Source organism: Ketobacter sp. (assembly GCF_003671495.1).
Classification (GTDB): Bacteria; Pseudomonadota; Gammaproteobacteria; order Pseudomonadales; family Ketobacteraceae; genus Ketobacter.
The window spans coordinates 1-57,671 of record NZ_RCHN01000004.1 but is presented as its reverse complement, the minus strand read 5'-3'; the positions used below and the strand labels follow the sequence as shown (position 1 = coordinate 57,671).

The window sequence follows — 57,671 nt, the reverse complement described above, 5'->3', positions numbered from 1 at the left end:
TGGTGAATCAGCAGGTGGTGGGCCCGTTCGCTTTCGGTGTTTTCCTGGGGATTGTCATCCAGCAATCGGTCCAGCAAGGGCACCACCAGTTTCTGTTCCTGATCAATCATAACGCTCCCCCTAACCCCTGGACCCGATACCGGCCTGGGACAGCTCAGTGGTGAGCTTGAGTTCCGATACCAGATTCTCGGCAATGTAGTGCGGCTTGAGGAAGATCACACAGGTGAACTGCCCCGGCATACCGGGCATCTCCTTCACCTGCAGGCGCACATCCCGCAACGGGTATTTGGCCCGCATCTCCCAACTTAAATCGTCCCGCCCGGTGGTGTAGCGGTTCAACCATTTGGTGAGCATGTCTTCGATTTCTTTTTCGGTGGTGTAAGACCCTACCTTGTCGCGGATCATCACCTTCAGATAGTGGGCAAAGCGCGAAGCACACAGCACCTGTTGCAGCATGGCGCTGATGCGGGCGTTGGCGGTGGCACTTTTGCTGTCGAATTTTTTCGGCATGTGCACCGAGGGGTTACTGTGAAACGCTGCCAGCGGCACACCATAGCACTGGCACAGCGCCATCAGTCCCAATTCACTGAATTCCCGCTCGATGGCATCAGTGATCACCACATCGGTCAGAATGTGGTAGGCGCCGGTGCCGTCGGGAATCGGCAGCGCGTCGTACCCGGTGACCACGCCACCGGCCAGTTGACCACGGGGCACCCCGCGAATCTGGGCGAACCAACCGATCTCACCGTATTCTCGAATAATGACACTGGCGAAGGCAAACGCCGCATTACCCCACAAATAATGTTGTGGCCGCTCACAGCGCTCCTTAAAGGGCAGTTCACCGGCCACGCTTTGATGGGGCTTGCGCAGGATGATGCGCGGCAGGGTGATCGACACAAAGCGGGCGTCCTCCTGCTGACGGAATGCGCGCCATTTGATGTATTCCTGTTGCTGGAAGATGGCCTGAAAATTCAGGTGGCTGCCCAGGGTCTGGTAGTCATCCAGGCCGAACAATTGCGGCGCCGCTCCACAGATGAACGGCGCAAAGGATGCGGCGGCAATCTGCGCCACCCCCTGTAACACTTCCAGGTCGTTGTATTTGTGGCCCTTGTAAGGGCGATGGCTCACGTAGTAGTCCCCGATCAGCAGGCCGTAGGGCTCACCGCCGGGGGTTCCGAATTCGTCATTGTAGATGCGCTGGAACAACTGGCTCTGATCAAAATCCTGAGCCCGGGTAATGTCCCTGCACACTTCCGCCCAACTGATGTTCAACAGCTTGAGCTTGATTTCCGGATAGGGGTAGCTTTCATCGCAGAGTTTTTTCAGACTGCGCCAGGCTGACTCCAGCTGCTGGAATTTCGGGTGATGGAGGATGGCATTGACCTGCTCCTCAATCATCTCATCAATCAGCGCCACCTGCTGGGCCAGAAACGGTTGCACCGACCAGCCGGCCGTATTGGCACTGAAATTCCGCACCCAGGTTTTGAATCCCTCTGCGTCGGAGTCGGCCTGCAAAAACGCCTGCAACGGATTGCCCGCGTCGCCGGAGGCGGACTGAGTCGCGTGGAGCAGTTCTGCTAGATCGATATTGGCCATGAGTCTGGATTCAAAGTGATTGGGGCGGGAAAACAATCGGCGTGGCTGCAATCAACCACGCCGACCCGATGCAGCGGAAATCAGCCCGCTTTCGGAATACTGGCCACCATACGGAGGGAGGTGGTCAGTTCTTCCATCTGCAACCAGGGGCGCAGATAGGCAACGGCATTGTAGGAACCCGGGGCTCCAGGGGTTTCTTTCACCTCAATGCGGGCTTCCGCCAACGGGAACTTGGCTTTCATCTCCGCACTGGCATCGGGGTTGCTGTTGGTATACTGGGCGATCCAACGATTCAACCACTGCTCACAGTCTTTGGCTTCCATGAAGGAGCCGATCTTGTCGCGGGCCATGACTTTCAGGTAATGGGCGATACGACCGGTGGCCATCATGTAAGGCAGGCGCGCCGAGATGGCCGCGTTGGCGGTGGCATCCGGATCGTCATAGACTTTTGGCTTCTGTGCAGTCTGGGCACCGAAGAACACGGAGTAGTCGGTGTTCTTGTAGTGACACAGTGGCAGGAAGCCCTGGTTGGACAGTTCGGCTTCACGGCGATCAGTGATGCCGATTTCCGTGGGGCACTTCTGGTCCACGTCGCCGTCATCGCTCTTGAACAGGTGAGAAGGCAGGCCTTCCACTTTACCACCGCCTTCGGCACCGCGGATGGCGGTACACCAGCCGGTTTCCGCAAATGCTTTGGTGAGGGTGGTACCCATGACATAGGCGGCGTTCATCCAGGTGTAATCGCTGTGATCCACCGCCTTGTGCATGCCGGACTCATCCCCTTCAAACTCTTCATAGTTGAATTCTTCCACCGGCTTGGTATTGGCACCATAGGGCAGACGGGACAGGACACGGGGCATCACCAGGTTCACAAAACGGGCGTCTTCGCTGTCGCGGAAGCTGCGCCATTTGATGTATTCCTGGGAGGCGAAAATACCGGACAGGTCACGGGGCGTGGACAGCTCGGTGAAATCGTCGAAGCCGAACATCTGGGCACCGGCGGCGCTGATGAACGGACAGAAACCGGCGGCCGCCACGTTGGACATGTTGGACAGCAGGTCGATGTCTTCGGGGTGATTGGTAAACTCGTAATCACCGATCAGGGCGCCGTAGGGCTCACCACCGGCGGTGCCGAATTCCGCTTCGTAGATTTTTTTGAAAATCTGGCTCTGGTCAAATTCCACTGCCTTATCCAGATCCTTGAACAGTTCGCGCTTGCCGATGTTCAGCATGCGGATTTTCATGCCGGTGCCGGTTTCGCTGTTCATCACCAGGTGATGTAGACCCCGCCAGGAACCTTCCACCTTTTGCAGTTTTTCGTGATGCATGATGGCGGCCAGTTGCTTGGACATGGCGGCATCAATGGCGGCAATGGCGTTGGTGATGGTCTTGGTCAGGTTGCGGTCCCAGGTTACGGTTCCGTCCAGCACTTGCTTGGTCAGGTTGGCCAGCAGATCCTGGGCTTCATCGCGCTCGGTTTGTTTGGTGGCACCAATGGCCATTTCCAACAGGCTGACCGAGCCTTCCGCGGCCTCTGCTCCGCCTTCGGTTTGAGTTTCTTGTTCGGCCATTATTCATCTCCCCCTTCTTTTTTATCCAGGCCCAATTCCTGAGAAATGGAGGCCACTTTGTCGGTGTTTTGCAGAATGTCTTCGAGGATGCCTTCCAACGCTTCAGAGCGATCTGCTTTGCTCATCAGATCACGCAGCTTGTTGCGGGCTTCCAGTAATTGTTTCAGCGGTTCAACCTGATTGACGATGGCAGTAGGGTCAAAGTCGTCCATGCTTTTGAAGGACAGGTCCACGGCCATTTCAGAATCATCACCGGCCAGGGTGTTTTCCACTTTCATGGAAACGGTGGGGTTGATGTTGCCCATCACCTGGTTGAAATTATCCCGGTCGATGTTGACGAACTTGCGTTCTTTCAGGGATTTTTTGTTTTCCGTGTTGTCACCGGAGTAGTCACCCATCACGCCCATCACGAAGGGCAGCTCCTTGACTTGTTCCGCGCCGCCGGTTTCGACGTCATAGGTAATGTGAACGCGCGGCTTGCGAACGCGCTTGAGTTTATCGTGGATGCTATCTGCCATGGGGGATTCCTCCGTTAGAATTCGTTGGTTTTACTTGTAAGTGTACTCGCCAGGGTAATAGGCATGTTCCGTTCCAGTTTCTATAGCATTTCCCTATGTTGTTACTATTTCACGTTTTTCTGCGACGGAGCTTACCAGCCCACACTGCCATCATCATCGCTGCCTGCCGCTGAGCCCGATTGGGTTTCGGTCACGGTGCTGGCGGTGGCATTGTAAGCCGCCACATCCCCACCATCGTCGCTTTCATTCAGCTTAGCACCGGTCAGATGCTGGTAGAAGGCACGGGCCGTGGCGTCCGGCACCAACTCCAGAATCAATTCGTTCATGGGCATACGGCCCCAGCGCACCAGGCGCTCAATGCCGGTGACCAGGGGGGTATGGGGCTCGGTACGCCGGAAAAACTGGGCCACTTCCTCCAACCGGCGCAGGGCGTCCTCCCGGTTGGCAATGGGCCCGGCGGCGCCGGCACTGGCCGCCCCCGCGGTTGGGGCCAGCGCAGTGCCGGCGTCCGCTGCCTGTTCTGTCACGCTCTGCTCCTCCGGCGCTGCCGCCGCCAGCTTGTCTTTGGCCAGGAATCGTACCGCCCGCAGGATCTCTTCCAGGGTTTCCAGAATCAGGGAAAACGGGGGCGCTTCGTGTTTGCAATGCTGCCGCAGGGTATCGTTCATGGCTTTGAAATCGGCGATGCCCTGCTCCAGATCCTCCACCAGGTTTACATAGAAATCCGGTGCGGCTTCGGCCACCGCGGTTTCGATGGAAGCCAGGGTAAAACCCAGGGTATCCTCTTTTTCCTTGCGCTTGTCGGCGTCGGCGATTTTGGCCGCATCCCGGGCCTGCTGGTACTGCCAGTAGCTGAACGCGCCGGTGGAGCTTTCGGTGGTGATCAGGGCATTGCGGATGGGGGCCAGCAGGGTGCCTTCGCCGCTGTCTCCATTGAGGCCCGCCAGGGGCGCCACCTTGGTTTCGATGCCGTCTTCATCGGGCTCCGGGTACAGGCCGTCCCAGTATTGTTCCACCAGCCGTTTGCTCAGGGCAAAGCCGTCCCGCAGGCCGGGGAAATCGTGAAAGCGAATCAGGGCTTCGGTCAGCCAGCAGGCCACTTCCAGGTCTTTACTGTGTTCTTTGAGGATGGTGGGCGCCAGATCCAGAATCGGGCGCCAGGCGTTCAACACATTGGCCGCTTCATCGGGATCGAACAAGCTGGCCCGTTCTGCGGCCCGTGCCGTGTTGCGGGCATCCTTTACCTGATAATAGAGGGGGTTGGCAGACGCATCCTCACGAATATCGACGCCCTGGGGCGTGTCCTCGGATAGGGGTTGCAGCAGTTCGTCGATGTCGATGATGTGTGGGGAAGCCATTACTGGTCCTTCTAACGCTGTATTGTAGGTTGTTGTTCGCGTACCGACCCGTTTCTGTCCTATCCATTCTAGCCAAAATCCCTGTATCTGGGGATGTACGCGCCTATTTTGCTGTTATTCCACCCGATTCCACCCATATTCCGGCCATTGTCCGGTCAGCATGGACACATAGCCCACCGGGTCCGGCAGAAATTCACTGGTGAGCATGCTGTCCGCTGCCTGCTCATTGCCGACGCTGAACCATAGGCTGTAGCTGGCGTAGTGCTGGCGCAGTAAAGCCTCACTCTGGGTCAGGCTTTGTGTCAGTGACACGTCACTTTGCTCCGGTTTCACGTCACCGGCCTGCAGCAGTGTCACATTGGTTCCCAGGCTGCGGCTTTGGGCCGGCTTCACCTTCCAGGGCCGGAACACCGGGTCCGGCAGTTGATCCAGTACATCCACCACCGCTTCCACGGTGGGGGATTCCTGCAAACAGGCCAGTCCGATCTCCTGCAGGCGCTGAAACCATTCTGCGTTGTGGTACAGGGCATGGCTCATGTTCACCCCGCTGCTGACCGGCATGGCGATGGTGAGGGGGAAATAGCGCCCCACCCGATCCACACTGGGCAGCATCACGCCGATCCAGCCATGGCCATCCACACAGCCGGAGGACAGGGCAAAGCGCCACACCGGTGAGGTAAGGTAGCTGTCCAGCCAGTGATCCCCCAGCATCTGGCGGCTGCCGGCCATGGCCCGCTGCAGCCACTGATCCCACACCTCCACAAAACTGCGGGGCAGGTAACGCTCGATAAAATCCCCGTAGCCCGGTAATTTGCCGAAAAATCCCATGTCCGTCGCCATGGCGTTCTCCCTTACAGACCCTGCGGGCAGCGATAGTTGCGCAACAGTGACAGGTTCAGACCGCTGATCCGGCTGGCGGCGGTCAGTTGGTATTTGGCGTTGCGCCCGTTCTTGTTGAACGTGGCCTGATAGGTGGTATTCCCCACTTTACGAATGGCGGCATCGTCCAGCAGTCGATACCAGGCCCAGGCACCGGTGTAGGTTTCCCGGTGCAGGGTCTGGTTCAGATCCTCAAACAGGATGCGGATATTGGTGTCCCGACCACTGCGCCAACTGGCGTTCTTGTTGAGTTTGGGGCCGTGGGTGTAGGCAAAGCGCTGATCGCCCAACTGCAGTTCGAATTTGCCCACCGCGGTATCGAGCCCCATGGGCTTGAGGCTGAAATCGTAGCCCGGTGTATCGCCGGCCCGATAGAGCGCCTGGCGCAGGGTATCCGCGCCGCGCAGTTGACCCAGGCTGGCTTCGCTGAAAGCCACCGACTGACCCTCCAGGGCCTTGGGCAGCCAATTACGATCCAGGAAGGGCTTCACGTTTTCCTGCACGAAGGTGGCTTCCACGCCGCCGGGGGCCAGGAACTGACTGAAATCGTCCACCGTCGCCTCGGCGCTGACTTTACGCAGGGGATAGCGGCTGCCCAGGGTGCGCTCATAAACACTGTACACCTGCTGGTTCCAGGCGCGGTCCAGGTGGGCTTTGGTGCCCTGCAGAATCACGCCCCAGCTGTGATCCGCCAGTTCGTTGAGCCAGGTACTGACCGGCTTGGGGGTATTGGTGGCCAGAATCCGCAGCTTGCGAATGGCATCGGCGCTGTTGGTGGTGTAGCGGGCCTTGGCCGCCTGAAACGCTGCTTCATTGGGATCCGGCGACACCGCCATATTATTGAGATAGCTGTGCAGTTCCTTGATGCCCCCCAGCACGTCGTTGATGGGGGCCGGCTGCTGTTCGGTCTGGGTGGTCAACTGGTTGATATCCCGGAACGCCACATCCACTGCGGTGGGCTTCACCACCTTGCCGATGATGGCTTCCGCGGCACCGGCGGCTGCGGCGGAGGTGCCCGGCAACAAGGCGGGCTGGGGCCAACCCGGAGTCAGTGCCGTGTTTTCTTTGGTAACCCGCAGTATGGCCACCACCGGAGAAAACGCCGGGTCTGCCATCTGCTTCAACGTCGCGGTGGCAGTGGTGAGATCGGTAAAGCGCGCCACATGCAATTCACCCAGCAAGGCACTCCACTGACTGGTGTAGTCGTTGAGGTACAGGGACTTCAGTTCCTCGCCCAGTTTTTCCATGTCCGCTTCGGTGAAGTCATCCACGTCCTGGCTGCCAAAGATCCAGCGGTCCCGCTCCAATTGCCGCAGCAAAGGGGATTTGACGCTGAAGTCCAGGGATTTGAAACCGGGTTTGCTGTACAAGGCCGGCATCTGCAGTTGTCCACTGGGCTGGGCGTAGCCGAATATCGCAGCGGAGTTGCCACCGATCTGGGAATACAGATCCAAGCTTTCCCGTCCCAGGTTACCGGATTTCATCTGACTGTAGAGCCGTTGCGCCGCCGGGATCTGCTTGAGCTTGAAGCGGGTGCCCTCCACCACGGAGTCGTTCAGTGCCACTGTGCCGAAGCCCTGTTTCAGTAATACCTTCAAATGCTCGTTCAGTTCGGCCTGCTTGGCCGCTTCCCCCGGCAAACGCTGCTGCCATTGATCACTGGCCCAGTTGCGCAACACCTTGGCATCAAAATGTTCCTGATCCACCAGCATCAGATAGGCGCGGAAAGTATCAATCAGATCCGGGTTGGTGGCGTTCATACTTTGCAGGCGCTGTTCCAGAAAGAACTGGAAGCGGGGCAGGAAATCCTTGCGCAACGCATTCAGGTACAGGGCATCCGCCGCTTCATCCACCGAGTTGTCATACAGGCCCACACTGCTGAGCCAGGGATGGTCCTCCTGGTTATAAACCCGGGAGGCTTCGTACAGGGGTTGCAGAATCGGCAGGGTGTTCACCGGGTCCTGATCAAATTGCCCCAGCCGGCTTTGTTCCGCCTGGTATTGCGCAATGTATTGATTGACCTGGTTCATGTAGTCGTTGTTGCGGCTTAAGGTCACCGACCAGACCCCGATCAAGGCCACAAACACCAACGCCAGGGCGGCAAAATAGCCGCGCCGCAACCACAGCAAACTGTTTTCCAGTTTTTTGTTGCTGCCCACCAACTCTTCTTCCGGGAACACCACATCCTTGAACAGGCGATTAATGAAGAAACTTTTGCCGCTGCCGGCCTGGTTGCGTAACGCATCCCGGCTCAAGCCGAAGTTGGACGACACCGCCGACATCATGCGGTCGATGGGCGTGCCTTCCTGGGTGCCACTGCAGAAATAGACGCCGCGCAGCAACGGCTGCTCACTGTAACGGTTGGCGGCAAAGGCTTCGCTCATGAATTCCACCAGCAGCGGCTTCAGGTTTTCCATCTGCTGCGGAAACGCCTGGATCAACGCCCGCTTGGCCGGGTCGCGTTCGTTGTGCACTCGCCACAGCACGCGATCATTGAGGCGCCCGATCAACAAATCCAGTTCACTGGGCAGGTTATTCAATTGTTGATTGGAATCGATATTGAACGTGGTGCCCCAGATCTGTTGCCGTTCCGGCTGGGTCAGGTTGGCAAAAAATTCGGTAAAGCCGGCCACCAGATCGCATTTGGTGAGCATGACGTAGATGGGGAATTTCACGCCGAAACTTTTCTGCAGCTCATCGATGCGTTCCCGGATCAGCTTGGCGTTGTAACTGCGCTGGGCCGGTTGCTGGGTTAACAGGTCCTGCACGCTGATGGCGATCAGGGCGCCGTTGATGGGGCGCCGCGGCCGGTGTTTTTTCAGCAGGGCAAGAAAACCCTGCCAGGCGGAACTGTCGACGGTTTTGTGGCTGTCCTGGGTGGTGTAACGGCCAGCGGTATCGATCATCACCGCTTCGTTGGTGAACCACCAATCGCAGTTGCGGGTGCCACCAATGCCACCCAACGCATTCTTGCCGTGGGTCTCTGCCAGGGGGAATTCCAGGCCGGAGTTCACCAGTGCGGTGGTTTTACCGGAACCCGGCGGCCCGATGATGATGTACCAGGGCAATTGATAGAGTGCGACCTTGCCTTTACCGGTATCAAACTTGGCCCGCTTCAGAATGGCCATGCCCTCGCTGAAACGCTGATTGAGGGCAGAGACTTCCTCGCCGGCCCGCAGCGCATCCTGGTCCACCTGATCCGCTTCGATTTCCTTGAGCATGCTGTTGTTTTTGCGGTGGGACAACCACATGGCCAGTAATTGGGCCAGCAGCCAGATCAGCAAGACACCGAGCATCAGAATCAGGCGCACGGTGGTGGACAGTGTCGCGTTGTCCTCGCCGAATTTCACAAAGTCGGCGCCGAACCAGATCACCAGCGAGAGGGCGATGACACCCAATAATCCCAGGAATATTTTATTGGTCAGTATGCTTATTATGCGTTTCATGAACGATTCCGTTGACAAGGACCAGTTCCGCCCGCGGGAAGGTGCAGTGCTGCAGGCACGCTACAAGCACATCCCTGTGCGCTCGGCGGCGGCCGTCCATGGCCACCGACGTCCTGCAACACTGCACCTTCCCACGGGCTCCCCACTCTGATCCGACGCTATGGGGTTCTATTCGGCTTAAAAATTTCCGTACTCAACGTTTCCAACTGCGTTGCCGTGGGTTCCGTGGCCTGGAAAATCCAGATCCGGAAACCACTGTACACAATCAAGATGAATGCCAACACCACGGCCGTCACCACCCACAGGGGAATGAACTCCATCAGGCTGCGCTTGGAGCGCACGGTGGTGGCCGCGTGGGCGGACAAGTCCGGTGCAAACTCGCCACGCAGTTTCTCGATGGTGTTATAAAGATTATCCCGCAAGGTTTCCAACTGATCCCGGCCGCGGGGATCGATGCGGAACTTGCCTTCAAAGCCCAGGCTTAACAACAAATAATCCAATTCGATGATGTCCAGGTTGGTACTGGGGGCTTCCATCATCTTGGCCAGGATGGCAAAAAACTTTTCACCACCGGACGCTTCCTTGTGGAACAGACTGAGCAGAGAGCGCTGCGCCCATCCGGCCTGGGCACCCCAAGGGGTGTTCATCACCGCCTCATCCAGCGCAGCGCAAATCTGGTAACGGGCCGCCAACGCGATTTCCGGGCGCGTATTCTGGCTTTTCATCTTGCTGTCGAACAGTTTGATCTCATCCACCAGGTTGCGATGCAAGCCCGCCACATCACTGTGCTGGGCCGTATTGCGCAATTTATTCGCCACCGCCAACAAGGTTGAGGCAGCGCTGATCACCGGGTTCAAGCCCCGCTCCACCTGCATCAGTTCCGCCGCCACCATGGCCGGCGCCGGTGCCGCCTGAGAAGGAGACGCTGCCGGCACCGGGGCGCTGCGCTGGGCACCGGGTTTGGGAATAAACACGGTGCTTTCCATGCTGTCCTGGGACGGCTGGCGCTGGCCGGGGGTGAAGATGGTTTTATCGTCGTCGTTGCTCATCTCTGTATCCCGCTATTAATCCCGAATGGTCCACAGTTCCATGGTAAGGCCGGGGAAATTACCGCCCAGATGAATGGCAAACCCGCCGGAGCTCTGCATCATCTTCCACAGCTCACTGGAACGATCCAATTCAAAATAGGTGAAGCCGGCATGGTAGGGAATCTGGCGGGGCGCCACCGGCAGTGCCTGCAATCCGATCCCGGGCAACTGGGCACTGATGAACTCGCGAATGCGTTCCACCGGCGCAATTTTTACCTGGGCCGGAAAACCGGTGCGCAACTGATTGCCGGGCACGTCCGCCTTCACCGCCAACACAATGGTGGCCTTGCCGATGATGGAATGATCCGCAATCGGCGCCACGTGAATACCGTATTTGCGCTCGGTCAGCTCCAGGGATACTGCGGTCTGTTCCAGTACCGTACTCAGGCACTGGCGCAAACTGGTGAGCACCGCATCAAAGATCAATTGGAGTTCTTCATGCTGGTAACGGGGGAACTCCGGTGGCCGTTTGCTGCGGGTGGTGAAGGTGGCCAGCTCCCCCGCCATCTGCAACAGCTCAGTGTAGCAGGCCAGGGGATGCAGCTGATTGATGCTGCTGATGTGGGCGATCAGGGGTTCCATGCGGTTCAGAGCCTGCAGTAGCAGGTAATCCGCGATTTCAGCTGAACCGGCCCGGCCGCTGTCCGCCAGGCGCCCGCTCAAGGCCTCCGCCCGGTGGTGAATCAAACCGTGCACTTCGGTAAGGTGGCTGCTGATCACCTGGGATTTCAGGCAATCCACCATGGGCGGAATGTAACTGGTGTCCAGCACCACAGCCTTGTCGGCAATGTATTCCTGAATGCGGGCAATGCCGATTTTGGCGTAGCCGCTGAGATCCTCAGATCCCAGTTTCAACATGGCATTCAACTGCCCCACCTCAATGTCAGTGGGCTCACCCTGTTCCCCCACATTGTTGCGCACTTCAATTTCCGAACTGTTGTGGCGGGCCAGCGTGTTCTGAGCATGTTCCTGGGCAATTTCCATGGCACCGGGCCGCCGCAGGGGCAAACACAGATAGACCATTTCATTGTTGGTGTTTTCCGGTACATTCAGCACCGGTGGCAGTTCATCGTTATCGGGAAAACTGAACGGGCTGCCATCAGGAAATACACCGCGGGCGTGGCTTACGCCCACTTTGCCCAGCTTTAACAGTTCGGTGTCCAGGGCGATGTCCAGCAAGCCCCACAGGTAGCCCCCGATGGCTTCACAGCGGCCATCGATGTAACGTTCAAAATAGCGGTCCTGTTGCTGGAAATGCTGCGGGCGCAGGAACAGCCCTTCAGACCAGACCACTTTATTACTGATTGTCATTGTGGGCTCCCAATTAAAATCTCAGCGCAGCGAGACGCGCTCGCCAGAGGCTGCAAAACGCAATGGCGCCTGCATCCCATATTACCGAAGCTCATTCCACACGGTGGCGTAATAAGCATGGCTATCAGTCTTCAATATTCACTTTTAGTTTTTCCAGACTGATTCGGGCTTTGTTGGTGGCGTGGGGTTCGATGGCGATCACCGCCTTGGCCTGGGCGTCTTCATACTGAATGTACTCCCCCAGGATGCCGATGAACTTCACTTCCGGGGACAGGTTGAAGGTTTCCTCCCGGGATTCACCAGGCGCCAGCTCTTTCAGGCGGGTGATTTCGATGAGGTCATTGCCCAGACGGCCCTGGGGATCTTCAAACAGATTGAGAAAATCCTCCTGCTTGAACTGACGCGCATCGCGCAGGGTGATCACCTGCACCACCAGGGGCGCTGCGTGACCATTATTGTTGGGGTTCACATCCTTACTGGCCACCAGCTTGAACTGCGCGGTGGTTTCCAGGTTCAGCACCTTGCGGGTGGTGCCGCAGGCGGAGAGGGATACAACCAGAAGAATGGACAGGGTGATTTGCACAAAGTGGCGAAGCGGCATCGTCATGTTAGCAGTCTTAATGATTGGTTAAGGTGAATGGTGGCAAGCGTCAACAAGTCCTCAGCGCTCCCGCTTACTGGATTTGATGTCATCCACTTGCGTTTCGTACGCACTTGCAAACTCCTCGCCAAACAGGCGATTGAAGCTGGTTTCCGGATCTTGTTGAAGTTTATCAAAGTATTCCGCATAGGCATCCCACAGGCGGGCTTTTTTACTGCCCAACAGGCCTTTTGAGGCGCCTTCCCCAAATCGGGTCTCCAGCGCCTCTGGTGAAAATTTAGCCAGCATTTTCTCGTAAGCGCTGCGCATACCCGCCAGCAGGGCCATCTGGTGATTGGCCACATCATTGAATGCTTCCGCGACGGCCTTGCTGCCGGACATATAAGCCCCGGAATGTTCGCCAAACAGATAGCGCAGGGCATCCCGCTCGGTGAGGGCGAATTTCAGGGGGTTGTTCTCCACCGGCTGGATCATGGTGCGATCCAGGCGCAGCTCATTCTTGATACTGCTGCGGGCCCGCAACAGTTCCAATAAATGATTGATGGTGACCTTGAGGACTTCCACCACTTCCGGGGTCAGCGCGTCCAGTTGGTTCTGGTCCAGATTCCCCAGCTCCAGCAGTTGCGCCAGTTGTGCGGCTAAATCAGCACCCGCGCCGGCTGCAGCCTGTGTCATCTGCGGTGCAGGCTTGGGTGCGGCTGACTTGGGGGATTCCGGGTAAGAAGCAGGCTCGGATTGCAGCGCGGGCTCCACCGGCGCCGGGGTGGACTCCGGCTCAAATCTCGCCGGAGGTGGCTCCGTCAATTCCGGTGTAATCGGCATTGGCACTTCAGAGGCCGGTATATCGAGAGACGCCTCGTCAAGCGGGGGCAGACCCACCGATAGGGTATCTGGAAGTGGCATGTCAGAAGTGGGTACGTCAGCCGGAGCTGGCATGTCATCCGCAGGGGCACTGTCCAGGCCCAATAATGCATCCAGATCATCCGCATCCGCCACCGCCGGCTCGTCCGCTACCGGGAGCGCCGGCGTCGGTGCCGCCACAGGTTCCGGTACCGGCGTAGGCTCCGCGCTGAAGTCCGGGGCAACGGCCGGCTTGGGGGCGTTGAAAGCCTGGTTCATCGGGTCCACATTGTCCTTCTGGCTCCCCTTCCACCAGTCAGGATCATCTTCGTCGGCAGCCGGCACGTCATCCAGAAACGAGCCACCAAAGGGCTCTTCGGCACGACGGGCCTGGTCGATGGCCGCCAACGGATCGTTCTCTTCATCAAAATTGGAGTCCGCCTGCACCACGTTGGAGGCACCCCAGTTGGGTGTGGACGGAGCGGCGGCGGCCTGGGGTTCCAGCCAGCGGTCCAGGTCATCCAGCCCTGACGACCCAGCGGCTGACGGCTTGGAAGCCTGCGGCGTAGAGGGTGAAGAGGAGGATGAAGAGGAAGGCGGCTTGGCAGATGACGCTGGTGTCGGTGGTGGTGTTACCCCGAGATCATCCAGAAAGCTGTCACCACTGGGGGCCGCAGGTGACACCGGGGCCGATGCCTGCACGTGCTTCACGGTAAACAAGTACTTACCCATGGCAATGCTGTCGCCGTCCTTCAACGACACCGTGTTGCTGGGCCCCAGGGGCGTGGGGTTGTCGTTCACAAAGGTGCCATTGGTGCTGTGATCGGTGAGCACAAAGGCACCCAGCTCATGGGCAATGCTGGCGTGCTTGGAGGATACGATGCGCTCGTTGTCCGGCAGCACACACTGATTGGTGGCGCCCCGCCCAAGTGAGGCACCGGTCACACCGATATCCAAGTGCTGTCCCGCCAGGGGACTGCCCGCAGGGGCGCTGGTAACAGTCAATCGCAAAGTCGTCATAGGCATTCTGCAGTTATTACAACCATTTATTCAGTATATAGCAGGCTCAGCGGAGAGCAGGGTCGAGAGGTCCACAATGTGTGCCAACATAACGGAATTGGTATTTTTTTACCATGTTTACCGGTCTAAGTGTTTCTTTAACCACCAGTACCATAGAAAAGAAGGATTGATCGAGGCCGCTATGAACGTGAACCAAACCTGTATGAATAATAACCCCATGAAATACTGTATGGAGTGACAATCTATGCACTTATTAGCTATTTCAGGATCACCAAGCAGAACTCTCTGGCAACCTGGCCCGTCAATTGCTTTTACATATTAGCGACCCGCGTGTGAAATCTAGCGCGACCTGTAATGAATAAACTTTAACCAAAATGGCGTGTAACCTGGGTTATCCGCAGGGCCGTTAGCAAAGTCAGCAAAAGTATTTAATGCCTTTGAAGCTTGTGGCGCTCAAAGTGCTTACAGAAAATCGTATTAACCCATACATGATATGTTTGACCCGGAAAGGATTCATGCGCATGCAAAAATCTAAGTATCTTCTTTTTTTAGTGGGCTTAAGTATCGCTACAACCGGCAATGCAAGCACCAATGATTGCCCAACTGATCTAATTAAGAACAATGACAAAGTTCGAATTGATGAAATAGATAACTACTCTGCATTAGCAGAGAAATGCCAGGATTATTACTCCTATAGCAATCTTGGATTAATTTATTCACACCAAGGTAGAGGGCTACCTGACGAAGAAGGCCAGGATAACTACGACAAAGCTCTGGATGCATTTGATAAAGCACAGTCAATAGCAACAAGGAACGAAGACCAATCTGTCGCTCTTGAACACTATGCGGATGTTCTACTGGAGAAGGGCTATAAGATAGAGGCTCTATCGATCTTGAAAAAAGCATTGAAGCTTCACCCAAACCCTCCCTACATTCTTAACGAAAAAACAGCAACACTGGATAAGGAGTTGAGAGACAGTGCCACAAGCAAAGACTTTATATTAAGGAGCAGTGGATTATCCACATTCAGCTCTAATATAAAGCTACTAACAATCAGGCCCGCCGAAGCAGCCGCATCCCCCAAAACAATTGACTTGCCAGAGTCCTCTGTGGATATCAGCATACATTTTGAGTTTGATAGCGCAAAGATTGATCCAGATTCCCAAGCAGCTTTGCTCACACTGGCAAACACGCTGGCTGATCCCAAATTCAGAAACAAAAAATTCATTCTTGTAGGCCACACCGATAGCAGGGGCGAAGGTGAATACAATCTGAATCTATCAAAACGCAGAGCACAGCAAGTATATCGTGAATTGGAACGGATCAATCCGGAACTAGCAAATAAGATGCAGATTAAAGGAGCCGGCGAGGATGAGTTGCTTTACAGCGGAGATACTGAACTTATGCATTGGTTGAACAGAAGGCTTGAGGTTGTGATTAAGTAGTTATTTTGGTTGATGGTAGAAATATCAATCCAAGCAAATATGGAGGATAAAATGAAATGAGCACGCTGCCCCCACTACCAAGATGGGAAGCTGAAGGCTTCGCACGTAAACCACAAACTTATGTTTCTGTAGGAACTGAAATCATTTTTAGATGTTACTCAACCAATCCAGGCAGAGAAGTAATGTCACACGATGCAGCAGCAAAATGGAATGAAGGTAGTCAACTGTGGGGAAACTGCTTTTTTGTGCCATTGATCTGCCCTGAAGGAAAAATCTACAATGATGCAACCTACACAAAATACAAGAAAAAATGGACATGGGAATACTTGGAGTCACAACTAAATGCATGGTTCTGGGGAAACGACTATGAAAGAGTATCTGCGTGGAAAATAAATTCTGGTGTAAAATATAGAATTGGTCTGGTCGGTCAATCGACAATGGCCAACTCAACCGCGAAGATAGCAAACAAAGATGGTAGTTTTAGCGCAACCAGTATTCAACAACGACATTTGCCATGGCCAAATCTGGTTCCAGAGTTAAAGCAAGTAGTCTTGGATGTAAATGGGACTCCGACTGCGAAAGAAATCACTAAAATTGATAGCATGGATTGGAAAGTAGTAAAACTCACCTATGCATCAGGAAACAGTTGATTTCCCAATAAACACTTATTGCATTTTGGTACTACACTAGCTCTTAGATTGTTCGTTCTTAGTCGCCATATGGATTTCTATGTACACACAATAATGACGAGGAAGAACTACTGCCAATATGGCAAAATCTCTGCAGCCTATTTAGGCATTTAAATAGATCTGTGAACTGGGCTGAGATATATCAAGAGAAATCACAGAAATGTCATTTCTAAGGGCACTTTTTATATCAGATAGATCCGATTTTGTTACATTTCCCTTTCGTATTATTATATTGATCTTCTCTTCGTAAGATACCAGCGGGGCACATTTACCATACGTGTCTATAGCTGAGACAGAAAATTTATAAACTGCATTTATAACAATCACACTGGCAGCAGTTGTTCCAATAACAGGGACTGCAGCTACCGCACCCACTTTCGCAACATCTTTACCGGATTCAATCCCCTCGAAAACAAGCAAAACAACAGCACTGATGCATTCCAGTTGTTTTATCGACATTAAAGATCCGGCTAAACCAACTTTATGAGCGATCAGTTTCGCAAGGTACTCCGCCTGCTCATTCAACGACATGCTCTGATTGAAAGAAAGTTGAACTACTTCTATTGCCAACCTAAGAAGTTCCTTAAATGCTGCTTTACTAGCATGGTCATAATTTGTTTTATCAATTAAATCTTCAATGATACTTTGAACATATCCAAGTGCCATTTTAAACGCTGGCTGCCCTACTGTTGAAATAAGGGCCTTATAGTCGGTTGACAAGCTTTTCATAGTATACACCTCGTCCTAAATGAATGGACTTCGTTATCATTAATCGACAAATTGCTTGGTAACTATTTTTAAATGCCATCGCCCACAATCACAAACGGCGCCCAAAAAGCCGGATGCGAAAAATGGTCTTCTTCATAAAAAAGTTTCAACATAGATTTGCGAAGTGATTCCGCTTTCGAGTACCCACCTTTCTTTCTGTCATCTGTCCTTAGTGTGTGTGTGGATAAATAAACGGAAGCTTCCGAATCAATTGCCCAGTGACTCACCATCATTGACCTGGACCCCGCATGAAAAAACGCCTTCGCTAAACCAGATAGCCCTTCTGCGCCCGGATTTCCTGAAGAACTAGCGGTATTACACGCAGATAAAATCACCCAATCTGCATCCAACTTTAGCCTAGCAATTTCACTTGCAGTGAGCAGACCGTCATCTAGATCTGTAGCTTCAACCGGGGGGGTCATCACAAGAGACGGTTCCACCAGACCGGGAAGCTCTCCAGCTAATAATCCATGGGTTGCGAAAGCAAGGACTCTATATTGATCAAGGTCCATCTGCTTAAGCTTGGTTTCGGTAGCGTCTGTGGAAAGATAGACATTGCTTTCACTTGCTCCAGAACTTTTGGCCAGAGATATCAGCTCTGATTTGGTTTCTGGTAACCGCGTAAATAGTGATCTGATAGCTTTTGAGCGTTTTGAACTGGATAAGTCACGTGTGAGTTCGGTTGTACTCTTTTCGACTTTCTTAACGTCGCCCAATAACGGATCACCAAAGCCTATAAAAGGTTGGCTGGCTTTAGATGATTTAGATACTGATCGTAGATACTTTAAACTACCAATAGATGGCAAAACGGAAGTCGCCAGATTCAAACCCAGGAAGTCTATATTCCTATGATCACGGATATTAACGATGGGTTTAGCGGGCGGTTTCATTACCAATACAGAGAATGGGAGGTTTTGCATTGCCTCATCTGGAACCACAATAAGATGTTTAGTTTGAACTATCTCTTCAGCAAATGGCTCCAATAGTTTCTGATAAAGAAAATGCGAGGATTCCACATCAAATGCAGGCAGACTTTGCACACTGCCACTGACTCTACCTAAATCCAGCGTCTGTCTTATGTTCCGCACCAATGCTTCAAGCTGTTTTGATGTAAGTGTCGAGCGCTTTATACTGAACGTGTTGTTGGTGACAAAAAGTAGATATGTCCCTTTGCCGTGCGTAACATGGGAAAATAATGCTTCGCCATCCTTTAGCAGTGGCTGTATAGAATCCAGTTCTACAGCATCGGGCCGTACCAACTGTTTAAAATCGGGAAAATCAGACTGGATCTGTTCGTCGATAGTCTGGATCTCAAATTCTACTTTACGGAGTAAATCAACTGACATTGCGGAACTGGTTTCTGTTGGATGAAGGCCTACTGCGCTAGATACGATCTGTGACTCTGATTGCAATGATAAATTGAATAGCTCTTCGCGCTTTAATAGCAGCTTTGCCAGCATATCGTCACCAGAAGCAAAACTAGCCGCCATCTTGGCAACTGATGCTGCCGTAGATGTCATTTGGGGGTATTGAAAAGCTACAAACAGCTTATTGTCTTGTACTTTACTTTTATTGGCACAACATTCGTCAATTCCAAAGAGCAAGTATTGGAAAAAATGATGCTTGAGTTCACCCTGCTCAAACAGAGCTTTTCGATATAACGAATACTGCGAGAATTCAATGCGCTTTTGGAGAAGCGCCAAATATTCGTCCGCAATTACTCTGGCACGTACATAATCGCCCGATTTATATTCAACATCCGCTTTTACGGAAAGTGCCTGAATAAGACCATATGGCGTTTCTGCTTCATTCTGTTTCAATATTGTTATTGCGCGATTGATGTAGTCATTAGCCTTTTCAAAATCATTCTCGATAATTGCTATTTGAGACAATTTGATTAAACCAGGCGCCAAATCAATGGAATGTCTTCCTGCTGCCTTTTCCATTTCAGCAATTGCATTTTTGAAACTCTCCCCTGATGGTTCATATTTCTTTCTGGCGAACAGCACAAACCCCATTGCTGAATAGGCATAGCCAAGCTGAATACCTACATCAGGTTGAGACTTGAAATATGAGAGAGCACTGGAGGCCATCTGCTCCGCTTCACTCACCCTATTCTTCTTGGTTAATGCTAGGCTGTATTCCAGTTGCGTCGCAGCAAGCCTGGATTCCGTCGCTTTGCCAGGCTCAGAAAAAATATCGATCACCCGCTCATAATATTCGAACGACTCCTGATATTGCCCCAAATTGCTCTTTATAATGGCTAATGCGTGCAGAATTAGTGCAGTACTTACGTGCCCTGTTCCTACCCTCTTTCTAGTGGCGGACAGTGACTGAATTAACAGCGATTCTGCTTCAATCAATTTTCCTTGGAGAAGATTAACCTTCGCCAGTTGATAAAGAATTTGTGGATAAAATTCGGTACCTGAGTCAGTACTGCCTAGGAGATTCTTGAGCTTATCTGCTGCGGTGGGTAAGTTCGATTGATTAATTAGCAGGAGGGATTCTGTGAAACTCAAATCATCTATTTCCGATCGGCTTAACCCCTTAAATCGTTGAGCAAATATGTTCGCATCATTTATCAGGCTTTCAGCTGTTTTGGTTTTTTCTGCGTATAGATTAAGCCTTGCCAACCTGAGTGTTAGAGAATATGCCTCTCGCAAATCTGATTTACCTTGCTCCTTTATAGAGGATTGTAGATATTCTATCGCTTTTTCATATTCACCTTTGTCAGCATAGATTTGGGCCAGTGTGCTGTTTAGTACCAGAATCTGTTGCTTATTAACTTGTTGACTATTGAAGTATCTGAGCGCATCAGTTGCCGCCTTTTCAGCGTCCTTTAGCTTCCCTGACGCCAATAAAATTACGGACCGATCTGAGAGAATATAGGCTTTTTGTTGAGTTACATCTGCCGCTCCACTGCTTATGGTATCCAGTTCTAATAAAGCCAGGGCTGAATACTTGAGCGCCTCAGATAATTCTCGACTCTGGTAGTGAAATTTAGACAGATCATTAAGCACATATGCAATTACTGAATTATTAGGGTATTCAGCCTTGCGCATCTTTGCCAAGGCTGAGGAACTGTGCTCAATTGCCAAATCATATTTGCCTTGCTGAGCAAATACCCGAGCTTTTTTAGCCTCTTCGAGCCCGGGCAACGAATCTGCTAAGGCAGACCATGCCAATATCCAGTGCCCGAAAATAAGGCCAATCATCAAATGAGCTGTGGGTCGAAAGGCCTGGATTTTCGCTGGTATGAGCATGGTCCTAATCAACCAAAGTTATTCTTACTTTGTCTTTCCCGAAAAGGTACCGGATGCACGGTAAACATCATTTGAATCCGGGCGCTCGGAGATAGAAAATCGACCTACTTCTCCTACAGGTACAGATGCTGATGTTGAGGAATCGACGAAATTACCAACCATCTCTCCCACACGGTCATCTGATGTTATCAAGCCAGTAAAATCAATATTGTTGCTCTTATTTAGTTTAGCCTGACCTTCGTAGTCCAACCCATCAAAGTGGAAATCAACTTCTCCGCTGCGATTTTGGAAGTTCCACGTATTCGTATAAGTGCCCACTGCCAAGTATGTGCTTCCATTATTATATACGTTGCCAATGGCATGACCTTCAACGATGACATCACCAGATAAACCGGTTTCACTACGGATTCCTGCTACCCAGGTATTCAAATGCAGGTGCTCGCGAGTCGAGCCGTTATAGTTAATATCGCCGAAGAAGAATCCCCATTTGATATGTTCGTATTCTTTCCCATCAATATCCGTGAATAACTCGCTTGCAAATTCAGGCAGGCCATCCCGAACAGCGTTTCCACTCACCAATGATAGGTTCGTTCCCTTTTCAGTTGAACCTTGCGAGGTCGAATAACTTGCCGCAAAATGGTCATCATCGATATAAGCGCTACTTGCAGTTGCATCGACCAAACCACCAAGCGGTATAGTGTCACGATCATTCAACTCAATGATTGCTTCTACAGTGTTACTTTCTCGGTTCCATTGTAGGGACGTGAGATTGTTGGAGTTTCTTTTATAGTCAATCTGCACCAAGCTAATGTCGCCATTACTGGTCTCTACAAAGCTCAAGCCACCAACCCAACCAGATAAACTTCCATCTGATCGGCCTAACTCAACTGTTGTTGTTTCTGTGGCTGTAGCAAGGCGGAAATAAGCGTAATTCACAATGCTATCTTGATTGTAACTATCACCAACGACAGTCTCATAACCTCCATAAATTTGTTCTTGATCCGGGTCATAGTTCTCTAAAGCAAGGTATTCTGCATACCCTAGATGTGTTTGTTCAGTACCGTTAAAGAATAGTGGATTCCCTCCCCCCGCTGCAGTGCTGGTTAACGGACTGTAGAAGCCAACGATATTACCCTGTTCCATGGAGGATCCGACAGTATCTGCGTCAAGGATCGCTTCGACAGAGCCATCAATAGTGGTATATGTCAAGCTACCCACTGTGGTTGAAATGGTAGATATCTGATTGCTACTCTCACCTTCCAAACCAAAATCTACGTGGAATACCCTGGAATTGTCACCATAATTAGCTGATTCTGAGTTAACCACTAGAAGACCTGAGTCAATCAATTCCATTCCCAGTGCAGTATCTGTTCTGCCAAATGAGCGAATATTTGTTTGCACAGTTTCCGATGGGCTATGGTCGCATTGACTGCCACTTAAACATGGCACCAAGCCACTAGTTATCGTGAATTGATCGATAGAGAACTCTGGACCCCAATTTTCTTCAAGTCTTGAATCAACGTCACCTGCAGCAAAATAATATTTATTCTCTGGAGAGCTCTCATCCTGAGCTTGAAACATTAAAAAATTGTCAGGCGACCTATACATTAGGTTGTTTTCATTGAATATTGGTTCGTCTGGTGAAGGATTTTCATAGGGAAATGAAAACCCAGACATTAGAAAACTAACATTCGAATTCTGAAGGTATGGGCCACCGAATTCTTCATAAGAATTTGAGTAATGTTCATTGCTTTTGGTAAACACATTTCCAGTAAGCGGAAATTCAGAAAAGCTGAGGGGAATGATTGCCGCTCCATCCATTGCCAACCCAACTGAACTACTTGGCCAGAATATTTTCTCTATCAAATGATCATCATAAGCAACTTCACGAGCACTTAGAATTACGTAGAAATATGGGCCGCTTTCTTCCTTCACGATAGAATATACGATGTTTTCACTATATATTGCTTCCTCAGAATCGGAAGCTGAAGACAGGTTTTTTGGCTTCCCATTCTCTATATTATGTGAACCATTCTCTTGAAATGTATATAAACTATTAGTAGTTCGACCAGGTGAGCGAACTCTAACTAAATCCTCTAAATTGATAGCCATACCAGTTTCGACGTCATTGCTCAGCTCACCAATTGGTTTCTTCAGCTCCATTATTTGGCTAATTGTGATTAAGTCCGATGAAGATTGGGACAAGCTATTACCTGAAGTTGTTTCAGACGAACTGAGAGTTTCACCAGGACCAAACCCCTGCCCGTTTAAGGAAATCAAAATTGAATTATTGTTAGTATTTACAACACCAGTCGCCTCATTCGCATCGGCAAGCAGACTCGTTAAATTCCCCCCAGACTCACCACTATCCTGTTCCAAACAACCATCACATCCATCTTCCATCTCGTCTTCTTCTTGATCAAAGGAACCCGTATGAAGCGAACCGAGCAAAGTCCCATTTGTCCCAGAATCTGCCACTTTAGGTGAAGATGCCTGTCCTGCAACGACGTCAAGCGACACAGAAAATCCCGGTTTCACAATTCGGGTTACTTCCTGCCCATTGGTAATCGCCAAGCTTTGACCGTAGACCAGCATGGCGGTAATTCTGGAATCTGGTTCCTCCTGAAGCATGGCTTCACCAGACTGGAGTAAGAAGCTGTTGCCCTTGTAGTTGATTTTTATATCACGTTGCGCGAAGCCACTTACCACTCGCAAAGAGCCTGAAGTCAGAGTTATGTTCACCGGATCACCCGTCGCTAGCGCATCCTGATAGGCTTCCAATCGAATCTCAGAATTCTTGCCTACAGTGATAACTGCTCCCGTTGGCAGAATCACTTCCAATATTTCATCGGCTTTGGTCCGCAAGGTGGGTGATTTAAACAGTTCTGCATAGCTAACGCGGGTAACAGGCTTTTCACCACCCGGCGTAAACAGCAAAACACTGGCTCTGTTGTCCACCACAGCGATCGAGGTGGATGCATAAAACATTAATCCGAATATCAGAGTGCGAAAATAGATTGTGTGTTTGGTCATAACCAGTTCCTCTTGATCTTAGCTGTCTACATGGCAATCCAAAACACCAGGTTCATACCCAGATTGTCATACTCGTAATTTGGCAAGGTGGAGTCATTCTTGGTCTTGAATACTTCGATGGTGGAATAGTAGCGTTGAGTAAATACCATGGTGGTTCGCCAATAGATGTCATCCCTGGAATCTTCCCTGGTTTCATCTTGTGAAACCGCTGGATCCGGTGCGTCGTAATCCACTTCGGTTAGAACCGCTGTGAGTGATGTACTCCATCGGTAAGGGAGCTGAAACGGAGGTTTGAAGCTGTAGGAAACACCCGCCAGTAGGTTCTGGAGAGATCTTGATTCGTATTTCACCTCAGCATCCCGACTGGACGCACCAATCCCCAAAAAGCCAGAAAATGTTGGGGTAAAGTCGTAGTCAATATTCGCATCCAGAGAGAAACCATTACCATCGCGCTGATCCGAATATGGACGATCATCGCTGTTGTAAAAGCTCTGCTCGTCATAGACTAATTTGACAGTCGTTTTGAAGAACTCATCGAAGAAGTATGATGTGTCTACTCCAAGCTGACCGTTGGTTTGGTATTTCTCGCTGTCCAGATAGGTAAGGGAACCCGCAAGGTAAGGCCGGAAAGAAGTTTTAGCAGAGATCAACGGCCCCAAGTAAAAGCGTGGTCCGATATCAAAGCGCAATGCATCCACGTTTATTTCATCAAGGTCGTCATAGCGTCTGCTGTACTCCATGAGATTTACTTCGAGGTGATCGCCCTCTTGATTACCAAATGAGTACAGATACTGAAGAGACGCTTGTATCGATGCGGATACATCAGATTGTCCAGTATCGTTCTCGTCCAAGAGCCCTGTTTGACCACCTACCAAAACGACACGCGAACTGGGAGCCGCATTGGCGTTACTGTCATGGTGTGCACCCAAGCCAATTCTGACGGAGAACGTGTGGGGCGAACTTGCATCAGAGGCGATGTTGTAAAGGCGCTTAGCTCTGTTTCTCACGTCATTGGGTATATCAGGAGAATCAATAGCCTCCTTTAGATACTGAGTAGCCAGAACTGTTGAGCCTACCCGTAGATACAATACGCCAAGTTCGAGTTTGATATTGTCCAATCTAGGATTGATTTGGAGTATTCGTTCGAATGAAGAAATAGCCCCATTCAGATCCCCTTCTTCAAGGGCTACCTTTGCAAACTGAAAAGATCGCTCAGGGTTTGCCGGATCTTTCATCAACTCTTCGAAGTTTCGCTGATATCGATCAGATTTTCTTACTGTTGGTTGTGCTACAACCTGCGTAGCAATTAACACCAGGACCAACATCAATCCAAGCGTTTCGAAATATTCCCAAATATCACGTTTGTATTTTTGACCGTTCATTCTTCATTTGCCCCAATGTAGTGCCACCACCGTCGATCGCACAATTGAAAATGAACACGATACTGATCTTGCTTAGGTGAATTCGACTAAGAATACTTACTAAAAATCTTGATTAACTTTAAATCCAAGACGTATTGCACGCTCTCGATAAATCTTTGCTTCTTCAGGATTTTCTTCCTCTATCATCTGAGCTAGCTCGTACAGTGCAACACGATCCCCCTTATTTGCAGCTCTACGCAAATACCGATGAGCCTGTTCTGGATCATAGGACCTGTACTCTCGGTTAGCATAAATCATACCTAGTAGTAATTCTGCGAGGAAAAAATCTTGCTCGGCTGCTTGTTCCAGTAGTCTTATAAATTCCTCTTCATCCTTTGTATATTTCATTTGTGACATGAGAATTAAAGCGTACTGAAACTGGGCGAACGCATAACCTTGTTCTGCAGCTGCTTTTGACAAGTTTTGTGCAAGGTCTGAGTTCTTAGGTACATACCATCCGCGATCATATAGTTCACTCAATGCTAGTTGGGCCGACGGATCATTCAACTTTGCGGCTACTGATAATTCATTAAGCAGTACTGCATTCTCGCCTGACCAAATATCGACCAAATCTGACAGCACAGAACCCCCATAACGTTCCGTGAATTCTTTCGCTGATGCTGAATTTGCTGGGCCTTTTTCGAGCAAATCCTGAAAAGTGTAAAATTCTTCGACCGAGGGGCTGGAAACTGGCGTTAGATTTATGGTCGTATTTCTTTCCAAGGGAAAATCAATCGCTATAACTTTTGTTCGATATCCAGAAACTTTTAGGGCTATCTTATGCTCTCCCACAGGTAGTGATTTGAATGAACGAATCTTCTCAAGGCCTTCGACCAAATAAATGGATAACGATGATTTATCAATTAGGCGATTATTTGGATCGAGAGCCGTCAGTTCATAATTAGTCGTAAATGGAGAGAGGATCCATATTGCCACTGAGATTAGGAATAGCAAAGGAATAAAAAGGTAAATTCTAGAAATGCGTAGTGGAGCAGACTCATTTACAAATTTATTATCCAAGGTATCCATAGCTTCAATCACATCATCTATTGATTGATATCTATTTTCCTTATTCATCTCAACCATCTTAGTAACCAATGGTTTGAATATAAGGGCTTCCTGCGGCCAGGCAACTGTGTTGTTTGATGGATTACTTACGGAAGCAGGGTCATGAAAATTTACGGGCCTTTCTCCTGTTAACATTTCTTGGAACACCACTCCCAAGCTGAAGATGTCACTTCGGTAGTCCAGTGGTGCAGCTATGGATTGCTCAGGGCTCATGTACCTCTTCGAGCCGATAATCATCGATACTTCCGTTAAATCAGGTATGTCTTCAAGACCAGTCGCATCACCGCTGTTCATTACGCTCCGAGCAATTCCAAAGTCAGTCAGGACAGGTGTTGCGTCGTCTCGAAAAAGTATATTGTGTGGTTTGATATCCCTGTGTATCAGTTTCTTAGCATGCACAGCGCTAAGTGCCTCACACATACTCCTTACAATGTTGCAGGCTTCTAGTGCACTTACTCTCCCGCTTTTAATTTTAGTCGTCAATTCTCCTCCTTTCAGAAGCTCCATTGACATATACAGGAAGTTTCCCATGGTCCCCACATCATATACGGTGACAATATTTGGATGATGGAACTTTCCAACTATTTTTGCTTCTCGCTCAAATCTCAAACAAAGCTCCTTCTGATCTACTTGAGTGTATTTTGAGAGTCGAACCACTTTTAGGGCCACTGTCCTGCCAAATCCCTTTTGTTCCGCGAGATAAACCTCAGCCATTCCACCCTGCCCAAGTTCTTCCAGTATTTCGTAGCCTTCGATATGAGGTGGTGCTATGCCTGACCCATCGTCCATATACTTTTTCTCTTTGGATTAGTAGAACTCGACATATTCAAATACTAATAATTAAGTAATACGCAGCTAGAATTTATTAAGAGACTTTACACTGACTCTAAATCCTGCAATGATTTCTCAAGAAATTCTTATAACTTTTTGTTATAAATGTCTGCCATTCTTTCTTTTTAGGAAACACATGACACCTGTAGTGTGATTGCTCATTTTCCATTTACACGTTGCAAACCGCCAGACTGGGGTATAGAGTTTTAAACAGTGTTGAGTGCCCAATAGAAGCATTAGCCGTCCGCCGCGCCGCAGATTCCAAAATAATAACAATAACAAAGCGGTTGGGGGTCTAACAGTATGTGAATCATTGAGGCTGTCCCTATGCAATCGCTTTCCCTGCCCCCCGTGCTGTCTGCCAGCAAATCCAATTTACGCCAGTTAGAAAAACGCATGGACTCCGTGCACAACTACGACGATTGGTATGCCCTGGCCCGGGAGCACGACATGCTGTCCGGTGCTGAACAATGGCGGGATGCAGAGCGTTCCAACCTGTACGATTATGCAGCGATCCGTTCCCGTCACGACAAACTGAAAGACCTGCTCAACGCCGGCGCCCACCAGGAATTGCTTTACGCACTGAACGAAGGGGTGCACGGTAACATGGGCGGCATGGGTCGACCCATTCTGTATTCCCGCGCCAAGGCCGGTACCAAGCACCTGATCGACAGTTACGTGGCCACCATTGCCCAGGCGCTGGAGTTCATCCATCGCAGCCCGGAAGACATTATTTCCTACCCGGAAAAAGTGGATTTTTTCCGCCGTGCCAGCCACTGTTACGGACGCAGCGCCCTGTTGCTCAGCGGCGGTGCCGGCCTGATTTATTTCCATCACGGCGTGGTGCAGGAACTCATCGATCACGACCTGCTGCCTAACGTGGTGTCCGGCGCCAGTGCCGGCTCCATCGTCTCCGCCCTGCTGGGCACCAAAACCGATGCCGAGCTGAAGCAGGGGTTTTTCACCGACAAGCACTACGAGGAAACCAAGAAGACCCGCCTCATGGACGTATTCATGGGCCGTGTTTCCGATGAGGATGCCAAGGCCGCCCGGGAGCGGACCCTGGACGAAATCGTGCCCCTGGACCTTACCTTTCAGGAAGCCTTCGAACTCACCGGTCGCTACATCAACATTTCCATTTCTCCGGCAGAAAAACACCAGTCTTCCCGCCTGATGAATGCCATCACCTCCCCCAACGTTTATATCCGTTCCGCCGTCTCCGCCTCCTCCAGCATTCCCGGCCTGATGCCTTCCGAGCGGCTGTATGCCAAAGGCTTTGATGGCAAACCGCGGCCTTACCTGGCTCGCCGCCGCTGGGTGGATGGGTCCGTGTCCGGGGATTTACCGGCCAAACGCCTGAGCCGGATTTATGGTGTGAACCATTTTATCGTCAGCCTGATCAACCCGATGGTGGTGCCCTTTGTTGAGGACGTCACCACCCGCCACACCAAGGGCTTCCGTCACACCCTGTCCGAAGCCTTCATCAAAGTGCTGAATGAAACCCTGGCCAATTCCGAGCGCTTCTTTGATCGTCGCGGTGAAATGGGCAGTCGCATTGCCGCGCAGATTGCTTACACCGTACGCATGCTGGAACAGAATTACCTGGGGGACATCAACATCCTGTTGCGCAAACAGGATTTCAAATGGCGGCAGACAGTATTCGAATTCAAGGAAGGGGAAATTGAAAACCTGGTGGACATCGGCATGCGTTCCACCTGGCCCAAGCTGGCACAAATCAAAAATGCGGCCCTGATTTCCAAAACCCTGGATCGGATTCTGGAGCAACTCAACCGGGAAGGCCTGAGCGAACCGGCCAAAGGCATTCACCACATCTACAACTGATCGCAGCGAGGCCGCCGGCTCAGCGAAAGCGTTGGCCAAGGAAAATAGCGTAGGAATGATCCCCTTCGTCGGTGCGGCCATAACTCAGGTAGGCGGGCCCGAGGGGGGTTCTGGCACCCAGAAACACACTGCCGGCACCGATGGCATTGTCCCAACTGATGTTATCCCGTTGCAGCCAGACATTGCCGCGTTCCAGTGACATGCCAAAATACAGGGGTACCCCGAACGGCAACGGGCCGTTCTTGTTCAACTGTCGATAGAATACACTGCGCACCAACACCCGGTGACGACCGAAGCGGGAACGGGGCGGCAGGCCCGACAGCTCCAGAAATCCGCCGATGAAGGGGATATCCACAAACTCCGCTTCATCACTGTCACTGACTTCCGCATCCGCTTCCAGCAGCAGGGTATTCCGCCCCAGCGTAATCGGTAACGTGCCCTCCACTTCCATGCGGGAGAAATTATCAGCCGCATTCAGCGTTTGCTCGTGGCGCTCACTCTTCACATCCCAGCGGTAACCTGAGGTGGGAAAGCCCAGGTCGTCCAGGGTATCCCATCCTATCTGGCCAAAGTAAAAACCATCCTTGTAGTCGTCCAGTTCCAAACCATATTGCTCAAGATCCAAACCACCGCGGAAACTCAGTTCACCCTGTTCCTGGGTCACGCCGACCCGAACCTCACCGGCACCACTCCAGATCGAGCGCCCCACGGCCAAGGTCGCCCAGATATCCTGTTTCTGATATTCCGACACCGGCCGATCCTGGATATCCTCCATATAAATATCCAGGCTGTCGGCGTTGTATCCCACGGAAGGCTCAATGAAATACGCCAGATCCGCGGTGATCGGCTGCAAAAAGCGTAACTCGAATTCCGGTGACGACCCCAATTCCGCGCGCGCGAACGCGGTACCGCCGTATTGGTTCAAACCGGCTATGCGCAGGCTGGCCGCCAGCCCGAACACCCCATTGCCTTCAAAATCGTCGGATAATTCCAACCCCAGTTTCAACCAGCTGTTGCCGGTTTCACGCCCCACTCCAGAGACCACCAGACCGGTTTGGCCGTCTTCCTCCACCAGGGTGTAACGCACCACCTTGAAAAAATCCAAGCCGTACAGACGCGACAGGTCCCGATCCATCTGCTGGCGGTCAAACGGCTGTCCCAGAGGTTGCCGGATCTGTGCCGCCAAGACCGCATCGGCCACCACACTGGTGTTTTCGATGCGTATAAACTCGATCACCGGGCGCCCGGACTCGATGCTGTCATCAAGGGTCTGCAGGCCGGGAATCTCGGTGACGTCCAGTTCAAAATAATCCAGCGCCGCCTGCAGACCCGAATCGATGATGGGCGCCGCCAGGTCAAAATCCGCCGAACCGAAGCCGTCCAGCGCCGGCAGGATCAGAATTTCCCCGGCTTGCAGATTGGCCCGTTGCTCCACCGTGTTCACCCGCACCAGAAACGCGGTGATCTGGGCCGCCACCCCGAAAATCGAACTCAGCTCATCCCGTGATTTCAGGGGCGACGAGACATCCACCGCGATGATGAAATCCGCCCCCATTTTACGGGCCAGATCAATGGGCATGTTATTGGCGATGCCACCGTCCACCAGCATTTTGCCATCGCGCTCCACCGGCTCAATGGCCCCGGGGATGGACATACTGGCCCGCACCGCCGACGCCAGGTCACCGCTGTTCATGATCACCGCTTCACCGGTTTCCAGATCCGCCGCCACCGCGGCAAAACTGCGGGGCAAGTCAGAGAACTGCAGCGGTACATTGTCTTTGGAGAACAGCTCACCCAGGGTGAGTTCGAGATGTTGCCCCTGAATCGCCCCTTTGGGAATGGCGATGCCGTCTTTGGTCACCGACATCCTGAAATCGGTACTCATGCCGGATTCCAACCGGCGGAAAGGATAGGGCTGATCACGCCGGGGGGAAGCGTCGCTCAGGGCCTGATGCCAATCCATGGTACGGGCTATATGGTCGATTTCATCGGCAGAGCGGCCACTGGCATAGAGCGCACCGACGATGGAACCCATGCTGGTACCGGTGACGATTTGGGCCTGGATACCCTGGGCCTCCAGCACCCGCAGCACACCCACATGGGCCAGACCGCGGGCACCGCCACCGCTCAGCACCAGGCCCACCGTGGCCCCCTCCGGGATCGTCAGGGTCTTGGCAAACAGCGCCACCGGCCATAACAGAACCATCCCCAGCAGACCCCACAGCCACGTTTTAAATGGTTCACACATTTCCAGTTCCAGCCGCCAGCGTTGTTATTCCCGGTGCTACAATACCCCGGTGTCCACCATAGCCACAATCATCAAGGACAACAAGGATGAATCGCCACGGACCAAGGCCCCGCTTTGCGGGCTCAAGCCATCGACTCTGAGCGCGGTTCGCCGGCTATACTGTTCAAGAGCACCCGGGCATGGGCTCAAATGTGTGGAGACAACATGCAGGCTTTCAACGAGCTGTTCGGCCGAATATTTGAAATAGACAGTGGTTTACACGTTCTCATCTGGCTGCTGTTTGTCAGTGGCTTTACGGCAGCGTTTATCCCCGCATTCAGAAAACCCGCAAAGATCGTCTTTACCGCAGGCATGCTGCCGATGGTTTTTTCCCTCGGCGTACTCCTGTTCGCTTCTGTATTGGGCGCCGGATTCTCCCGCAGCTGGGAAGCCGTTCAGAACGAGATTTTGCCCGGTTTTCTGGTGGGCTTGGGCCTGTTGACCGCACTCGTAATTGGCTTGCTGTGGTATTGGTTAGGCCGCTCGCAAGCACGGGAAAAAGCCGTCTTTATCGCCTATGGCAGCGTGGCGACAGCATTGTACGCCGTTGCCCCGGTCAACGTGTGTGAGGCGGCCTATGATTTTAGGCTGTCCTGGGGAGCACAGTGCCTTTCCAACCACTACCGCGAAGGACCCAACGCCAATTCGATAAAAGCCTTGGAGTACCGTCACCAGGCGGCCAGGTGGGGCGACGCAGATATCGCATTCTTTCTCTACCAAACCGATTACGCGGAACACCGGCAACAATGGCTGGAGCTGGCCGCTTCGCAGGGTCATCTGGATGCTCGGTACAAGCTTTTCTACCCAAAACCCAACGCTCCCATACAAGACATGCAGCGGATGGCCGAGTTTGCCAACCTGGGACAAGTGGACGCGCAATATCACTATGGTTATTGGTTGCTGAATCAGGATGATCCGGTACAAGGGGAAGCCATGCTGCTCAACGCAGCACACAATGGTTCCATACTGGCCCAGCGCGCCCTGGCCGAGGAATACATGGGGATCGGCATCCTGGGTAAGCGTGACGTAGAGCGTTCGCACCATTGGCGTGATCAAAGTAATGGTTTATATCAAAAGATTACCCGGGAATCCTCGGGTGATCTTCGCTTCTACTCTGATTACTTGCCAGAGCACTATCAGCAGCAGAACCTATGGAACACGCATTTTCAAATGATAACCAGCCAAGCTGCCTCCGGCTTTGCCAATGAGGGCGGCGCACAGTATTTAATAGGCCGTCGATTGCTGCAGAATGAAAACGGCCAAAAGCGCGGCTTGGAGTGGTTAAAGAACGCCGCCAAGAATGGAAACCGGGAAGCAAGTCAAATGCTTCATCAACACTTCAGAAAAGGCATGCAGGAAGATCCAGGGTTACAGGAAGAGTATCTTTATTATCTGGAACGTGCTGGAACCTTGGGCGACTTCAACGGTTTTTATACGCTCGCCTATCTTTATACCAATGGCAATGACGGCGTGGAAGTAGACATACAAAAAGCCAGTCAGTATTTGCAACGTGCGTCGGACACGGCCAGGGCACAAGGCAAACGTTTAAACGATATTGCCGGGTTATCGCAAAGCCTGGGACAGGCTTTGCAGCATGCGGCGGAATACGGTGGTACGCGCAAGGAGTTGGAAGCCGAGGCAGTCAATGGTGATGCCGAAGCCATGTATCATCTCGCGTTAACACTGACCGAACCGGTGTACTACAACGTGGACAATGCAAAGCGGTTCCAGACGCTACTGCGACAATCTGCGGAACAGGGCTACCCCCCAGCCCAACTGCGCGCTGCCCTGGCAATGAACCGTACGGCGGCGGATCCAGTTGGCCAAGAGGTTGGTTTTCAATGGCTGACCCATGCGGCAAAAGCGGGATACGCACCGGCTTTGTACGAACTTGGGGTCTTTTACCTGGCAAAAAGACTGCCTCATAACCATCACCAATATTCCCCTTACCGGGGCAAGGTATTAATGGAATATGCGCTCAACAAGATGGCGGCAAACAAGGATCAGCTCTATAAGGACAAGAACGGCGAGGTTTGGGTGTACTACCATCGTTACGGCACACGGGCCGCAGGCCTGACTTTGCAATCGGCAGAGCAATCCCGTGTGCGCATTCCGGCTGTGCTCTCCAGCTTAACATTGGAGCACAGCAACAACCCCGTTGCCGATATTAAAGCCTGGTATTACCAGGCGATTGAGCAGGTCCTGGAGCAGGACGGCGACCTGGATCAGCTGAACAGTCTGTACAATGCTTTGCTAAGCGACCCGGGCGCGGGCACAGTGCATCAGGAGTATCTGAATCCCGGGTGTAGATTTACAAAAAAGTATCATACTTTGGTAATCGTAACTCTTTGAATTTATTAATTGCCAATTTATGCATCTCAACAAAAGTATCATACTTTCATGCTGCATAAACAAAGTATGCACTACATCTATTACAAAAAATAATCACACTTATATAAAGTAATCCGAAATATCAAATAGTTAATAAATAACGGTTTTCGATATACGCAATCTGATGGTCTGGTTGGTCTTATTTTAGTTTAGACTAGTACCGTCTATTTGATAATTGGTAGTCAACTCCAGTCACACGAAATCGCCACCTAATCATCTCAAAACCTACCAAGTATTCTTCTTTTATCTGATCGTCCGACAATGCTCTGCGTCTAACATCTAATAGTGCAGGTCGAGGAAGCAAAAGCGCGCCAGCGAGCCAATCTGCTTAATCTTCCTGATCTTTGCTGAAATTCCCGGGAACCAAATGACCTGCTTCTGAAATCGTCACATCGTGCACTCGATGTCCCAATACAATATGTGCCATTTCGTGCATACATACACTATTTATCCGCTCAACACTGTGGGAGCTATATTGTTTGGTTTGTTTGAGAAGTAGTGGTTCCGTCGAAGTCTTCGAACAACTTCTGTCCATTGGAGTGGTTAACGACTTCGCTCATAGGTTTGCCAGAAGCCGTTCTGTGAAGCAGTAATTAAACGGGTACAAGCAAGCGATAAGCAGGCATTGGATAAATATATTGCTAATCAAAACGCCGTATCTCAGAGACCGAGAGGATTTCTTCAGCATATTTTCGCTGCATTACGTACATCAGCTGGGAAGATAAGAGAACTATTCTGGTGTAAAAAATAGTCACTAAAACTAAGCTGAATAACTATTATGGCCACCATCTGCTAATATCAAGGATGCTTTGTTTGATTTCGCTTCCTTGTTGAGCCCTTCCCGTCACCTCAATTGCGACTTCTGTCAAATCAACGATAACTGAAAGTAAACTACTTCGACACGGTGGGATATTACTAAGACAGCCAAGCTATAGTTCATAGATGAACAAACTGCCGTTTTGCCTTACTAGCAAATCTCCGATCAAAAGACGCCTCTCAAAATTACTAATTGTTCGACCAAACCCCATGAATTTTTTTGTAGCTCAGGTAATCCCCGCTACAGGCAAGCCACTTCACTCAAAGCATCGCATCAAGTAATTCATGCAAAATAACAGACACAGCTTCCAGTACCCGTCCCAAAGCAACCTGTCAACTTTCACCCAGCAGTTGGGCCGCCGAAAGCGTTAGAATCTCAACGTTCTCCATTTCCTCATTGTCAACCGGTTCCGCTCCCAGAAGCTCGGCTGAAGGCACTTCATAATAAATAGCGACAGAGGCATCCAAGGCATTGCCTGAATGCAGCGTGAAAATTGTGGGCATAGGCAGGTCAGTTTTGACTACAAAACTACAGAAGATCAATCTCTAGCCCCGTTACCAACTTGAGCGTATTCGTTGCTAAACCATCAAATTGAAAATCTTTGAGTTCCTGGTTCAATTTATCAAAAGATGAATCAACTACTCGGTACTCTTCTGTATTTTCCGGAACACCCACCTGATAAGCGAAAGAGGGTACGCATATCTCTAAATCATAGAAATTAAAGGATTGCCAATTTCTTGGCAGAATTACTCTTTCATAGCCGGGACTCCAGAAGTGCGTTGCTGCTTCCGGATATTCCAACCCCATAGCTACTACCAGCGTCGTTGCTATGGAATTGGGCGAATCAGAAAATCGAGAGTAAGAACGATGGCTCAAGTTCTGAGAATTAATAAATTGAAGCGCTTTGACGGCAGCAGCAACTCTGCGCAGATATTCTTTAATCCCACCCCTATACAAACAGTATTCGGCAACGAAATCAACCACACTTGTTATACAAGCGGCCTCCAATGGAGGGGCCATTACCCCGCGCAGGGCGCGTGTTTCACTGCTTCTTCGTTTTAAACTCAAGCCAAGCAAAATTACTTTATCTTCACCATCAACACCTCGACATACAAGATAAGTGTAATTATATCCAGATGCCGCCTCAAGTTCCGTTACTAGCAAATGAATTGAACAGGTAGTATCCATACCGATACCATCCTTTCGACTTTTGGTTTGAAAAACGATGTGTGCTCATCTGATTTTTCAGAACATACCATGTAACTATTCATTCAATTTTATCCTATAATTTTGTATCAACAAATACAATACTCATTCACCATCTAGGACTTCAGGAAACATCGTATTGTCAAAAATCATCTCGAAGCTTTGAATGACATTAATTCATTGTTTATGTTTCCCTTGCCTCGACCTTGACCTCTTCAATATTTAGATACTACATGGAGTCCAAATTAAAGCAGGGATGTTACGCGGCGAGCAGACGTGGATCGAATTCAAATATTGCCTTTTTTGGATTCCAGTTTTTTTGGAAAAGCTGTCGTGTTACTCGTCATTTTTCAATTCACGTGCCAAGTTATCTTTAGCGGATTCTTCTTTCTTTAGCTTTTCGATAATGGATTGCACGATGATATCATAGTCCATACATTTCAGGTTTTTTCCAGCATGACATCCTTCCTGACCGCTCTCACCCACCGTCTCTAGCTCGATTTTCTGATTTACGAATTTATTGATGATTTAGTTGATAGTGGAAATCTGTGCTTTTGATATCCTCTTGTAATATCTTATGTAAAAGTCTGTTTTTCCGATAATCTTGAATACCTGTCCGTTATATCCTTTGATAAAGATTCTAGTTCTCGATCGAATTCTATTCCTCGTGGTAATTCTTGTACTGTTACTGTTAATTTACGTCTGATGACTTCCCCGGCGAAATTGACAGCTATCAAATAATAATCACAGTCAAACAGCGGACGATGTTCCAAACTACCGGAGTTTTCCTTGACCATGAGTTTTAATTGATGACGCTGATTGTGACACTCCAACCAATACTCCCGCACATTTTCAGCACGCCAACTAAGTTGAATGACCTCACCCTTGCCGATAGTCGTTGCGGAAACCGCGAGGTTGAGTCGGGGTGGCGGCTGGATCCATTTGACCGCAACTGTTGCAACGGTCTGTTCACCGATAATATTTTCAGCCACTAAGCGGTGTCGGCTTGGACCGATGGTTGCCGCTGAATTGACTGAGAGCGTTCCCGCTGCGGGCACGGGAATTCGCTCGCCGTTCGAATCTTCAAACCAGATTTGTGTTGCATGGGCTGTTTGCCAGCGAATGGAGATGGGTTTTCCCAGCACTGCTTTTGATTTGTCAGCAACAAACTGTTGGATAACCGGCATATGGTACTTCGCCACGAAAGAGATGGTTGCCGTTGTGATTGCCTGTTCACTGATAATCGCGTGTTCACCCAGAACCACCAGGTTTATAGAATACGCTCCCGGGCCAGGCACCTTAAAATACAGCGTGTTTTTTGCCGTGCCGTCCTGAATAATAGTATTTTCATAATCCGAATCCATTCCGCGACAGCAAATCTCCACTCGTTCGGCATGTTTTACCTTATATTTTACGGCGATGTCTTCGTTGACAAAGACCTCTGGTTTGACGTTAAAGCCTTGAATAACCGGTTGCTCCACCCGTGGTGTCACCAGACACTCCTTGATGATGTCACCGAATTCAGCCTGTAATTGAAAACTCTCAGGGCTGTCCACTGCCAGCCTGTAACTGCCGGTACTGGGCTGATCCATTAACAAGGGTTCACCATCCTTGTACAGATTGACAGGATAAAGTGCGCCCTCGCCTTGCCAGCTGAGGTTGATTTCGCTGAATAAAAGCGGGCGGGCGTGACTTACGGTAAATTCAAAAACATCGAAGTCTCGAAACTCACCGGTAGTGGCCCACTCCTCGAGAAACTCTTCACGATCAACGGTCATAAACACACTCCTCAAGAGAAGATATTGCTGTTTTCCAAAAACAGTTGCTGGACGCTTTTTTGCTGATGCTCAGTCTTGTTTAAATAGGGTGTGGGCAGATCATAACCGCGTCCCAGATAGCTGGAACAAACCGGGCAATCTGCTGCCGGTTTGTTGGCAGGATAATCCTGTTGTTCGGTGGTCTCCAATCGACGCTCCTGAAAGTTGGAATATCGCAGCACGGTCATGTCACGAAAGCCGCAAAGATAATTCAGAAAATCTGTCATCATTGCGCCCACCGCCATCAGGTTCAAGCCGTACACCGAAGCTGCTTTTGCTTGCTCCACTCCGGTGATATAACCTCGGGCGCGATATTCCGCTTCCAGCTCGGCACTCAAAGACGCCCGATTGACCTGGTTCATGTCCACCATCTCGAACTGACTGCACATCATGCAGGCCGATGCCCCTGGTAAAACATTGAACACCCGATACAGAAAATTGGTGGGTTCCAGGGCTACTTCCACACCCACATCGAATAAAGGAATCATGCCCTGTACCGAGAGTTGGTTCAGGGCCGCTCGGGCATAGGCGTTATCCACGGTACTGAACACCACATCACACTGCATTAACGCATCAAATGCTTTTTGCTCATGAATCGCTGAATGAACAGTGGTTAAGTGGGTTTTCGGTGATAACCGTTTTAAATGGCGACGCAAGGCTTTGACTTTGTGTTGCCCCACATCCTGATAGCCGACACCTTGTAATCGATTCAGGTTGGAGGTTTCAACCACGTCGTCATCCACAATGGTAATGTGACCGCAGTTATAGCGTAGCAGTGCCTCGGCAGTGATACTGCCGGTGCCGCCGGCTCCACAAATACCGATATGCGCATGCTTCAGCCAATGTTGAATTGGTGGATCGATGAAGTTCTGCCTGCAGCTTATCTCATCCGTTAACAATTGCTGGGGTTGAACACTGTTGGGGTAGCGAATATGAAAGCGGTCGCTGCCGATACATTGAACCTGATCGATGGATGTGAAAACCTGAGTAGAACTGGTATCAGTGATGCGCGCATCAAAACTGTTTTGATCCAAAACCATGGACACATTGATAAACGGCAGCCCCATTTCATCGCGGATGGAGCGTAAGACTTTGTCCATGCGAATATCGTCTTCATCATCCACCGCAGAGAAACCGGTGCCGCTTTCAGAAAACGGGTGATGATGAATGTTGATCAACACCGGATCAAAGCCTTCCACAAAATGTTGCATCAGCGGCGCTGCCACGTCGGGATACAGGCGGAGATAACTCCGCGTAGTAGTTTCGTAGCAATCTTCCGCCAGGAAGATGGGTTCTCCACTGACCAGAATCATTTGTCGATCTTTGCCTTTAACCAGGGAGCCGGTCAGAAAACTGACCCGCTCCGCCGAGTGTGAATTGTGATAACTCACTACGGACTGGTAGGTGTTTTCGAGGATTTTTAAAATCGTTTTCATATGCCGCTCCCGTTTTCACCCTTTCTCCAGTTTCACGAAATTGAGACGCATATCGGTGCCTGCCGCGGGCATTTGAGCGATCTCGCTGCGTTGATATTCCTTACCGGTTTTTTGATCGATAACCGATGACACTTCAGCGGGAATCAGTTCTCCTACTTTGACGCTGTCATCCACTTCAAATACTTCACCTTCAATGGTTGCTTTTTTACGATTAGCCATAAATCACCTCTGGGTTTTCATTGTTTGGTACTATTAACCCGACAATTTTAATTGCCGTGTTAATAACATAAGGTCGTTGTTTTGCACTCGATTCCATGTGGTTTGAATATTTTTTTAATCGCGATCATCCTCCCGGTTATTACATGATTCGCGCATAAAAGGTTTCGAGGAATTTAGCGATGTTGTCACCGGCCGCCGGGTTGTTGGCGTTGAACTTCCAGGTATGGCCGGCATAGTGATGACAGATCCAGATGCCGCCTTTGAATTTGGGCGTGTCGTAAGGCGCGGTTTCAGCATTGAACAAGTGTCCGCCCAACGCTGCGGAAATGGCATCGATGGTACTGCGATTATCCTTTTCGATGATGAAAAAACCTTTTGGCGGCGCTCCCGGCACCGGATCCAGATCCACAACCAGATTAACATTGTCTTTAGGCAGGAATCGGTCCGGCAGGGGAAATTGTTGTACTGCCAGCAAGCGGTTGCCGGCCACTAAGCGGGAAATCCGTTTACTACCGTCTTTGGGTGGTTCAAAACTGTCGAGTAACTGCTGCACCCCCCTGTTCAGTTGCAGCAGCATATGATCGCGTCGAGTGGGTTGGGAGGGTTTGATTTTTCGTTGTAATACCATAATAAGCGTCTCCGTTAATTTGGGAATTCATTAAAATTCGTCATCGTCAGCGATGTCGCTTTCGAAAGAGTCGTCCCAAAGCTCTTCCTGTTCAGTGATAAAATCATCCTGGTCAGCAAAGTCGTCCTGGTGGTCCTCTTCAAATTCGAAACTCTCAGTTTGGGTGTTATCCAAATCGGTTTCTTCAAGGGAGCTTGAATCTTCAGAGTGTGAACTAAAGTAATCATGGCAGGCCCTGCCAATTTGCTGTGACATATGAATACCTGCGGCAACACCCATAAACATGCCGTCAACGGCGTGGTCATAGTGGTGATCCTGGTGATCGAAACCGTAATCGTAGGGATCGGCTTGAACCGATTCATAGGTTTCAGACATGGCATCCAGGCCGTCCACAAAGCCGCTGAATGCCTCTACCCTTGCCTGCGTTGCCTCAATGCTTTCCAAATATTGTTGTGCCTCCTCGTTGGCCTGGTGGAACTGTTCATCCTCATAACTGTTATCCAGTGTCATTGCTTCGAAGTCGTCGACGCCATTCGTAGGGTCATTATTATTGTCGTCCATCTTCACTACCTTTTCTGTTGTTGAGCATTGATGTTGTTTGCTTGGTTGTTAGGTAAAGGACAGTGAAAATAGTGTTTTTCCAATTGATCTGAAATTTTTGATTATTCGATTCAGCATTGGAAAATGTGTGTGTGAACCGTCCATATAAATAGCAAATGAACTAAAAGAGGATGGATGGTATGCAACACGCAATCGACTTATTAACTACTGAAGAGTGCTGGGTGAATGATGATATGGGTCTGTTTAAACAGGTAGAATCCATGTTGGCAGATCGATTTGCAGAAATGGAATTGGCTGCTGATTCCGTCTCGGTATCCTGGACTACATTATCGTTCTATCCAGAGTTGATTCTGCTGCGGGTAACCGGTCTGGAGCAGGACAACGAATTTCCTGCCTACTTTGTCATGCAGGAAGACGGTACGCCGATGGTCTATCTGGACGGCACCAGCCCGCCGATCCACTATCTGAATCAGGCCACCCGATTTGCGCTGAACGATCACAGCGCTGAAGATTATCTGCGTTTCTTTTGTGCTTTTGTTCAGGGCGAGGAGGGATCATTCCATATTGTTTCCAGTAACGACAGCCCCTTGATTGCCGACAATGACGAAGCGCAGCAGGCAGTGAAATCCCTGACTCTGGGCATTTCACAGGAAAATCTGCGTAACGGATGGCAATTCAACACCAGTGTTTTGTATGAGGCATCGTTGTTTAAGGTGAATTTTACCGTTGAACCCAACGGCATGATTACCATGAACGACGATGAACCGTTGGCGGCATTTGAAACGCTGCCAAAGCCAAAACGATTTTTTCCGTTGCGTCAGCAGCACACGCAGTATGGCCAATATCAGGAAAAATTTGTGACGCCGGCACGAGAAATCAGGGAGCGAGCGGAACGAACCGAACGCCGACGCAACCGACAACCACCAAACTCAGAGCAGGAGACCCAGGTTGAGGTATTCAACTTTGACCAATTGCTCAGGGAAAAAGAAAAAACCCAGGGTGACCAAACCCGCTATTTTGAAACCTACACCAGCGCGTTGGAAAAAACCCAGGGTTATCTGCCGCTGAAAAGATATAGCGGCGATATGGCTGAGTTCGACAGACTCGATGAAATATTTCCCATCTTTGCCGCCGTTACCGCGGTGATCCGGGAGGCGCTGTTGTTTTCAACCACGCTCAAAAAAGGTGAAATCAAATTGCCACGTATGCTGTTGAATGGACCGCCAGGCACGGGCAAATCAAGGTATATCCAGGAATTGGCCAAGGTATTGACGCTGCCTTCCAGAACCATCGACGTTGCCACCACCAGTGCCGCCTTTGTGTTATCCGGTTCCAGTCGGGTATGGCGATCGGGCCAGCCTGGGTTGATCGCCGATACCCAAATGGAAAACCGCTGCGCCAACGGGATCATCGTGCTGGAGGAAATGGATAAAATTGCCGGCGGCGAGCAGTATCCGGTGACGAATACGCTTTACACACTGTTGGAACCCAACTCAGCCAGGAACTTTGTGGATGAATTCCTGAACGTCAATATCAATTGTCAGTTCATTAACTGGATTGCCACCAGTAACGGTCTGGAGGACATTCCTGATGCCATCCTTTCGCGTTTTCAATGTTTCAATATTGTGAAACCCAATGCCAAGCAACGTAAACAAATGGTGTATTCCATTTATCAGGATTTGTTGGAGGAGATCGATGTGGTGGAACATTTTGCGGCTGATCTGCCAGATGAGGTAACTGCGATCATTGCCAGTGTCTGCACCGATATCCGGGACATGAAACGGCATATGCAGGCAGCCATGGTCAACGCCACCATTCGCAGTAAGCGCTTGGCGAAGGCCAGTACCACTGTTTTGGGCAAGATCGAAATTTTGCGCCTGGATGTAAGGTTAATTGACACTAATATTGCTTTATCACACCAGAATCCAAGGTTGGTGCATTGACATTGTGGGGAGACGGGAAGACCCATGATTAGTATGCTTGGATACTTAATCGCTTGTATAAAATATGGTAGTTTTTTACGGTGAGTAGGTATCCATGTCGCTTGCTTTCTGATTGTTAATGCAACTGCAAAAAATAGTCGATACCGAGTGCATCTTGGGAACAGGAAAGAGTCCGTTTTCCTTGCCCCTTGACCAAAGCTGTTTGTTATTTCCCATTGAACACTGTATCGAGGAAAAAAGGCCAGGTGAAAGCTCAATACGACTCAATCGTTACAAAAAGCAGAAAGCTCAGGGGTAAAGAGTTTTCTATCGATAAGATACTCGTCGTTACTGCGGCAATGCTTGTATACGTATGTCGGATGCAGTTCAAATATGATCAAGCCACTACCGGTACAGAAGCAGATAAAAGGGAAAAAGCTTTAAGGAAAGTGGGTTTGAACAGATCCACCTATGACAAGTATTGGAAGCAGTTTAACAGTATGCGTGGTCATTTGTCAGATAAGGATGTGGAAAATTACCAGGGGCTGAAATGGAAGATTTTTGTTTCAATCATGAATCTCGCCGCTACAGTGAGTCTGATTAAAAATGACTGGAGTTCCAATTTAGAAGCAGTGATACATTCCTTGATAGACATCACGGATAGATTTTTTCAAGGTGATCAACAGGACGATGATGTTTTTCGCGCTTTTTTTCCCGGGAAAATCCATAAACCCAAACAAGCCGATCGGCCACAGAACGTGCTGGTATTGGGCGTGCATGATGATGTTAAATTCCTGGAACAGGATATCAAGGAACATCTTGTAAGGAAACTGAGTCACTGTTTTTTTACGATTGACTACGAATCCGTTGCCAAAGCGGATGCAGCTGAAGCTGTTGAATTGGAAGTTTCCAATGAAGACATTGCGGAAAGAGCGACCACCGCTTCCGCAGAAGATCTCTACCAAATCAACGAAAAAATATATCAGGAAATCAAATATACCATCCAGCAGGGAAACTATGATATCTATTGTGTCATCATTGGTAAAAGCTATGGAGAACGGTTGAAGTTTATAAAACCCACCAAGGAAAAGCCGCAAAATTCCAAGCGCCACTATGAATTGAAATTTTCCTGTGAAGTCACAGAGCAGTATGCAATTCCCATTTTTATCTTTGAACCGGAACCTGATAGCGATCTGGACCAGAGCGTTGAAATTGAACGGATAAAATATCTGAAAAAAAGACTTTCAACCGCTCCAAACGACGTGACCTCTATCGAGAGGTTTGCCATGGAAGATGAAAGTGAACTTGCCAATTTGGAACATCTTATCTTCAGCACCGCCCACCGTGAATGGGGCCATCATCGAGCCGTTAATTCACGGGATGACCTCAAACAAAATATCGAAAATTCCATTGTCGCCAGAGTGGAAACTCCAACTTTGATGGGACATTCCCAGCAGAGTGGCGGCAAACCAAAAATGACCATTCATGCTGTTTTTACTGAGTCGGCGAAAGACGAATCCATCACCTCCTTAGGCAAAGATATTCTCGCATCCTTTGCCAAGCAAAATAAGATCAAACCCCTGCCGGGTTTTTGTATTTTGGTTCACGGCAAAGTACAGAAACAGGTAACACAAACGATGAAGTTTTTAAAAGAGTCTGACATTTGGGGAGTGGAAAAGCCGTTTTACCTGAATATGGCTTCTGAGAGCAAAATCGATTGCATTTGGGATCTGCTGTATCGGGAACTGAAAATTACCGTCAACGAACAATCAGACTACGTTAAGCAGCTCAACCGACTGTCGACAGAAATCATCGCCGTCAACCGACCGCTGATGTTGGTATTGGACAATGTTCAAAATGTTGTAAGCCACACAGAGTTTCTCAACAAGATCTGGCGGCCGCTTTATACCAGTCTGGAAAAACAATTGGAAAACGGCGCAAAGCGGCAATTGAAGTCATCTTTTTATGTACTGGCATCGTGGAAAGTCAACAAAATAGATGAACAATGTTGCACCGACCACAAAGCCAAAGAACCGAAATTCGATAAATTCATAGAAATAGCAACTGATCAATCAGGGCAGTAACGAAAGCATCATTCTGGATTAACGAAATGGATCAAACTTATGCGTAAAACCAACCAATATCCCGATTTCACCGGCGATCGTTGTCAATCCTATCTCATCGATCCGATGGACAGGGAGATAGTGGATTTCGCCATTAAACTGGGTAAACCGTTAGTGGTGGAGGGTGAGCCCGGTTGCGGCAAAACACAGTTGGCGCATGCCATTGCCGAGGATTTGGGAATCAAGGACGGGCCGAAAATAGTGCCTGTTAAAAGCACCTCCAGAGCCAACGATTTACTCTATCGCTACAATGCGTTGGGAAGACTCCAGGACAGTCAATCAAAGCATGAGGCTCAAATCAATAAAGCGGCACAAGCCTACAATTATGTGGAACTGGAGTTTCTTGGAAAGGCTATTCAGCAAGGCGAACCCAGTGTGGTGTTGATCGATGAAATCGATAAGGCAGACATCGATTTTGCCGATGACCTGCTTTATGTCATCGAAAATTTCAAATTTCAGATTACTGAAATACCAGAGAACTCACATCAGGAAGCAATGGATCAAACTCAGCTGGGGCATTGGATAGAGGGGCCTGAGCAAGGCTTCAAGCCCATTGTGATTTTTACCAGTAACCGTTCCAAGCCTCTGTCCAAACCTTTTTTGCGCCGTTGTTTTTACCTGGAACTCAATTTCCCCAACAAAGAGTCAATGCTGGTGGATATTGTCAACGCCAACCTTGCCAAACTGGCCACAGAAAAAGAAGTGATCACTCTGGAAACCATTTCCAAGGAGCTGATCGAGGCTGCGGTAAAAAGTTTTCTGGAAATCAGGAAGGAGGCCATCAACTCCAATGTGGCAAAAGTACCGGCGACGGCAGAGCTTATTGATTGGGTCCATGTGCTGCATCTAAGAAATATCAAAGCGGAGGACTTGACCAATAGCAACCCTCCCTACTGGCGACTGCTGTTCAAGCTGGGTGAAGATTTGAAATTGCTGCAACCCAGTCTGTTGCCAAAATAGCTGCACCAAATAACTGAAATGTCACAAACTATGTTGGCGACGAAATGAATCATTTACTGTTATACGGATTATTTCTGCAATTGAAAGCCAGGGGGCTGCCCTTGGGTATCCGAGACTATTTGGAAGGTTTGCAGTCGCTGCGGATTTACAGTAGCCGCTTTATCACGTTGCGTGAAAAACTGGATGCAGCTCGCCGTAACAGCAATAACGACGACTTTAACGGTATCTCGTTACAAATCCGCTCTGCGCTGGTGTGGTTGTGTCAGACATTGTGGGCGCGCAGCCAGCAGGAAAAAGATTTGATTCAAAACGTGATTTGCCAGGAAATTCCGCTTGCAGATAATCAGAACATTTATCAATGGTTCGAGCTGTCCATCGACACCTTGGAGGCTGAAACCGACGCCTTGGAATTCGAGGAACCGGCAGTGGTTTTTCCCCGACACAGCCAGACCGAGGAGACTGCTGCTGAACCACCGCTTGGTTCAGGCGTGAATGACGATGCTAAAGGTGATACTCCAAGTCGGCAGTCGCAGGTTTCCGGTGGCGAGCAGACAGTGGGTGTTGACACGGTAGAAGACGCTTCCATGGGGGGAGATTCCGATAGTACAAGTTCAGATATCGTGATGCCAGTGCTTGGGGAAATTACTCTTGATTCAAGCCGACCTTTTCATTGGGTTGTGGAACCGGAATTGGGGGAACTTTGGCTTTTGGCGTTATGGCGTCGACTTTACAAACCCACTAAAATAGCGGAAAGGGACCTGGTGGATATTAACAAAACCGTTGCGCATCTTTGCGAAACCGGTTTTTTGGTGAATCCGGTGATGCTTGACAGGGCATTCAATACGGCAGAATTATTATTGTTAATCGATGTTAATAACAATATGACTCCCTGGAAAAAGGTCAGTGAAATTCTGGCCAAAACGGCATTATCCAAACTCAGCCGCCTAAAGTCAGTGCAGATATACTTTTTTAATAAGATCCCTGGAACGGATTTATACCTGGATCCCAGATTGCTTATGTCTAAAAGCAGTGACTCAATCCTGCAAGCAAACCAGCACTCCTATATCGTGGTGTTTTCCGATTGTGGAGCCGCTTCCCGGGAATTCGATTCAACGCGAATAAAACGGTTAGACCTTTTTTTGGAAAAGCTAGCTACGAAATCCAATCGCAGAACGCTGTGGATCAATCCCATGCCGGCAAATCGTTGGCTTACGGAATTTACAGCGGTTTTTGATTCCCATCCTATAATGCCTATGTTTGAGCTTTCCGCCAATGATCTGCTGCAAGCCGTTGACTACCTAAGGTCGTAATGATGAATACCGACAACACCGTAACCACCGCTGAAGCCGTATCTGATAATCCTGATAGCCTTGAAGTTTGGGACGGTTCACCTCTGCAGCAATCGCAAGCCACCGATTTGATTCGTCGATATTCCCGTGAGTATGGTGAAGCTGCGTTGTTATTGTCGGCTCACCTGGCGCCTTTTGAATTATTCAATGCTGACATCGTTGCTCTGGTCAGAGTTAATTTTTTGCAACTGCCGGATAAATTCAATACCGCTTTGGATGCCGATGTACTGTTTGGCCTGTTAACTTGTGAATTGGGGTGCGGCTATTACCGAATGGATAAGGAAGTCCGCTGGCATTTGATGTTGGCTTTGAATCAATGGGGAATCAAACATTGCCCCTATGAATTGGGTTCCCGCACGCGTCAGGTGGCGCAACTGGCGTTGCAATATTTTAATAAAGCCAGAAATCGCATCGCCAAAGAAGTCAATCTGATTGAAAAGGATTACTTGAATCGAATCGGCTGGGTGGCTCTGGGTTATGCCGATCCCATGACGGCAGCTGAGTTACTGGCTGAAGAGATGCACAAAGCAGCCAATAAAATCAGTTCCAGCGATGCCAAGAACCGCCAGGATTTGTTGCGTTTTACCAAAGTGCGGCCGTTATTGGAGTTACCGCTCTCATCCTTTTCCACATTACTTGGCCGTTCCCATGTGATTGAGTCATTGGTACTGGGAGATGAAGACAAAGCGCGCAGATTCGCGTCGAATTTGCCGGATTTGCAGTGGAGCATCGGTAAGGTAACCCTACCCTCTCCTGCCACCATGCTGCGTAGTTATGGCTTTAATCATGCCTTTAAGAGTGCCGTTCAGGATACGAGTGTTACGCTGGAGCCGTCCATAGGTTTGGACAGCAGGATCGATTTCGATGCTGCATCGACTTTGACCGATGCTGAGATCAGGAATACCCGGAACCCGATTAGCGTCGCCGATGCTAGAACCGAAGTCAACGCTGACAATGTCCTGGATTTCGCCAAAACAGGCAGTGCCAGGCTCAAACAGCAGATCGCGCAGCTTTTTGACGCCATCATCGCCAACCGCAGCCAGGAGGTGAAGTCTGTTGTCAGCGCCTTACCCACCATACTATACGCCCATAACGACAACGGAATAACCGCTTTTCACCTGGCGGCAGCCCACAACCGTGTAGCCATTTTGGAATTACTGCTCGACCTGGATAATGCAGTTCATGATGTGCGTGACAGCAGGAATAATACCGCGCTGATAAGCGCTGCGGCCAATGGTAGTTTGGCCAGTATTCAATTTTTGTATCGTGGTGCAGATCAATTCGAAGAATTCAACGATGATGATTACAACTGTTACCATGTGGCTATCGCCAATGGACAATATGAGGCCATCGAGTTTTTCCTGAATCAAGGAATCGATGTGAATTGTGAGACCTCTAACGGTGTTCCTGCGTTGGTTGTGGCGGTTAAGTGCGCTCGCTTCGCCGTGGTGGATTTACTGTTGAGGCATGGTGCGAATATCGATTATGTCAACGGACAGGGCACCGGTATCCTCAGTTTTGCAGCCCGTGGCGGTAATCCCCGAATTCTGGAAATCCTGCTGGAATTCGGTTTATCAGCCAATGCCAAATGTCATGAGCTGTTTACACCGCTTATGACGGCGGCTTATCACGGGCAATATGCAGCGGTGAATTATCTGCTCGGACGAGGTGCCGATCCTTTTACCCGATCCAAACATCAATGTACGGCACTGCTGTTTGCCGCTGAGGGTGGGAACCTCAATGTTATAAAGCGGCTGATGGCCTGCTATCCCATTACTGAGCAAGCGTTAACGGAGTCTTTTAAGGGAGAGGTCGATAACTGGTATGCATTGAGCCTGGCAGCGCTGCGTGGCAATACCGCGGTGGTAAAATTTCTGCTGTCGTTGAATGGAAACCTTGCTTATCTGTCAAAGCAGAGTTGGAATTTACTACATTTATGCTGTCAGGGCTTTGCATTGGAAGGCATCGGTAGCGAAAGCAACTATCCTGAATGTGTGGAGTTTCTGCTGCAATCGGGAATCGATGTCAATATTCCTAACGGTTACGGTGATGCTCCATTACATATTGCGTGTCGTCAGAATCAACCGGATATCGTGGCTACTCTGCTGAAACAGGAAGGCATCGATGTCAACGCCGTGAGTAAAGAACAACTGACTCCATTTTTGCTTGCGGTTAAACAAAACAGTATCGCCAGTATTCGTACCATGGCGACAAGTCGTCTACTGGATTTCGAATCGCAGGACAAAGATTCCCACCAGGCTTTATGGATCGCTGTGGATACGCAGAACCATGAAACGGTCAAGACTCTGTTGGAGTTTCCAAAAATCAATCGGAATCACTATTCGAAAAACGTTGATGAGTTACCGCTTTGGCTCGCGGTAGAAAAGAGTCTGGTGGATATCTTTCAATTATTGTGTGCGGATCGGCACGTATCGCTTGCTGAGCGGAACCAGGATGGAAATCAGCTGCTGCATGTTCTGGCTAAAAGCGGTAATAGGCAGTTAATGGATATTTTATTGGAGTGCAACGTCGATATTAACGCGCTGAATAAGAATAACGAAACGCCGTTGATTGTTGCCATCAACAACGGCAACAGCAACATCGCAGCAGCCTTACTCAAGGCCAACGCCTATCCTTACCGATATCCTCAATATGAAGAGTTGAGTCCCCTCAGCGCGGCGATCAGCAAAAACGACGTTGCCATGCTCAGTTTGTTGCTCAGTTACGGAGCCAGCATCAATGAAACGGATCGTGAGGGACGATCCTTACTGCATTTGTCCTGTGCACGAGGCGCAATAGAATGTATTGAGTATTTAATTGATCAGAGTTTGACTATGCATTTACGCTGTGATTTTGGTAAAACACCGTTCCACAGTGCAATTGAAAGTCAGTCAATTGCTGTTATCAACCTGATTCTCAAACATGGAGCTGATATCAACGCAGCGGATGAAAATGGTCTTACGCCTTTACACTATGCCATTCGTCGTCGCTTTGATGATTTGAGTGCTCATCTGATTGAAGCGGGTGCGGATATCAATCAGAGCAGCCGGGATGGTTGGACAGCGCTGCATTTTGCTGCCTTGTACAATTTGCCGAATATAGTAGGCATCATACTGAGAACTAACTCTTTGTCTATTGATATGGCAACGTTGGATGAATGCCTTACACCTTTGCAGATTGCCGCTCGATCCGGGGCAGCAGAAGTGTGCAAATTGTTAATCAGTTATGGTGCTCAATTGGATCTCCATGGCGCAGACAATCTGCCCGCCATTTTTCTTGCTGCTGAAAACGGATTCGATGAGATTGTTTCGGTGCTTAAACAAGCCGGAGCAGCCGGTTTATTTAGCAGAGAAAACAGGATGATTGCTGCTGAAAACCTACTATTGCTGCGTCAGCAGCAAGCGCAAAGCCTATACCAAAAACCACAACCGGCGAGCGACGATGGTAATGCAAAACCGGTGGAGACGCAGAAGAAAACCACCGCGGAAAATCCGGAAGTCGCTACGAAGATCGCTAGCAACCAGAATGAAGAGAAAAAACAGCACCCGCCGGTTAATAAGCCAAAACCGGAAAGCCCTGCTGAGGATATTTTGCAGACCCTTTACCACGGCATTCAATTTCAGCGGCCAATTGATCCTGTGTTACCGCCGTGGCTGAATATTGATGACGAGAAGCTGCTTAAACAGATCAATCCCATTGACGGCAAATATGCTGTTGATCCAAGAACAACCCAGATGGTGTACCGATCATTGCCCTTTTATCAGAATATCGTTCTGGTGAGAGTAAAAGATCAGACATGGCAAAATCAGCGTTTATGTATTTTTTATCTGGTCGATAAAACCACCGGTAATCTGTTTCGCTTAAATGGTACGTCCCCACCGATCCATGAAGTCAACCTCAAGGCACCGCTTCGTCTGAATGAAAGCAATGTGATTGAGTACTTGAAATTTTTCTGCTTCTTTGTGAGAGGAGACGAAGGACCGTTCTATGTGCTTGAATCCAAAGCAGACAGGAATATCAAGCTAACTGACATCTCAACTTCAGCAAGTGTAATCGAAGGCACAGCTAGACCAGTTATCTTCAATGGACAAGATGAAGAAGGCAACTACCTGATTGAGTGCACTATCCTTTACAGTAACGCCGTTTTCATGGGCCACTTTTTGATTAGGGCCAATGGTATGGTGGATATGCTCAATGATGAGCCTGTTGCAGGAGATCTGGAACATTTAATTGATGTGCCGATCGCTTAAATTTTGGTATTTATTTCTTCTTATCTTTTAAACGATCGATATACACATCCAATTGCTCATGGCTAAAGCGATTAACCCCACCGCGCAATGGACCGTCTTTAGAACGCCAATAAGCCAGGATTTGAGGAAACTGGTTAAATTCAAGATCAGCTTCCTTAATGATTCTTCGGTCAAGAGGCAGCAGTCGGATCTCGCTCAAGGTCTCCTTCAGCTTTTTGCTGCTATATTCAGACAAGGGAATGCGCAGACGTTTTGCGAGTTCATAAGGATCATCCGATGACAGCAGCTTTTTGGCCTGTTCTCGCGACTTCATCAGGAGGTCCAGGATATCTCTCGCTTTATTTGCGTGATCACCTTGAGATATGCGAAATACATAAATCACTTTCAGCAGATGATTGAGTTCATTTTGTGATATTTTGGGCAGGTGTAATAAAACCCCGGAGCGCATATTGGCAACCCAGTCAATGGTAAAACCCTGAGCGCAGAAAACACACGCCGCTTTCACATTATCCAGATGCCATTCCTGGCCATTGCGTACTACCACTTCCTGATATTTGCGGCTGGTGAAACCGCAAAAATGGCAGGTGTACATTTCCTTGAGTAACATCCTGTCAATAAACTCTTTTGGCAGGCCCATGGCTCTGCTATGGATCCAGCAGGGTTTTTGCCTGTGAGGAGGGTGTGACAATTGAAGTTCGATGGGCTCACATTGATCAAAATGAAAATGGGGAGCTTTGGTATGTTCGAAAGGATCTATACTCATAATGGTTCGCAAATCCTATCAGTGAAATCAGTCATCAAACCGAAAGATAATAAGACGTTTGGGCTTGCAGTTTTCTATGGATAAACGCATGGGCAGCAAATCCTCATCACTACTGAATTGGAGTGTGGACCAGCCGGATTGATGCTGCGTCAGCGAATACAATAGCATATTTTTTACCTGAACCAAAAAATGAATATCGGAGGGGTATTTGCTTAAAAATATTTTAATATTCCATTCATGGTCCCGATTTGTCCGGGTCAATTCAACTATTGGCTGGTCGGCTGGTGGTGGCGCGCTGCCTGAAAAGAGTGAATGGTTTTCCTGTTGACAAAGCGTTGGGTAAGGCGGGTCTTCACGCTGTTTTGGAACATATTTCTGAAGGTAAGGAGCTTTTGACTGAAAAAGCTCCCCCGGTTGGTCTGAGAGCATTGAGTTTAAAATGGGAAACCGCAGTGGCTCAAGGCTCATAGTCCTATCCTTCTGTTGGAATTAAGTGTCTTGATTTTCAATCCGGAGATATTCATGTTTGCATACACCCTGTTTAGTGGAAATTGATCAGGCATGGTATTCCCGAATGAATGTTTTAATCTTGTCGATATCCAGATAAATCTTGGATTTTGATTTATTCAACATCGACGCGATATCGGTTGCGGAATGGTTTTGAAGTAACAAGTCCAAAACTTTTACCAGCCAGGGCTCCTTGGTTTGGAGAAACTTTCTTAAATCAGCGATTTCATCCTCAAGTCCCGGTTGCATGGTCACCGACACTTCCGATTCAGCTTGAGCAACAACCATGGCTTCACTGTCATCCAAATGGATGTGCTTTACCGGTTTAGCCAACAAACTGCCGGTTGCTTCATCTCTCTTCAATTGTTTGCGCTGTTGCGCGAATTTGTATCTCAGCGCGTGATCATTGGTTTTAAAAAGATGTGATCCGGCAATATCGTTCAATAAAATATGGGCATAAGTTTCGAAGTTGATTGGAACTGGCGGTTCCTGCTCAAGGTGTTTGTCCTGCAGGATGTTGTCAAATGCCGTATTGATAATGTCCTTCACTTCATGAGAGATGTATTTTGATCGAGTCAGACCCGGGCACATTACGCCATATTCTTTTTCAAGTACCTTTAAAATATTGCTGAAGTAAATCACCTTTTTAACTTTCCCGGTTTTATCTCTGATGACCCGTTTTTGCGTTACAAAATGTTTTTCCAAGTAATTAAAGGTGGGTGCATCTGTTTGCATTACCCAATCGCGGAACATATATTCATTCTTGCTCAAATAGAGTGCCATGGTTGTTTCTCCTTAAGTCTGTAAAGGGGAGTGACCTGGAAGCACCTCGGGAACGTTGTGTTTCGTGTCACCCATGACTAAGGAGATTATTGGTTTGGCATCTATATATTAGCGCTTGCTGAATTTACATTTTTTTCATAACCTATTGTTTTAAAAAGGTAAAATATATATTTTGGGTTATATTTTTTGGCCCCGCGCGGCTGCTTGAGCCAACCCGCTGTTGGCGGGGGTGTGCTAGGTAAGAAATCCGGACTTTCGCAACAACGATCGCAGACTTTTCTCTGCCACCCTGTGTAGTGTTAGCGGCGGCACCACTTCAGCTTTATAACCGCTGGCATATTGAGGAAACTGACGCATTGGCGCGGGCACAGTGGTAATCCTCACCGGCAGTGTGCGTTGCTTGTTGTCTGCCATAACCACTTCAATTCGATTGTACGGCGGATGGCCGGGATCGGGCAGGTATTTTCCGATCAGCTTGACCTTGCTCAGATAACTCTTCCTTGCTCCATAAATGGGTGCGCATTGAAATCCCTTAGTGAAGATAATCTGGCGATTTAACGGCATCTGTTCAATTTCTTCCGGTTTACGCAAGGCACGCGGTTGGAAATCGTAAGTATCTTTTTGTGCATTGATACGAACGATATCACCGAGTGGATCTTTACCCTCGATCAGCGCCAGCGCGATGGAGGCATTGAATTGATCATCCTGCATCTTGGCGCGAGAGCTCTTATATTTGACGGTGGTGACCCCCAGACTTTTTGACACAAAACCGGCGGTATAAGCATCCACATCATAGAATTGTTGAATCTGAGAACGGGACAACTTCAGCTGCATGCCAGTTTCACCCAGGCCGTTTTTCAGCTGTACCAGTGAATCCCATAATTCGATGATGGCGCTGCTGGCTGCTTGATTCTTGATGTACTTGCCGTCTGCCATTTCCAATTTACCGAGATGGGCCCGTTGATCGATGATGAAAGCCATCGGCCGTGTAGCCTGGTTTTCCTGTTTCGCCATTAACAGCGCGATGAAAAACAGTCGTTGCAGCACCCGGTGTTGCGATAAATTGTAGAAGGTGAAGTTGGTCGCAAGAATCTGACTCAAGGGCCTGGCATTGCCTCCCAGTTTTTGTGCCGTTTCCGGATGTTCAAGAAAATCCAGTACCGTCAACAGCACATGGAGAATACGCAGGTATTTTTCCGGTTGGCGCGAACGATAAAAACGCATCTCGCTGGCCAGACGGCGAAAGCTGGGTAACGGACTGTTGCTGAAATGAGTTTCCAGAATACGATCCCACGCCGGACCATTTCGTGATGCCAGCATCAATTGCGAATAGATCTCCGGTAAAGAAGTGGCTTGATTGCGAACCAGAATATGCCCATGGATAATGGTGCCGAACCACTGGCCTGCCAGTTTAATCAGCTCCTGTGAGAACGCAGCCAGTGAGGGTGAATCAGCCTCAACCATACACTCCACAATGCGGTCGATTTTTGCCGCCAATAATGGTGTATCCGGTTTCAGTTCCGATAGTGGATTGATGGATTCTGCAATCAAAAACCACGGCGCCCGATTTAAGCGGCCGGGTTCGTCCATAAAACAATAAGCATACTTACCGAGACTGGACTGATTGCAAATCGTTACCGCAGCGATGCGACCACTGGGATCATTGACGTACACCGGAAACTCACAGGTTGCCACCTGTTCATAAACCGTATCGCGTTTTTTACCTGCGCCTTCGTTGCCGCACAGCAGCGTGGACTTTGGTGCGGCCAGGCGGATGTCCGGACCGTCCGGAGAAAACAGTCCGTAATAAAGGCCTCGTGCTTCAGTAAGGCCCGCCGCCTGACAGACCTTGAGCGTTTCGAATTTGGCTGAGCCGTGCAAATTATCCAGCAGGAATTGCGCTTCGTTGTCCTCAGTCATGGTTGACTCCTTACTCTCGGCCGAATCGAATCAGGTTGATCAGTTTTCCGCTCATGATGATTTCGAGCTTATTCAAGGCATAAGCGCAGCAGGTAAACAGAAATACCAACAGCACTAAAAACCAGAGAAACAGCACCACGGGAATCCAGAATTCGCCGTAGTCAACAGCTACCAGGCCGGCGATCCAGTCTTTTGTCCAGTCGTAGAATTTTCCGACCGTCAAAAAAGTAATGAAGCCGGATAGGGTCATGATCAATGCATCGGTAATGGATTTCATAACGGTTTCCTTTTCTATCGGGTTTGGTTTGGCGACAGTGGCAGCCGTCATGGTGACTGTCACCGTCATCAACTAAAGGACGTTGTGAACTCTGGATTTCCAACCAGTACTGAGAAAAATGCTGTGCAGTCCTCATTGGGGGTTACGGCGTGTTTTGAATACGGATACCGCTGCAGATTCAGGCGTTGCTTTTTCAAAGCAACGAAGCGGAATTAATCAGCGAGGTTTTGGAAAATCCCTGACAGTGTTGGCCTATGAACTATCAGAATGCTTAAAAAAACCTGCCACTTAGGGAATGACGATCATGAATATTTTTTCAAAGTTCTATCACACTATTAAAGCTTGGTGCTTTGCCCTGGTTTGTACGACTACCTTAACCGATTACGATCTTATGAAAGAGTGTCCGAAACGGGAAAAAGATGCTGTATTTCATAATCTGATCATCTTTATTCTGCAATTTATTTTTATCTTTACCTTGATGAGTGCCACCTTGCATATTTTTCTCGATCTGTTGCCGGCCATGTTGCTAAGCGGGGTGATTTCACTGAGTGTGGTGATGATGGAAATCAGAATGATTTCAAGCATCTGGAACCAGCATGGTGTACTGGCCGATCGCTTTCAATTTAAGGATCTGGGCCTGCTGTTGATTCGCCTGAGCTTAGCCTTTGTCTTTGCCACCGCGTATGCCATCAGTGCGGAACTCTATGTATTCGGCACCGATATCGATCTGCTGGCAAAACAGAAAAATGATCATCGTAATGTGTCTTTGATTGAGTACTATGAAAATCAAAAACAAGAAAAAAAAGCATATATGGAGAAAAACGAACATTCCCTTAAAACCATTCAAGAGGAAATTAATCAATTAAAGGATCAGATCTCCTTGATTGACGTCGATCTAAACTCCCTCGCGAATCAGAAAATCGAATTAGGACGCTTAATGAAAGTGGAGGAATTGGGTTTGGAAGGTCGACCTGCAGGGAAAAGTCTGAAATATCTGGAATATGCCAACAACTATCAATCCGTCGTGGAAAAAATTGAAAAACAACAGTTTGCCAAGGATCATCTGGAAAATGAACTGACCCGATTGACACAGAAATATGAAGCGCTTTCGGAACAATTGGAAACTGAAAACAGAGCCATGATTGAATTCGATCCTCGGTTGCTTGCTGCGCAGCATCGTGATTTTGAAGCAACCATTCCTAATGGTCTTTCAGCACGATTTCGTCTGTTACAGGAGCTGAAGCGCGATCCGGTAAACGGTTCCAGCTATGTCTATTTTTCCTGGGTAATTAAAATCGTGATGATGACCTTGGAACTGCTGCCCCTGCTGACAAAATTTTTCTTTTCGTCAGCATCCCTTTATTTAGAGCGACTACTTTCTCAAACTCGAATCCAAGCTGCTGAATTGAGATATAAAACCCGGAAAGCGATTGATAAGTCATTCGAAAAGGTTGACAAGCATGAACTCTATAATTTTTCTGGATTTAATATGGATACTATTGAAAATTTAGAAATTGAAGAGATCGTGGCGGAGGAAGTGGAAAAATAGTCCATTTCAAATACAGAACTTAAGTTCTTTATAAGACCTTAAGTTCTGTGGAGAAGTAAATTGTGTGATTCCGTTTGATGTTGAACAAGTGCTCAGTTCTATCTACAGACTATTTGAAGGTAGCGTCGCTTCTAAAATCTCATAGGTAAGTTGTGTTCCTAGCTTTCTCTTAGAGTTAAGATCAAATAAATTACAAATACAACACTGCTAAAAATAGCTATGTAGCGTTCAGAAATCTGTTTCTCACTAAGTTAATTGTATCAATGGCAACTGAAAGATCTTTTGTTCCATACCGTTCACTACATGTATAACAAATATAGTGTTTTGAGTTGAGACCTCACCCGATAATGCGCACACCTCCAACTACCTAAGTGGAGGTGTCAGATGGCACGAAGAAAGCAATACAACCGATACGACGATGAGTTCAAGGCTACGGCAGTTGCCCTCACCAAAATACCAGGAATTCAAGCTAAGGATGTAGCTGAAGCGCTCGCCATACACCCGGTTATGCTTTATCGTTGGTGTATGGAAACACGGCGCGGTGAACTCATGACCAAGAAGAAAGACATTAATGTCGATCCCAAATTGAAGGCGGAATTGAAGCGTCTTAGGAAGCTGGAGAAGGAGCACAAGGTGCTCCAGATGGAACATGACCTTTTAAAAAAAGCCATCCAGTACTCTTTAGAACAAGAAAAGAAATCTACGAATTCATAGAGGCGAATCGGTCGAACTATTCATTAGCGGTAATGTGCCGGGTGTATGGTGTCAGCCCAAGGTCCTATTACTCCTGGCTTGAGCGCGGCAAATGCCTGCGAGAAATTGAAGATCAATTACTGCTTAAACGAATTGTGCGTGAGTTTGATAAGAGCGAGCAGGTTTACGGTAGCCCGAAGATCCATAATGAGTTAAAGAAGCAATGGGTGGTTGTATCAGAGAAGCGTGTAGCGCGTCTGATGCGAGAAAATGGGTTGAGGGCCAAGAAAAGCAGGATCTATAGGAGCAAGCCCGGTACCCAACGCTTCTACACAGGCATACCCAATATAATCTGGGGGCAAGAAGTAACAGCACCGAACCAGATTTGGGTGGGTGACATAACGTACCTGAAAGTAAATGAAGAATGGCGGTACCTGGCGGTAGTCTTGGACTTGTTTAGTAGAAAGATCATCGGCTGGGCATTGGGCAAGAGAAAGTCGGCGAGTTTAACGATGAAGGCGCTAAGAAGAGCGGTGAAGCATCGAGGGCGGCACCCTGGACTGATATTTCATTCGGACAGAGGTATAGAATACGGAGCGTATGAATACCGCGAACTACTGGATAC

At 49.2% G+C, this 57,671-nt stretch carries 42 protein-coding genes (1 of these 42 running past the window's edge); 13 read left to right on the top strand and 29 right to left on the bottom strand.

The window, feature by feature from the left end; genetic code table 11:
* From tssE to tssM, 7 genes are all read right to left on the bottom strand, one after another.
* Positions 1-110: the start of a type VI secretion system baseplate subunit TssE gene (gene tssE, locus D9N14_RS01175; protein ID WP_290575967.1), read on the bottom strand. Its footprint begins 376 nt before the window's first position; the window shows 110 of its 486 coding nt (coding positions 1-110); its start codon is at positions 108-110; the stop codon falls past the left edge of the window.
* Positions 111-120: 10 nt separating this feature from the next.
* Positions 121-1,647, bottom strand: a complete 1,527-nt coding sequence (gene tssC / locus D9N14_RS01170) for a type VI secretion system contractile sheath large subunit (protein ID WP_290575965.1) — start codon at positions 1,645-1,647, stop codon at positions 121-123.
* A gap of 29 nt (positions 1,648-1,676) precedes the next feature.
* Entirely contained in the window at positions 1,677-3,167 is a 1,491-nt protein-coding gene (tssC, locus tag D9N14_RS01165; protein ID WP_290575963.1) for a type VI secretion system contractile sheath large subunit, read from the bottom strand.
* Positions 3,167-3,685, bottom strand: coding sequence for a type VI secretion system contractile sheath small subunit (gene tssB / locus D9N14_RS01160; RefSeq protein WP_290575961.1), 519 nt, complete (start codon positions 3,683-3,685; stop codon positions 3,167-3,169). The genes tssC (D9N14_RS01165) and tssB overlap by 1 nt, the downstream gene beginning before the upstream one ends.
* A gap of 131 nt (positions 3,686-3,816) precedes the next feature.
* Positions 3,817-5,043 carry a type VI secretion system protein TssA gene (tssA, locus tag D9N14_RS01155; protein ID WP_290575959.1) on the bottom strand — a complete coding sequence of 409 codons (1,227 nt, stop codon included), beginning with the start codon at positions 5,041-5,043 and terminating at the stop codon, positions 3,817-3,819.
* 114 nt (positions 5,044-5,157) lie between these two features.
* The gene (gene tagF, locus D9N14_RS01150) at positions 5,158-5,883 is read right to left on the bottom strand and encodes a type VI secretion system-associated protein TagF (protein ID WP_290575957.1); all 726 of its coding nucleotides are present in this window, start codon (positions 5,881-5,883) and stop codon (positions 5,158-5,160) included.
* Positions 5,884-5,894: 11 nt separating this feature from the next.
* On the bottom strand, positions 5,895-9,368 hold the full coding sequence (gene tssM / locus D9N14_RS01145; protein WP_290575955.1) for a type VI secretion system membrane subunit TssM: 3,474 nt from the start codon (positions 9,366-9,368) through the stop codon (positions 5,895-5,897).
* Here tssM and D9N14_RS01140 point away from each other — a divergent pair.
* Positions 9,367-9,519, top strand: coding sequence for a hypothetical protein (locus D9N14_RS01140; protein ID WP_290575953.1), 153 nt, complete (start codon positions 9,367-9,369; stop codon positions 9,517-9,519). The genes tssM and D9N14_RS01140 overlap by 2 nt on opposite strands.
* A 7-nt stretch (positions 9,520-9,526) precedes the next feature.
* On the opposite strand, the gene icmH is transcribed toward D9N14_RS01140, so the two are convergent.
* The 4 genes from icmH to tagH form a co-directional block, all read right to left on the bottom strand.
* Positions 9,527-10,417, bottom strand: coding sequence for a type IVB secretion system protein IcmH/DotU (gene icmH / locus D9N14_RS01135; protein ID WP_290575951.1), 891 nt, complete (start codon positions 10,415-10,417; stop codon positions 9,527-9,529).
* A 15-nt stretch (positions 10,418-10,432) separates the two neighbouring features.
* Positions 10,433-11,767 (bottom strand): type VI secretion system baseplate subunit TssK, encoded by a 1,335-nt coding sequence (gene tssK, locus D9N14_RS01130; RefSeq protein ID WP_290575949.1) that lies wholly within the window; start codon positions 11,765-11,767, stop codon positions 10,433-10,435.
* A 124-nt stretch (positions 11,768-11,891) separates the two neighbouring features.
* Positions 11,892-12,374 carry a type VI secretion system lipoprotein TssJ gene (gene tssJ / locus D9N14_RS01125; protein ID WP_290575947.1) on the bottom strand — a complete coding sequence of 161 codons (483 nt, stop codon included), beginning with the start codon at positions 12,372-12,374 and terminating at the stop codon, positions 11,892-11,894.
* A gap of 54 nt (positions 12,375-12,428) precedes the next feature.
* Positions 12,429-14,228 (bottom strand): type VI secretion system-associated FHA domain protein TagH, encoded by a 1,800-nt coding sequence (tagH, locus tag D9N14_RS01120; protein WP_290575945.1) that lies wholly within the window; start codon positions 14,226-14,228, stop codon positions 12,429-12,431.
* Between the two features lie 521 nt (positions 14,229-14,749).
* Here tagH and D9N14_RS01115 point away from each other — a divergent pair.
* Complete coding sequence (locus tag D9N14_RS01115; RefSeq protein ID WP_290575943.1) at positions 14,750-15,673, top strand: OmpA family protein; 924 nt, start codon at positions 14,750-14,752, stop codon at positions 15,671-15,673.
* Between the two features lie 56 nt (positions 15,674-15,729).
* Positions 15,730-16,323, top strand: a complete 594-nt coding sequence (locus D9N14_RS01110; RefSeq protein ID WP_290575941.1) for a hypothetical protein — start codon at positions 15,730-15,732, stop codon at positions 16,321-16,323.
* 141 nt (positions 16,324-16,464) lie between these two features.
* On the opposite strand, the gene D9N14_RS01105 is transcribed toward D9N14_RS01110, so the two are convergent.
* The 5 genes from D9N14_RS01105 to D9N14_RS01085 form a co-directional block, all read right to left on the bottom strand.
* Entirely contained in the window at positions 16,465-17,091 is a 627-nt protein-coding gene (locus D9N14_RS01105; RefSeq protein ID WP_290575939.1) for a hypothetical protein, read from the bottom strand.
* A gap of 68 nt (positions 17,092-17,159) precedes the next feature.
* Entirely contained in the window at positions 17,160-20,393 is a 3,234-nt protein-coding gene (locus D9N14_RS01100) for a CHAT domain-containing protein (RefSeq protein ID WP_290575937.1), read from the bottom strand.
* A gap of 24 nt (positions 20,394-20,417) precedes the next feature.
* Positions 20,418-23,426, bottom strand: a complete 3,009-nt coding sequence (locus D9N14_RS01095) for a hypothetical protein (protein ID WP_290575934.1) — start codon at positions 23,424-23,426, stop codon at positions 20,418-20,420.
* Between the two features lie 26 nt (positions 23,427-23,452).
* Complete coding sequence (locus D9N14_RS01090; RefSeq protein WP_290575932.1) at positions 23,453-24,808, bottom strand: hypothetical protein; 1,356 nt, start codon at positions 24,806-24,808, stop codon at positions 23,453-23,455.
* A gap of 99 nt (positions 24,809-24,907) precedes the next feature.
* Positions 24,908-26,704, bottom strand: a complete 1,797-nt coding sequence (locus tag D9N14_RS01085) for a serine/threonine-protein kinase (protein WP_290575930.1) — start codon at positions 26,702-26,704, stop codon at positions 24,908-24,910.
* A 369-nt stretch (positions 26,705-27,073) separates the two neighbouring features.
* On the opposite strand from D9N14_RS01085, the gene D9N14_RS01080 reads away from it, so the two are divergent.
* Positions 27,074-28,588 (top strand): patatin-like phospholipase family protein, encoded by a 1,515-nt coding sequence (locus D9N14_RS01080; RefSeq protein WP_290575928.1) that lies wholly within the window; start codon positions 27,074-27,076, stop codon positions 28,586-28,588.
* Between the two features lie 19 nt (positions 28,589-28,607).
* On the opposite strand, the gene D9N14_RS01075 is transcribed toward D9N14_RS01080, so the two are convergent.
* Entirely contained in the window at positions 28,608-30,836 is a 2,229-nt protein-coding gene (locus D9N14_RS01075) for a patatin-like phospholipase family protein (protein WP_290575926.1), read from the bottom strand.
* A gap of 204 nt (positions 30,837-31,040) precedes the next feature.
* On the opposite strand from D9N14_RS01075, the gene D9N14_RS01070 reads away from it, so the two are divergent.
* Positions 31,041-33,227 carry a hypothetical protein gene (locus tag D9N14_RS01070; protein ID WP_290575924.1) on the top strand — a complete coding sequence of 729 codons (2,187 nt, stop codon included), beginning with the start codon at positions 31,041-31,043 and terminating at the stop codon, positions 33,225-33,227.
* Positions 33,228-34,415: 1,188 nt separating this feature from the next.
* Here D9N14_RS01070 and D9N14_RS01065 read toward each other — a convergent pair.
* From D9N14_RS01065 to D9N14_RS01035, 7 genes are all read right to left on the bottom strand, one after another.
* Positions 34,416-34,586, bottom strand: a complete 171-nt coding sequence (locus D9N14_RS01065) for a hypothetical protein (RefSeq protein WP_290575922.1) — start codon at positions 34,584-34,586, stop codon at positions 34,416-34,418.
* Positions 34,587-34,611: 25 nt separating this feature from the next.
* On the bottom strand, positions 34,612-35,271 hold the full coding sequence (locus tag D9N14_RS01060; protein ID WP_290575920.1) for a hypothetical protein: 660 nt from the start codon (positions 35,269-35,271) through the stop codon (positions 34,612-34,614).
* A gap of 593 nt (positions 35,272-35,864) precedes the next feature.
* Positions 35,865-37,067 carry a hypothetical protein gene (locus D9N14_RS01055; protein ID WP_290575918.1) on the bottom strand — a complete coding sequence of 401 codons (1,203 nt, stop codon included), beginning with the start codon at positions 37,065-37,067 and terminating at the stop codon, positions 35,865-35,867.
* Positions 37,068-37,078: 11 nt separating this feature from the next.
* Entirely contained in the window at positions 37,079-38,542 is a 1,464-nt protein-coding gene (locus tag D9N14_RS01050; protein ID WP_290575916.1) for a HesA/MoeB/ThiF family protein, read from the bottom strand.
* A 15-nt stretch (positions 38,543-38,557) separates the two neighbouring features.
* Positions 38,558-38,761 (bottom strand): hypothetical protein, encoded by a 204-nt coding sequence (locus tag D9N14_RS01045; protein WP_290575914.1) that lies wholly within the window; start codon positions 38,759-38,761, stop codon positions 38,558-38,560.
* Positions 38,762-38,900: 139 nt separating this feature from the next.
* Positions 38,901-39,389, bottom strand: coding sequence for a hypothetical protein (locus tag D9N14_RS01040; RefSeq protein WP_290575912.1), 489 nt, complete (start codon positions 39,387-39,389; stop codon positions 38,901-38,903).
* 30 nt (positions 39,390-39,419) lie between these two features.
* Positions 39,420-39,950: a hypothetical protein gene (locus D9N14_RS01035; RefSeq protein ID WP_290575910.1), complete on the bottom strand. Its 531-nt coding sequence runs from the start codon at positions 39,948-39,950 to the stop codon at positions 39,420-39,422.
* 260 nt (positions 39,951-40,210) lie between these two features.
* Between D9N14_RS01035 and D9N14_RS01030 the strand changes: the two genes are divergently transcribed.
* The 5 genes from D9N14_RS01030 (at position 40,211) to D9N14_RS01010 (ending at position 50,554) form a co-directional block, all read left to right on the top strand.
* Positions 40,211-41,893: an AAA family ATPase gene (locus D9N14_RS01030; RefSeq protein WP_290575909.1), complete on the top strand. Its 1,683-nt coding sequence runs from the start codon at positions 40,211-40,213 to the stop codon at positions 41,891-41,893.
* Between the two features lie 245 nt (positions 41,894-42,138).
* On the top strand, positions 42,139-43,956 hold the full coding sequence (locus D9N14_RS01025; protein WP_290575907.1) for a hypothetical protein: 1,818 nt from the start codon (positions 42,139-42,141) through the stop codon (positions 43,954-43,956).
* 39 nt (positions 43,957-43,995) lie between these two features.
* Entirely contained in the window at positions 43,996-44,955 is a 960-nt protein-coding gene (locus D9N14_RS01020) for an AAA family ATPase (RefSeq protein ID WP_290575905.1), read from the top strand.
* A 44-nt stretch (positions 44,956-44,999) separates the two neighbouring features.
* Positions 45,000-46,265: a hypothetical protein gene (locus tag D9N14_RS01015; protein ID WP_290575903.1), complete on the top strand. Its 1,266-nt coding sequence runs from the start codon at positions 45,000-45,002 to the stop codon at positions 46,263-46,265.
* Between the two features lie 2 nt (positions 46,266-46,267).
* The gene (locus D9N14_RS01010; RefSeq protein ID WP_290575898.1) at positions 46,268-50,554 is read left to right on the top strand and encodes an ankyrin repeat domain-containing protein; all 4,287 of its coding nucleotides are present in this window, start codon (positions 46,268-46,270) and stop codon (positions 50,552-50,554) included.
* Positions 50,555-50,564: 10 nt separating this feature from the next.
* Here the strand turns inward: D9N14_RS01010 and D9N14_RS01005 are convergent, their stop codons facing one another.
* The 5 genes from D9N14_RS01005 to D9N14_RS00985 all read right to left on the bottom strand — a co-directional run bounded on the left by D9N14_RS01005 (position 50,565) and on the right by D9N14_RS00985 (position 54,855).
* A complete protein-coding gene (locus tag D9N14_RS01005) occupies positions 50,565-51,317 on the bottom strand; it encodes a hypothetical protein (protein WP_290575891.1) in 753 nt (250 codons plus the stop codon).
* 27 nt (positions 51,318-51,344) lie between these two features.
* A complete protein-coding gene (locus tag D9N14_RS01000) occupies positions 51,345-51,785 on the bottom strand; it encodes a hypothetical protein (RefSeq protein ID WP_290575889.1) in 441 nt (146 codons plus the stop codon).
* Between the two features lie 87 nt (positions 51,786-51,872).
* Positions 51,873-52,607 (bottom strand): hypothetical protein, encoded by a 735-nt coding sequence (locus D9N14_RS00995; RefSeq protein WP_290575887.1) that lies wholly within the window; start codon positions 52,605-52,607, stop codon positions 51,873-51,875.
* A gap of 234 nt (positions 52,608-52,841) precedes the next feature.
* Complete coding sequence (locus D9N14_RS00990) at positions 52,842-54,527, bottom strand: type IV secretory system conjugative DNA transfer family protein (protein WP_290575885.1); 1,686 nt, start codon at positions 54,525-54,527, stop codon at positions 52,842-52,844.
* A gap of 10 nt (positions 54,528-54,537) precedes the next feature.
* Positions 54,538-54,855 (bottom strand): hypothetical protein, encoded by a 318-nt coding sequence (locus D9N14_RS00985; RefSeq protein ID WP_290575883.1) that lies wholly within the window; start codon positions 54,853-54,855, stop codon positions 54,538-54,540.
* Positions 54,856-55,108: 253 nt separating this feature from the next.
* Between D9N14_RS00985 and D9N14_RS00980 the strand changes: the two genes are divergently transcribed.
* The 3 genes from D9N14_RS00980 to D9N14_RS00970 form a co-directional block, all read left to right on the top strand.
* Positions 55,109-56,353 carry a DUF4407 domain-containing protein gene (locus D9N14_RS00980; RefSeq protein ID WP_290575881.1) on the top strand — a complete coding sequence of 415 codons (1,245 nt, stop codon included), beginning with the start codon at positions 55,109-55,111 and terminating at the stop codon, positions 56,351-56,353.
* Positions 56,354-56,737: 384 nt separating this feature from the next.
* Complete coding sequence (locus D9N14_RS00975) at positions 56,738-57,067, top strand: transposase (RefSeq protein ID WP_290575879.1); 330 nt, start codon at positions 56,738-56,740, stop codon at positions 57,065-57,067.
* A partial coding sequence (locus D9N14_RS00970; protein WP_317622559.1) for an IS3 family transposase occupies positions 57,052-57,671 on the top strand: 620 nt, incomplete at its 3' end. The genes D9N14_RS00975 and D9N14_RS00970, both read left to right, overlap by 16 nt.

Coding starts and splice junctions, on each gene's coding strand:
- tssC (WP_290575963.1), bottom strand. CDS start 3,167: ATGGCCGAACAAGAAACTCAAACCGAAGGCGGAGCAGAGGCCGCGGAA.
- tssB (WP_290575961.1), bottom strand. CDS start 3,685: ATGGCAGATAGCATCCACGATAAACTCAAGCGCGTTCGCAAGCCGCGC.
- tssA (WP_290575959.1), bottom strand. CDS start 5,043: ATGGCTTCCCCACACATCATCGACATCGACGAACTGCTGCAACCCCTA.
- tagF (WP_290575957.1), bottom strand. CDS start 5,883: ATGGCGACGGACATGGGATTTTTCGGCAAATTACCGGGCTACGGGGAT.
- D9N14_RS01140 (WP_290575953.1), top strand. CDS start 9,367: ATGAACGATTCCGTTGACAAGGACCAGTTCCGCCCGCGGGAAGGTGCA.
- tssM (WP_290575955.1), bottom strand. CDS start 9,368: ATGAAACGCATAATAAGCATACTGACCAATAAAATATTCCTGGGATTA.
- icmH (WP_290575951.1), bottom strand. CDS start 10,417: ATGAGCAACGACGACGATAAAACCATCTTCACCCCCGGCCAGCGCCAG.
- tssK (WP_290575949.1), bottom strand. CDS start 11,767: ATGACAATCAGTAATAAAGTGGTCTGGTCTGAAGGGCTGTTCCTGCGC.
- tssJ (WP_290575947.1), bottom strand. CDS start 12,374: ATGACGATGCCGCTTCGCCACTTTGTGCAAATCACCCTGTCCATTCTT.
- tagH (WP_290575945.1), bottom strand. CDS start 14,228: ATGACGACTTTGCGATTGACTGTTACCAGCGCCCCTGCGGGCAGTCCC.
- D9N14_RS01115 (WP_290575943.1), top strand. CDS start 14,750: ATGCAAAAATCTAAGTATCTTCTTTTTTTAGTGGGCTTAAGTATCGCT.
- D9N14_RS01110 (WP_290575941.1), top strand. CDS start 15,730: ATGAGCACGCTGCCCCCACTACCAAGATGGGAAGCTGAAGGCTTCGCA.
- D9N14_RS01105 (WP_290575939.1), bottom strand. CDS start 17,091: ATGAAAAGCTTGTCAACCGACTATAAGGCCCTTATTTCAACAGTAGGG.
- D9N14_RS01100 (WP_290575937.1), bottom strand. CDS start 20,393: ATGCTCATACCAGCGAAAATCCAGGCCTTTCGACCCACAGCTCATTTG.
- D9N14_RS01095 (WP_290575934.1), bottom strand. CDS start 23,426: ATGACCAAACACACAATCTATTTTCGCACTCTGATATTCGGATTAATG.
- D9N14_RS01090 (WP_290575932.1), bottom strand. CDS start 24,808: ATGAACGGTCAAAAATACAAACGTGATATTTGGGAATATTTCGAAACG.
- D9N14_RS01085 (WP_290575930.1), bottom strand. CDS start 26,704: ATGGACGATGGGTCAGGCATAGCACCACCTCATATCGAAGGCTACGAA.
- D9N14_RS01080 (WP_290575928.1), top strand. CDS start 27,074: ATGCAATCGCTTTCCCTGCCCCCCGTGCTGTCTGCCAGCAAATCCAAT.
- D9N14_RS01075 (WP_290575926.1), bottom strand. CDS start 30,836: ATGTGTGAACCATTTAAAACGTGGCTGTGGGGTCTGCTGGGGATGGTT.
- D9N14_RS01070 (WP_290575924.1), top strand. CDS start 31,041: ATGCAGGCTTTCAACGAGCTGTTCGGCCGAATATTTGAAATAGACAGT.
- D9N14_RS01065 (WP_290575922.1), bottom strand. CDS start 34,586: ATGCCCACAATTTTCACGCTGCATTCAGGCAATGCCTTGGATGCCTCT.
- D9N14_RS01060 (WP_290575920.1), bottom strand. CDS start 35,271: ATGGATACTACCTGTTCAATTCATTTGCTAGTAACGGAACTTGAGGCG.
- D9N14_RS01055 (WP_290575918.1), bottom strand. CDS start 37,067: ATGACCGTTGATCGTGAAGAGTTTCTCGAGGAGTGGGCCACTACCGGT.
- D9N14_RS01050 (WP_290575916.1), bottom strand. CDS start 38,542: ATGAAAACGATTTTAAAAATCCTCGAAAACACCTACCAGTCCGTAGTG.
- D9N14_RS01045 (WP_290575914.1), bottom strand. CDS start 38,761: ATGGCTAATCGTAAAAAAGCAACCATTGAAGGTGAAGTATTTGAAGTG.
- D9N14_RS01040 (WP_290575912.1), bottom strand. CDS start 39,389: ATGGTATTACAACGAAAAATCAAACCCTCCCAACCCACTCGACGCGAT.
- D9N14_RS01035 (WP_290575910.1), bottom strand. CDS start 39,950: ATGGACGACAATAATAATGACCCTACGAATGGCGTCGACGACTTCGAA.
- D9N14_RS01030 (WP_290575909.1), top strand. CDS start 40,211: ATGTTGGCAGATCGATTTGCAGAAATGGAATTGGCTGCTGATTCCGTC.
- D9N14_RS01020 (WP_290575905.1), top strand. CDS start 43,996: ATGCGTAAAACCAACCAATATCCCGATTTCACCGGCGATCGTTGTCAA.
- D9N14_RS01015 (WP_290575903.1), top strand. CDS start 45,000: ATGAATCATTTACTGTTATACGGATTATTTCTGCAATTGAAAGCCAGG.
- D9N14_RS01010 (WP_290575898.1), top strand. CDS start 46,268: ATGAATACCGACAACACCGTAACCACCGCTGAAGCCGTATCTGATAAT.
- D9N14_RS01005 (WP_290575891.1), bottom strand. CDS start 51,317: ATGAGTATAGATCCTTTCGAACATACCAAAGCTCCCCATTTTCATTTT.
- D9N14_RS01000 (WP_290575889.1), bottom strand. CDS start 51,785: ATGAGCCTTGAGCCACTGCGGTTTCCCATTTTAAACTCAATGCTCTCA.
- D9N14_RS00995 (WP_290575887.1), bottom strand. CDS start 52,607: ATGGCACTCTATTTGAGCAAGAATGAATATATGTTCCGCGATTGGGTA.
- D9N14_RS00990 (WP_290575885.1), bottom strand. CDS start 54,527: ATGACTGAGGACAACGAAGCGCAATTCCTGCTGGATAATTTGCACGGC.
- D9N14_RS00985 (WP_290575883.1), bottom strand. CDS start 54,855: ATGACGGCTGCCACTGTCGCCAAACCAAACCCGATAGAAAAGGAAACC.
- D9N14_RS00980 (WP_290575881.1), top strand. CDS start 55,109: ATGAATATTTTTTCAAAGTTCTATCACACTATTAAAGCTTGGTGCTTT.
- D9N14_RS00975 (WP_290575879.1), top strand. CDS start 56,738: ATGGCACGAAGAAAGCAATACAACCGATACGACGATGAGTTCAAGGCT.